Source organism: Cyclobacterium plantarum (genome assembly GCF_011290685.1).
Lineage (GTDB): Bacteria > Bacteroidota > Bacteroidia > Cytophagales > Cyclobacteriaceae > Cyclobacterium > Cyclobacterium plantarum.
Genome location: NZ_JAANYN010000015.1, coordinates 1 through 57,671 on the forward strand (window position 1 = coordinate 1; position 57,671 = coordinate 57,671).

46 protein-coding genes (1 of these 46 running past the window's edge) are annotated in these 57,671 nt (G+C 42.2%); 38 read left to right on the forward strand and 8 right to left on the reverse strand.

The annotated features are described in order from the left end of the window. Positions 1-94 precede the first annotated feature (94 nt). Positions 95-640 (forward strand): hypothetical protein, encoded by a 546-nt coding sequence (locus G9Q97_RS22405; RefSeq protein ID WP_166151129.1) that lies wholly within the window; start codon positions 95-97, stop codon positions 638-640. 23 nt (positions 641-663) lie between these two features. Here G9Q97_RS22405 and G9Q97_RS22410 read toward each other — a convergent pair whose 3' ends face one another. After that, the gene (locus G9Q97_RS22410) at positions 664-1,770 is read right to left on the reverse strand and encodes an aldo/keto reductase (protein ID WP_166151131.1); all 1,107 of its coding nucleotides are present in this window, start codon (positions 1,768-1,770) and stop codon (positions 664-666) included. A gap of 404 nt (positions 1,771-2,174) precedes the next feature. Here G9Q97_RS22410 and G9Q97_RS22415 point away from each other — a divergent pair, with 404 nt between their 5' ends. The 18 genes from G9Q97_RS22415 (at position 2,175) to G9Q97_RS22500 (ending at position 26,413) form a co-directional block, all read left to right on the forward strand. Then, a complete protein-coding gene (locus G9Q97_RS22415; RefSeq protein ID WP_166151133.1) occupies positions 2,175-2,768 on the forward strand; it encodes an RNA polymerase sigma factor in 594 nt (197 codons plus the stop codon). Positions 2,769-2,926: 158 nt separating this feature from the next. Next, a complete protein-coding gene (locus G9Q97_RS22420; RefSeq protein ID WP_166151135.1) occupies positions 2,927-4,042 on the forward strand; it encodes a FecR family protein in 1,116 nt (371 codons plus the stop codon). A 157-nt stretch (positions 4,043-4,199) separates the two neighbouring features. Next, the gene (locus tag G9Q97_RS22425; protein WP_166151137.1) at positions 4,200-7,634 is read left to right on the forward strand and encodes a SusC/RagA family TonB-linked outer membrane protein; all 3,435 of its coding nucleotides are present in this window, start codon (positions 4,200-4,202) and stop codon (positions 7,632-7,634) included. A 27-nt stretch (positions 7,635-7,661) separates the two neighbouring features. Next, positions 7,662-9,191, forward strand: a complete 1,530-nt coding sequence (locus G9Q97_RS22430; RefSeq protein WP_166151139.1) for a RagB/SusD family nutrient uptake outer membrane protein — start codon at positions 7,662-7,664, stop codon at positions 9,189-9,191. Between the two features lie 153 nt (positions 9,192-9,344). Continuing rightward, positions 9,345-10,835: a sulfatase family protein gene (locus tag G9Q97_RS22435; RefSeq protein ID WP_246255829.1), complete on the forward strand. Its 1,491-nt coding sequence runs from the start codon at positions 9,345-9,347 to the stop codon at positions 10,833-10,835. 349 nt (positions 10,836-11,184) lie between these two features. After that, positions 11,185-12,471, forward strand: a complete 1,287-nt coding sequence (locus tag G9Q97_RS22440) for an L-fucose/L-arabinose isomerase family protein (protein WP_317168805.1) — start codon at positions 11,185-11,187, stop codon at positions 12,469-12,471. 129 nt (positions 12,472-12,600) lie between these two features. Continuing rightward, positions 12,601-12,936 carry a glycosylhydrolase-like jelly roll fold domain-containing protein gene (locus tag G9Q97_RS22445; protein ID WP_166151143.1) on the forward strand — a complete coding sequence of 112 codons (336 nt, stop codon included), beginning with the start codon at positions 12,601-12,603 and terminating at the stop codon, positions 12,934-12,936. Between the two features lie 127 nt (positions 12,937-13,063). After that, the gene (gene rhaT, locus G9Q97_RS22450) at positions 13,064-14,170 is read left to right on the forward strand and encodes an L-rhamnose/proton symporter RhaT (protein ID WP_166151145.1); all 1,107 of its coding nucleotides are present in this window, start codon (positions 13,064-13,066) and stop codon (positions 14,168-14,170) included. A 96-nt stretch (positions 14,171-14,266) separates the two neighbouring features. After that, a complete protein-coding gene (locus tag G9Q97_RS22455) occupies positions 14,267-14,593 on the forward strand; it encodes an FAD-dependent oxidoreductase (protein ID WP_166151147.1) in 327 nt (108 codons plus the stop codon). A gap of 182 nt (positions 14,594-14,775) precedes the next feature. Beyond that, positions 14,776-15,450: an RNA polymerase sigma factor gene (locus G9Q97_RS22460; protein ID WP_166151149.1), complete on the forward strand. Its 675-nt coding sequence runs from the start codon at positions 14,776-14,778 to the stop codon at positions 15,448-15,450. A 77-nt stretch (positions 15,451-15,527) separates the two neighbouring features. Beyond that, the gene (locus tag G9Q97_RS22465; RefSeq protein WP_166151151.1) at positions 15,528-16,580 is read left to right on the forward strand and encodes a FecR family protein; all 1,053 of its coding nucleotides are present in this window, start codon (positions 15,528-15,530) and stop codon (positions 16,578-16,580) included. A gap of 133 nt (positions 16,581-16,713) precedes the next feature. Next, entirely contained in the window at positions 16,714-20,034 is a 3,321-nt protein-coding gene (locus tag G9Q97_RS22470) for a SusC/RagA family TonB-linked outer membrane protein (protein ID WP_246255831.1), read from the forward strand. 40 nt (positions 20,035-20,074) lie between these two features. Further along, positions 20,075-21,526 (forward strand): RagB/SusD family nutrient uptake outer membrane protein, encoded by a 1,452-nt coding sequence (locus G9Q97_RS22475; RefSeq protein WP_166151153.1) that lies wholly within the window; start codon positions 20,075-20,077, stop codon positions 21,524-21,526. A 63-nt stretch (positions 21,527-21,589) separates the two neighbouring features. Further along, positions 21,590-22,969: an FAD-dependent oxidoreductase gene (locus tag G9Q97_RS22480; RefSeq protein WP_166151155.1), complete on the forward strand. Its 1,380-nt coding sequence runs from the start codon at positions 21,590-21,592 to the stop codon at positions 22,967-22,969. Positions 22,970-22,993: 24 nt separating this feature from the next. After that, positions 22,994-24,091, forward strand: a complete 1,098-nt coding sequence (locus G9Q97_RS22485) for a hypothetical protein (protein ID WP_166151157.1) — start codon at positions 22,994-22,996, stop codon at positions 24,089-24,091. 173 nt (positions 24,092-24,264) lie between these two features. After that, entirely contained in the window at positions 24,265-24,471 is a 207-nt protein-coding gene (locus G9Q97_RS22490) for a type II toxin-antitoxin system VapB family antitoxin (RefSeq protein WP_166151159.1), read from the forward strand. Between the two features lie 184 nt (positions 24,472-24,655). Continuing rightward, positions 24,656-24,958: a hypothetical protein gene (locus G9Q97_RS22495; RefSeq protein ID WP_166151161.1), complete on the forward strand. Its 303-nt coding sequence runs from the start codon at positions 24,656-24,658 to the stop codon at positions 24,956-24,958. A gap of 66 nt (positions 24,959-25,024) precedes the next feature. Continuing rightward, positions 25,025-26,413 carry a sulfatase gene (locus G9Q97_RS22500; RefSeq protein ID WP_246255832.1) on the forward strand — a complete coding sequence of 463 codons (1,389 nt, stop codon included), beginning with the start codon at positions 25,025-25,027 and terminating at the stop codon, positions 26,411-26,413. A 146-nt stretch (positions 26,414-26,559) separates the two neighbouring features. Here G9Q97_RS22500 and G9Q97_RS22505 read toward each other — a convergent pair whose 3' ends face one another. Both G9Q97_RS22505 and G9Q97_RS22510 read right to left on the reverse strand, forming a co-directional pair. Then, the gene (locus G9Q97_RS22505; protein ID WP_222852067.1) at positions 26,560-26,904 is read right to left on the reverse strand and encodes a type II toxin-antitoxin system PemK/MazF family toxin; all 345 of its coding nucleotides are present in this window, start codon (positions 26,902-26,904) and stop codon (positions 26,560-26,562) included. Next, positions 26,897-27,127 (reverse strand): hypothetical protein, encoded by a 231-nt coding sequence (locus G9Q97_RS22510; protein ID WP_162340760.1) that lies wholly within the window; start codon positions 27,125-27,127, stop codon positions 26,897-26,899. The genes G9Q97_RS22505 and G9Q97_RS22510 overlap by 8 nt, the downstream gene beginning before the upstream one ends. A gap of 606 nt (positions 27,128-27,733) precedes the next feature. On the opposite strand from G9Q97_RS22510, the gene G9Q97_RS22515 reads away from it, so the two are divergent. Both G9Q97_RS22515 and G9Q97_RS22520 read left to right on the forward strand, forming a co-directional pair. Further along, positions 27,734-28,696, forward strand: coding sequence for a ThuA domain-containing protein (locus G9Q97_RS22515; protein ID WP_166151165.1), 963 nt, complete (start codon positions 27,734-27,736; stop codon positions 28,694-28,696). A 41-nt stretch (positions 28,697-28,737) separates the two neighbouring features. Next, complete coding sequence (locus G9Q97_RS22520; RefSeq protein ID WP_166151167.1) at positions 28,738-29,604, forward strand: alpha/beta hydrolase; 867 nt, start codon at positions 28,738-28,740, stop codon at positions 29,602-29,604. Between the two features lie 166 nt (positions 29,605-29,770). Here G9Q97_RS22520 and araD1 read toward each other — a convergent pair whose 3' ends face one another. The 4 genes from araD1 to G9Q97_RS22540 all read right to left on the reverse strand — a co-directional run bounded on the left by araD1 (position 29,771) and on the right by G9Q97_RS22540 (position 35,907). Further along, positions 29,771-30,733, reverse strand: coding sequence for an AraD1 family protein (gene araD1, locus G9Q97_RS22525; RefSeq protein ID WP_166151169.1), 963 nt, complete (start codon positions 30,731-30,733; stop codon positions 29,771-29,773). A gap of 259 nt (positions 30,734-30,992) precedes the next feature. Continuing rightward, positions 30,993-33,926 (reverse strand): PVC-type heme-binding CxxCH protein, encoded by a 2,934-nt coding sequence (locus tag G9Q97_RS22530; RefSeq protein ID WP_166151171.1) that lies wholly within the window; start codon positions 33,924-33,926, stop codon positions 30,993-30,995. 120 nt (positions 33,927-34,046) lie between these two features. Beyond that, entirely contained in the window at positions 34,047-35,345 is a 1,299-nt protein-coding gene (locus G9Q97_RS22535) for a hypothetical protein (RefSeq protein ID WP_166151173.1), read from the reverse strand. Then, positions 35,332-35,907, reverse strand: a complete 576-nt coding sequence (locus G9Q97_RS22540; RefSeq protein WP_166151175.1) for an RNA polymerase sigma factor — start codon at positions 35,905-35,907, stop codon at positions 35,332-35,334. The genes G9Q97_RS22535 and G9Q97_RS22540 overlap by 14 nt, the downstream gene beginning before the upstream one ends. A gap of 216 nt (positions 35,908-36,123) precedes the next feature. Between G9Q97_RS22540 and G9Q97_RS22545 the strand changes: the two genes are divergently transcribed. The 12 genes from G9Q97_RS22545 (at position 36,124) to G9Q97_RS22595 (ending at position 48,528) form a co-directional block, all read left to right on the forward strand. Beyond that, complete coding sequence (locus tag G9Q97_RS22545; RefSeq protein ID WP_166151177.1) at positions 36,124-37,533, forward strand: Gfo/Idh/MocA family protein; 1,410 nt, start codon at positions 36,124-36,126, stop codon at positions 37,531-37,533. A gap of 2 nt (positions 37,534-37,535) precedes the next feature. Further along, positions 37,536-38,528, forward strand: coding sequence for a sugar phosphate isomerase/epimerase family protein (locus G9Q97_RS22550; protein ID WP_166151179.1), 993 nt, complete (start codon positions 37,536-37,538; stop codon positions 38,526-38,528). Then, on the forward strand, positions 38,521-38,811 hold the full coding sequence (locus G9Q97_RS22555; protein WP_166151182.1) for an RNA polymerase sigma factor: 291 nt from the start codon (positions 38,521-38,523) through the stop codon (positions 38,809-38,811). Before G9Q97_RS22550 ends, G9Q97_RS22555 begins: the two co-directional genes overlap by 8 nt. A gap of 480 nt (positions 38,812-39,291) precedes the next feature. Beyond that, a complete protein-coding gene (locus tag G9Q97_RS22560; protein ID WP_166151184.1) occupies positions 39,292-40,146 on the forward strand; it encodes a sugar phosphate isomerase/epimerase family protein in 855 nt (284 codons plus the stop codon). A gap of 212 nt (positions 40,147-40,358) precedes the next feature. Next, positions 40,359-40,916: a Uma2 family endonuclease gene (locus tag G9Q97_RS22565; protein WP_166151186.1), complete on the forward strand. Its 558-nt coding sequence runs from the start codon at positions 40,359-40,361 to the stop codon at positions 40,914-40,916. Between the two features lie 336 nt (positions 40,917-41,252). Continuing rightward, complete coding sequence (locus G9Q97_RS22570) at positions 41,253-42,323, forward strand: zinc-binding metallopeptidase family protein (protein ID WP_166151187.1); 1,071 nt, start codon at positions 41,253-41,255, stop codon at positions 42,321-42,323. A 282-nt stretch (positions 42,324-42,605) separates the two neighbouring features. Then, the gene (locus G9Q97_RS22575; RefSeq protein WP_166151189.1) at positions 42,606-43,448 is read left to right on the forward strand and encodes an alpha/beta hydrolase; all 843 of its coding nucleotides are present in this window, start codon (positions 42,606-42,608) and stop codon (positions 43,446-43,448) included. 476 nt (positions 43,449-43,924) lie between these two features. Further along, a complete protein-coding gene (locus G9Q97_RS22580; RefSeq protein WP_166151191.1) occupies positions 43,925-45,253 on the forward strand; it encodes a hypothetical protein in 1,329 nt (442 codons plus the stop codon). 12 nt (positions 45,254-45,265) lie between these two features. Further along, positions 45,266-46,540, forward strand: coding sequence for a BCCT family transporter (locus G9Q97_RS22585; RefSeq protein WP_317168803.1), 1,275 nt, complete (start codon positions 45,266-45,268; stop codon positions 46,538-46,540). Positions 46,541-46,553: 13 nt separating this feature from the next. Further along, positions 46,554-46,868, forward strand: coding sequence for a BCCT family transporter (locus G9Q97_RS25330; protein ID WP_317168804.1), 315 nt, complete (start codon positions 46,554-46,556; stop codon positions 46,866-46,868). Next, the gene (locus G9Q97_RS22590) at positions 46,865-47,725 is read left to right on the forward strand and encodes a universal stress protein (RefSeq protein ID WP_166151192.1); all 861 of its coding nucleotides are present in this window, start codon (positions 46,865-46,867) and stop codon (positions 47,723-47,725) included. The genes G9Q97_RS25330 and G9Q97_RS22590 overlap by 4 nt, the downstream gene beginning before the upstream one ends. A gap of 65 nt (positions 47,726-47,790) precedes the next feature. Then, the gene (locus G9Q97_RS22595; RefSeq protein WP_166151194.1) at positions 47,791-48,528 is read left to right on the forward strand and encodes an NYN domain-containing protein; all 738 of its coding nucleotides are present in this window, start codon (positions 47,791-47,793) and stop codon (positions 48,526-48,528) included. A gap of 2 nt (positions 48,529-48,530) precedes the next feature. Here the strand turns inward: G9Q97_RS22595 and G9Q97_RS22600 are convergent, their stop codons facing one another. Next, entirely contained in the window at positions 48,531-49,886 is a 1,356-nt protein-coding gene (locus tag G9Q97_RS22600; protein WP_166151196.1) for a sensor histidine kinase, read from the reverse strand. Between the two features lie 386 nt (positions 49,887-50,272). Here G9Q97_RS22600 and G9Q97_RS22605 point away from each other — a divergent pair, with 386 nt between their 5' ends. From G9Q97_RS22605 to trkA, 5 genes are all read left to right on the forward strand, one after another. Then, positions 50,273-51,550 carry a DUF445 domain-containing protein gene (locus tag G9Q97_RS22605; RefSeq protein ID WP_166151197.1) on the forward strand — a complete coding sequence of 426 codons (1,278 nt, stop codon included), beginning with the start codon at positions 50,273-50,275 and terminating at the stop codon, positions 51,548-51,550. A gap of 145 nt (positions 51,551-51,695) precedes the next feature. Then, a complete protein-coding gene (locus G9Q97_RS22610) occupies positions 51,696-52,673 on the forward strand; it encodes an endonuclease/exonuclease/phosphatase family protein (protein ID WP_166151199.1) in 978 nt (325 codons plus the stop codon). Between the two features lie 48 nt (positions 52,674-52,721). After that, complete coding sequence (locus G9Q97_RS22615) at positions 52,722-54,149, forward strand: Ca2+-dependent phosphoinositide-specific phospholipase C (protein WP_166151201.1); 1,428 nt, start codon at positions 52,722-52,724, stop codon at positions 54,147-54,149. A gap of 344 nt (positions 54,150-54,493) precedes the next feature. Then, a complete protein-coding gene (locus G9Q97_RS22620) occupies positions 54,494-56,494 on the forward strand; it encodes an alpha-amylase family glycosyl hydrolase (protein WP_166151202.1) in 2,001 nt (666 codons plus the stop codon). Positions 56,495-56,604: 110 nt separating this feature from the next. After that, a protein-coding gene (trkA, locus tag G9Q97_RS22625; RefSeq protein ID WP_166151203.1) for a Trk system potassium transporter TrkA crosses the window boundary here: on the forward strand, positions 56,605-57,671 show its 5' portion. The gene runs 280 nt beyond the window's last position; 1,067 of the gene's 1,347 nt are visible here — the first part of the coding sequence; its start codon is at positions 56,605-56,607; the stop codon falls past the right edge of the window.

The following is a 57,671-nucleotide window of genomic DNA, read 5'->3' on the forward strand; positions in this document are numbered from 1 at the left end:
AACCTCATGAAAAGAATGGTAGAAAAACCACCATACCCTTACAAAGAATTTTATTTATCATACGCCTAGTTCAATAATTCTATTTTCAGGTTTATTGATTCTGGGTCTGTATTCCTTTGTTTCCAAAGAAGAGAATAAAAAGGCCAGGCTCTTGGAAATGGTACAGGCATATGCGGATGCCATGATTGAAAAAGGTAGGGATAACTATGGTGATTTGCAATCGCCACTATTTGCAGCAGCACTTGACAGGTTCGGAATGACCCTTGGATCAATAGAAAATTTTAGTGAGATTCAGGGTGTTCGTAAAAGTGACAGGTCTCTGGGGGGTGCCAATCCTCAAGAGGATCGATCCCTGTATGCCATCCTATACGAGCTGACTGAAATTACCGCTGATGAAAATGAATTGCAAAAACCCGACGCCTTTGCAAAAGTGGTGGAGCATATGATCAATACCTATCAATTGACAGGAGCGGAAAAGTATCTCAGGCGGGCGGATTACTTTGCCTGGTTAGGGATCGATTTATTTCTTGCAGATGGAAATCCGCTGCCAATGGCCACCAATCAACACGATCATTATGAAGCCATCACAGGAGGGCCTGATTTTATGTATGCCCTTTTGCATCTATACCAAAAGTACTAAATGTTACCACCGTAGCAGGTCATTTATGCAGGCCAGGGTGCTTTTTCCGAAATCAGTTTTTTCTCTACCAGTTCTTCCCAAAAGGCCTGAGGTATTTTCACTTTCATTGCCGCCACATTGGCCTTCGCCTGGTCCGGATACCGGGTCCCGGGAATCACGGCAGAAACCACCGAAGGGGCCGCAGAAAACTGCAAGGCAGCGGCGATAAGGTCGATTCCGTGCCGTTTGGCGATTTCCGTCATTTGTCGCCGCTTTTCCTTAAAGCCTTCCGGCATTTCTCCCCAGTAATTGTACCGGTCTATGCCAGCCAGGAAACCGGCATTCAGGGGAGCACCTACCACGATGTCCACTCCTTTTTCTTCACAAGGGGGAAACAAACGGTCAAGAGCATCCTCATGGTACATTAACGAATATTGGGTTGCTGAAAGACATACGTCGGGATCCGCCACTTTAAGGGTTTCCAGTATAGGTTCTATGCGATTCACTCCCAGGCCCCAACCTTTGATCAATCCCTCCTCCTTCATTTTGGTCAGTTCGGGCATGGCACCTTTGGCTGCCACTTTGAAATATTCCATCCAATTGTCCTTCATATCTCCATTTTCAGGAGAAAGGTCGTGGATAAAAACAATATCCAGACTGTTGATGCCCATTCTTTGCAAGCTGTCCTCTATAGACCTGCGCACCCCTGAAGCACTGTAGTCGTACTCATAATCAAAAGGAGAGGCCTTTTTCCAGGAGTTGTTTGTTGGTGCGCCCTTGGTCGCTTTTAATATCCTGCCGACCTTTGTGGCCAGTACATAATCTTCTCGTTTTTGATTGTGTAGAAAACGCCCAAAACGTCGTTCGCTTAAACCCAATCCATACCAGGGAGAAGTGTCAAAAAACCGGACGCCGGCCTCCCAGGCACCTTCTAATGCCAATTGTGCCTGCTCATCCGTGGTCGGTCTGAAACCATTGCCTATGGCTACGCCTCCAAGGCCAAAGTTGGCTGGTAAATTAACTTTAATTCTATTCATTTTTTCTTTCGTATTCTCTGGGTTGGTAAGTCCAAATCCGGGTAGGTTGGTAGCCATTCCAGCTGTCAAACCAACCTGCAGGGATTTTTGGATAAAATTTCTTCTGCTGTTCATTTGGTTATTTTTTCAATCAGTAAACCTTCCGGTTTTTTGATATTACGGTTCAAGTTAAAACCCAAATCCGTAGGGAAGTAAGGACCTAATGCCGTTTCTTTTCCGATGGAAAATAAATTATTAACCTGTCAAAGTAAAATTACGGTATATGAACTTGCAAGGCAACATTATCTGGACCAAATGCTCACTAACCCACTTTCTTTTCCCAGCAGAGGTAGTGGACTGTTGGGGATGGTACCATCGTCCTTAAAAGTAAATATTTTGTTGGGAACATAAAAATATCATTTTGATTGAGTTGGAAATAATATTGGTATTTACTGACATTTGAGCAATAAACACCAAATTCTTTTTAAATTCATTGATTTGTACGTATTTTAGATGGCAATAAACCCGGATTACTTTACATGTACCAAGAAAATGATTATACAAAGCCTGACCAAAATGCCGATGATGTGGTTTATTGGATGCAAATCACAAATGATGAAAGGGCTGGAATGGAAGCCTTGTATGTAAAATACACACGGGAACTTTTCAGGCTGGGCATGTCCATTAAGGGGGACCGCAGTTTGGTAAAAGATTGCATACAGGAAGTTTTTTTACAAATCTGGCAATACAGACATACCGTAAAAGCCACTGATAATGTTAAACTGTACCTATTTAAATGCCTAAGCAATAAAATTCACAAAGAGGTAGGCAAGGATAAAAAACGGTATGGCCACCTGGACACGGACCTGGAAACAGAAGTGGAGCAGGAGACAGGCGCAGGAGCATCCTTTATGTCTTTAGAAAAAAAAATCAGTCTTAATAATGCCCTTAGTCAAATCCCATCCCGGCAAAAAGAAGTGATCCACCTGCTGTATTATGAAAATCATTCCTATGAAGACATTTCTAAGATCATGGGAATCAATGTGCAATCTGTTTATACACTTGCCTGGAAGGCCCTGGCTAATTTAAAGAAGCGCATGGTATTGGTTTGGTTTTTTTACTTGCTTTTTTAACCCGATTCATTTTCAAATCCACATTTATTCCCTTTTTTATTAGCATAGTATTAATCAAATTCTGTTATACCTATTAGTTCTGAAAAAATAAAATTTTTTCTTCAGGTATAGGATAGATTTTTAAATGTCAAGACTTATGTGGGTGAATTTGTTTTAAAATGGATATTTCCAATTATACCGCAGAGGATTTTGTTTTGGACCCATCATTCAAAAAATGGGTGATGCAACCCAATGCAACATCGAATATTTTTTGGGAGCGATTATTGGCCAAAAATCCTTCCAAATACAATGAAGCCAAAAAAGCGCGTGCACTTATTCTCAGCTTGAACACCAAAAATCAACCCAAACTTTCGGATGCGGAGATTTCGGAGATTTGGAAGCATATTGATTTCAAAATGTCAGCAGCCTATCAGGGGAATGAGTCTATAAAGAAGGATAAAGTTGTCCCTATCAATTCCTACAGCACTTTGGAAAGAGGGGCTTCAAACGGCTCAATCCGTTATAAACCTTTTGCCAAATTCAGTGTCAGGGTAGCCTGTATCCTGGCCATGGCCATTGGCCTGGGCTACCTTTCAGGTTGGCTGGTGTCGACCACAGTTATTCAGGAAGAAAATCCACCCGTGTTGGAATTTGTAGAGCATAAGACCGTGCCAGGGGTAAAATCTCATCTTACCCTGAGTGATGGCTCGCTGGTCATCTTGAATTCCGGGAGTGAATTAAGGTATATTAAGAATTTTGAAAAGGGCAGAAGGGAAGTTCAATTAAGAGGAGAAGCTTTTTTCAGTGTAGCCAGGGATTCCCTGAGGCCCTTTATCGTCAATTCCAGGCAGACCACCACCACTGCTTTGGGCACCAGTTTTAACATCAAGGCCTACGAGGGAGAAACACTGGACGTATCCCTGCTGACCGGAAAGGTAGCCATAAACAGGGATGGGCTTATGGAAGAGCCAATCACTTTACTTCCGGGAGAAGCCTTAAAAATCGATACGGAAAAGGACCGGTTGGAAAAAACAGGCTTTGACCAGGACCTGGTGATGGGATGGACAAAAAAAAGGATCATTTTTCGGGAAACGCCACTGATGGAGGCCATTAGGGTCCTGGAAAATTGGTACGGGGTCCAGATTTCAATAAAAAACAGGCCCCTCAACCAGGTATTGCTTTCGGGAAAATTTCAGGACGAGACCTTGGAAAACGTACTGGAGGGAATGAAGTTTTCGGCAAGATTTGATTTCACAATTGATAAGGAAGATGTAAAAATCATATTTAAAGAATAAGAAAATTTGCCTATGAAATAACCCCAATTTTAAGAAAGGCCGGGAATGCGCCAACATCCCCGACCAAATCAATCTCCGGAAAAACTAGCTAACGGAATTCCGGGGCATGTTTATTCAAAACCATTCATTATAGTTTTAAAACAAACAAAGTAAAGGTATGAAAAATCTTATACTATTACATGTTATACGCATGACCAAACTATTTACCTATGCGTTTCTGATTCAATTCCTTTCTATGAGTTTTCTGTTTGCCTGGAATGGCAATGCACAGATCAAGGATATTGAAGAAGTAATGATCACCTTAACCCTTGAAGATACCAAAATCGAAAAGGCATTTTCCACCATTGAGAAAATGACCGGGTTTAGTTTTGTGTATACAGATAAGGAATTAAAAGGTACTCCAAGGGTCACTACTGCCGGGGGAACCCAGACGGTTTATGACTTATTATCCTTAATTGGCCGGCAAACGGGTTTGTATTTCAAACAGGTTAACCGGAATATTCATGTCAGGAAAGTCCCTCAGCAGGAAAAAGAGTTGGAGCGTGTCGCAAATGTTGAAGCATTGTTGGAGATTAACATAACCGGAAGGGTTACCGATGAGAACGGGGAACCCTTGCCTGGGGCATCTATTACTGTAAGTGGAACCACATCTGGAACTGTAACAGATATTGATGGGAATTATTCTATAACCGTTCCGGAAAATGCAACTTTAGTATTTTCCTATATAGGATATGAATCCAAATCAATAGTTGTTGGGATGCAAAATACTATTAATGTTACATTGGGGGAAGACCAATCTTCATTGGAAGAGGTAGTTGTTACAGGGTATGGCACCCAGGAAAGAGCCAAGGTTACCTCGGCTATTTCTGAAGTAAATACCTCTGAGTTAAAAAGTTTACCATTATCTCAACCAGGTCAACTTCTACAAGGGAGAGCATCTGGAATAACTGTTAGAGACAATAACGGAGCTCCAGGGTCAACTCCCAGTATTCAAGTTCGGGGCCTTAGTTCAATCAATGCCGGTGTATCTCCCCTTGTTGTAATTGACGGAAACCCAGTGGGTGATATTCCATCCAGTTTAAGCGCAAACGATATTGAAAAAATCACTGTACTTAAAGATGCGGCATCTACTTCAATTTATGGTGCCAGAGGTTCCAATGGAGTAGTTTTGATAGAAACTGTTAGAGCTAAAGAAGCTCAGGGCCAGGTTGAGTATACAGTAAGTGGGGGATATAACTATCTCCCTCAAAATTGGAGGCCTACCTTTTTAAATGCACAGCAGTATGCACAATATAACGTGGAGCGAATTCAGGAATTGAATGCTCGAAATAATACATCCAATCCAGTTCCTCAAATTTACCTCGATGTTTTGGCTGATCCCAATTATGGTCCAGGAACGAATTGGCAGGATGAAGTTTTTCAGGAGGGTTCAGATGCCCGGTTTCAGAGCCATAATCTTACTTATCGAGGCGGAAATGAAAAGCTTAGAGGCGCTGTTTCAGCTGGCTACTTGGATCAGGATGGATTATTGCCCAACACCAATTTCAAACGATATTCGCTAAGGACAAATGTTGATGGTAAATTTAATGATTGGTTGAGTGCGGGAGCCAATTTATCTGTTTCACACACTGAAAGTAATGAAACGCCTGAATTGGGACCAAGAGGGATTTCTATGACAGCTATGACCTTAAGCCCGTTGAAATCACCCTATGATGAAAACGGTGAACTTGTTCCATATATTGATGGAGATTCTCCCGGATATTTTTCATTCGCTAATCCATTGTTTAAGTCTAAAGTTACTAAAGATCAAACCATAAGTCGAGACATTTATGCCGGGATGAATTTAGATATTAAAATCATTGAAGGATTACATTTCAGACCACGGGTTTATAGTAGGTTATTGACCACTACTAATAATGTATTTATCCCAACCACTGTGGGACGTCCTGCGATTGGCAATGGTGGAAGGCCTCCACTAACCAACAGTGCCTCGAACGTAAATTATGATATTACAAATTGGGGATTTGATAATCTCTTAAGTTATGATAGAATGATAGGCATGCATTCATTTGGCACATTATTAGGGTATACTTCACAGAAACAATCAGGGGAAATGTCCTCCATCAATGCCTCCAATTTTCCCAACGACAATAACATCAATTTCCTGGAAGCGTCTCAGGTATCAGCTGCAGTTACAGATCGTAGCAATTGGGCGCTTGCAGCCTTTTTTGGAAGGTTAAATTATGACTTTAATGGTAAATATCTTGCTGAAGTGAATTTCAGACGAGAAGGGTCTTCCAGATTTGGAGCTAAAAACAAATATGGGAATTTTCCTTCTGCCTCTGTCGGTTGGAGAGTTTCAGAAGAAAGTTTTTACCCCAAAGATTTTTTTATTAACGAGTTGAAGATCAGGTCAAGTTATGGAATTACCGGCAATAGTGCCATTGGTGATTTTGACCAATATGGCCAAATCTTATCTATTCCTAATTTGAATAACTTGAACAACAACTACAACTATGTCTTAAACAGCGCAATAGTTACCGGAAAAGCCCTTGCGTCACTTGGTTCAGAAAATTTGAAATGGGAAACATCTAAGCAATTTGATATTGGACTATCATTAGGGTTTTTAGATGATCAATTCGGGCTAAAAGTGGACTACTATGAAAAAACCACTGAGGATATGTTATTTAATGTTTCAGTGCCACAGGCTTCGGGTTTTTCATCCAGTAGAATCAACATTGGGGAAATGCTTAACAAGGGATGGGATTTTGAGGCTGTAGGAACCCACCAGGTTAACGCTTTTAGGTGGAATGGTAATCTAAACGTTTCATTACTTCGAAATGTGGTCACCTCCATGCCGGAACAGATTGAAAGGATTACTATCGGAGATAATATTACGGAGGAAGGATTACCTGTAGGATCTTTGTGGGGATATCAAATAGATGGTATTTTCAATACCGAGGAACAACTGGATAACCCTGATCTATATGGATATCCTGGTGCTAAGGATTTCGGAGCATATATCTATAGAGATGTAAACAATGATGGAATTATTAATGCTCAAGATAAAACCAATATTGGTAATCCGCATCCCCGAACTGTTATTGGATTTAATAATCAATTTATCTATAAAAATCTTTCACTTTCTATATTAATGACCGGCTCATTTGGCTATCAGATAGCCAATGCACTTTATGAAGCATCGTATAATGAAGTTGGAAGATGGAATGTAGATGAGGCATTCCTGACACGATGGAAGTCTCCCGAAAACCCGGGAGCTGGACGTATTCCTGCTATTTACTATCCGGGACAACACTTTGTGTCAAATGTATATGTGGAGAACGGTGATCACCTATGGATAAAAAATGTAACTCTTGGCTACCAATTACCTCCATCATTAATCGATAAAACTGAATTTATTTCCAATGTTCGGTTTACACTAAGTGCTCAAAACTTATTTAAGATTACTAATTATACAGGTTATAATCCAGAGGTAAGTCAAAACGGTGGTACACCAAGCAGAATTGGTGTCGACAATTTTGCATACCCTGTACCCAGAACCATTACAATAGGTGCTAGTATAACGCTTTGATCATTTATTAATAAAATTCAATTAATCATGAAAAAATATACTATTAAATCGAATATACAAACAATAAGGTTTTTTGTACTTGCCTTACTATTTGGTTCTGGTTGTAGTGAAGATTTCTTAACCGTTACACCCAATCATTATACTACTGAGGCTGACTTTTATCAAACAGATGATGATTTTATTCAGGCAACAAATGCTGTATATGGAGACCTTCAAACTTTTACTTTGAGTGCACATGTTTTACAGGAGGGTAGATCTGATAATACAACTTATGACAATGAGAACGATCAGGGATCATTGGGGGGAGCTGCCCAACTTGGTTTTTTAGATCAGTTTAAAGAAACTTCCGATGCCAATTCCATTGCCGGTCCATGGAACAGTATTTATAATGCCATAAAGGATTGTAATGTACCCCTATTCCATTTGGAAACAGCAGATATCAATCCGGATTTGGCGCAGCGATTAGAAGGTGAATTGAGGTTTTTCAGGGCCTACTTTCATTTTATTGCGGTTCAATACTGGGGGGATGTTCCATTGCTTTTAGAACCTATAACCACAGCGGAACAAGCATTTTCCATTGAACGGAGCCCTGTTTCTGAAGTTTACCAGTCTATTATTACAGACGTTCAATTCGCAATTTCCGCATTAGATCCAAGTTATACCGGAAGCAACAGCGGGCGTGTTACCAGTTATGCAGCTAAAATGTTATTGGCAAAAGTATATATGACAAGTACCGATAATCGCGATTACAGCTTGGCTCAAAGAGAACTGGAAGATATAGTGAATTCCGATCTTTTTGAAATTCTTCCCAACTATGCGGATCTTTTTGATCCGGCCATGAAAAATAGTAAGGAGTCAATATTTGAAGTGCAGTATTTAGATGGCACAGCTGGAGAGGCTAGTAATTTTATTTATCAATTTGCACCGGTAGGTTCCGGAGGGACTGTTTTTCTTGGGCCAGGTAATGGTGGAGGTAGAAATATTCCCACTTTGGATATGGTCAATGCGTATGAAGTTAATGATTTTAGAAAAGATGTTTCAATCGGATTTTTTGACAGGGGATCGCTTTCAGTACCTTATGTGAAGAAATACGACAATGATGTTGATCCGGATTTTGCTACTACACCGGATAACTGGCCAATTTATCGGTATGCAGATGCACTCCTCTTATTGGCTGAAGCCATCAATGAGCAGGCATATGATACCGGATTGCCTTTTACCTATTTAAATGAAATCAGATCCAGGGCCAACTTGCCTGACCTAACACCTACAGATTTACCAGATCAGGATGCTTTTCGCACTGCAATAGCCCATGAAAGAAGGGTTGAATTGGCCTTTGAAAATCATCGATGGTTTGATCTTTTGAGAACTGGCAAGGCGATAGAAGTGATGTCAGCCTATGGCCAGGTGGAATTAGCTAATCCAACAACACCTCCGCCAAATTTTCTTCCCTATGATGAAACCTGCTGGGTGATGACGCCAAATAAATTATTGTATCAAATACCAAGCGGGGAACTGAATTTAGCTCCATTTATCGATCAGAATCCAACTGACTAATCAAATAGAAAGCTTGAAAACCAGACAAAGAATTAATTTCCGGCTAATCTGAAATCAGCAGGTTAAGTTTGACATAAATGATAGGATTACTGGTTTCAGTATTGCAGATAAAAGTAGAAATGAGTTCAATTGAAAGTTTAAAATTCACAAGAAATGATGGCACAGCACTTATCCATATTGAAAAAATACCTAATGATTTGTTGCTTTCTTATGCTGAGTATGTGTACTCAAAATAGTAATCAAGCTTCTGAAAAATCAACAAAACCTAATATAATATATATTCTTGCAGATCAACTACGGGCCCAGGCTGTGGGCTACAGTGGAGACCCAAATGCAGATACCCCAAACCTGGATCGGCTAGCGGCCAGTGCAATTAATTTTAAAAATGCAGTGGCTGTAAGTCCTGTATGTACTCCATACCGAGCGGCACTCATGACGGGTCGTTTTCCACTGAGTACAGGAATGTTTATGAATGATTTGTACTTGCCAAGTGAGGAACTTTGCATGGCTGAAATCTTTAAGGAAGCAGGATATAAAACAGGATACATTGGGAAATGGCATCTGGACGGGCATGGTAGGGAAAGTTTTATTCCTAAAAACCGCCGCCAAGGGTTTGAGTATTGGAAAGCACTGGAATGTACACACGATTATAACAATTCTTTTTATTATGCGAATGAGGACACTACAAAGCTTAAGTGGGAAGGTTATGATGCCTATGCTCAGACCAAAGATGCTCAAGATTACATCCGGACCACTTCTACCGATGAGCAACCATTTCTACTTATGATATCCTATGGTATACCACATTTTCCGCACCATACAGCGCCTGCTGAATTAAAAGAAAAATATCCTTTAGATTCCATAAAACTCCGTCCTAATGTGCCTGAATGGAGGCAAGATGAAGCTCGAAAAGAGGCTCAGGGTTATTATGCCCATATCCTGGCACTGGACCTTTGTATAGGTAATTTAATGAAGACGCTTGAGGAGACAGGTCAAGCAGAAAATACAATAGTAGTTTTTACAGCAGACCATGGAGAAATGCTGGGTTCACAAGGTGAGCCATCCAAAGAGAAACAGCGTCCCTGGGATGAGTCTATTCGTGTTCCTTTTCTAATTAGCTATCCAGCTATTTACGGGAAAGAAGGGTATGAGGTCAATGCACCAATTAATACGCCCGATATCCTACCAACTTTGTTATCCATGTCAGGAGTAGCCATACCCAAATCAATTGAGGGAGAAGACCTTACAGATTTTATCTCAAATAACAACATGGAGGATGATCGGGCTGCTTTGATAATGAGCGTTTATCCGTTTGCCGGCTACCACGAAGGGATCCCTTATAGAGGCATAAGAACGGCACGCTATACCTATGTACGAAACCAGGACCAACCATGGCTAATGTATGATAATTTGAAAGACCCTTATCAGATGGAGAATTTGGTTAACAATTTAAATTACCGGGACATTCAAAGTAAACTTGATGAAACACTCCAGGCCAAACTTAAAGAGAGGGGTGATATGTTTCTACCCAAAGAACAATATTTAAGCATTTGGGGCTATGAAGTGAACACCGAAAGGGGGCATGAAATTCCCTATAAAAATTATGAGACCAAAGTGCAAAGTCCGGGATTCAAAAATAATTAACTTAGGTTTGATGTATTGATTTACCCATCCTTGGAGCATTTTTTGTTCCTGTTTGTTTAAAAGTTCAATAAATTTAACAATTGATACCTGTCGTTAGCCTCATTGCCTGACCACATTATTTTCGTGATTCTGCTAAACCTACCATCAGACTAATAGGTTGATCACAGTATGGGACCGATACTAATTGGAAATGAAATTTAAAAATAGTTTATTATAATCAGATATGATAAAAGTCGGACTATTTGGAATTGGACTTGACACCTACTGGTCACAATTTGAGGGATTGCTCGACAATCTTAATGGGTACCAGGAACAAATTAAAACTAAAATAATTGGCTTTGGATTGGAAGTGGTAGATGCCGGAATGGTAGATACTCCAGAAAAAGCACGCAAAGCGGCTGACTTGCTAAAGAAGGAGGATGTAGAAATTGTTTTTCTGTATGTTTCAACTTATGCTTTGTCGTCAACCGTATTACCCATAGCGCAAAAAGTAAAGGCACCAATCGTTATTTTAAATCTTCAACCTGTTCCCCAATTAGATTACGAAAAGTTTAATGCCCTTAATGACCGTGGAAAAATGACCGGTGTCTGGTTGGAACATTGTCAATCTTGTTCAGTGCCGGAAATTGCAAGTGTGTTTAACCGGTCTGGAATCCAATACGATTTTGTGACAGGATATTTAAATGATGAACAAGCCTGGTCGGAAATAAAAGTGTGGACGGAGGCGGCATGCGTTGCTGCGAAAATGAGAAACAATCGGCTTGGAGTTCTTGGGCATTACTACGGTGGAATGTTGGATGTATATACCGACCTGACAAAACAAAGCACTGTATTCGGCACGCACATCGAATTGCTGGAAATGTGTGAAGTAAAAAAATTCCGGGATGAAGCTTTAGAAGGGGAAGTGCTTTCAAAAATAGAAGAATTTACAAACTCTTTTGAGGTCTCAACTGAGTGTGAGAAAAGTGAGATTGAAAGGGCAGCGAGAACATCAGTAGCACTAGATAAGTTAGTAGAAACCCACACTCTTGGTGCACTTGCATACTACTATGAAGGCGAATCCGGAAACGATTACGAAAATATAGTTACATCGGTAATAGCTGGCAATACCCTATTAACCGGGAAAAACATTCCTGTAGCGGGAGAATGTGAGGTAAAAAATGCACAGGCCATGAAAATAATGGCTGAATTTGGTGCAGGAGGCTCCTTTTCTGAATTCTACCTGATGGATTTTAAAGATGACGCCATCTATCTGGGTCACGATGGTCCTGCACATCCCGCCATTGCCGAGGAAAAAGTAAAATTGGTTCCACTGCCCGTTTATCATGGCAAGCCCGGGAAAGGTTTATCCATTCAAATGAACGTTAAAAACGGACCGGTGACTTTACTCTCTGTGGTGGAAGGAACAGAAGGTTTGTTTTTTTTAACTGCAGAAGGGGAATCAGTTGCGGGGCCTGTATTGCAAATCGGAAATACCAATAGCCGCTATAAATTCCCTATTGGTGCTAAAATGTTTATGAATCAATGGTCGAAACGGGGCCCAGCACATCATTGTGCTATTGGACTTGGGCATATTGCTGACAAAATTGAAAAATTGGGTCAAATATTGAATATCGACGTGGTAAAAATTTGTTAATTATTACAGCAAAGTTTTGAATACTAGGAAAAAAAATCAGAATAAATGTGGAAAAATAGTAAAGGTTTCCGGACACATTAAAGTAAAATTTACTGGCGTATTTTGAAGTCATTTATTAATATTAAAAATTTGCTCACGAAATATTTGCAATTTGGAATCATAAAAGATGTAGGTATTACCGAGGTAAAAATAAATGGACAAGACAAAGGCATCGTCTGGACATCGCCATTTCTGGTAGAAATTAGCGATGCACAACAAAAAGGCGACAATATCCTTGAAATTAAAGTGGTGAATTCATGGTACAATCGTGTAGCAGGTGACCAGATTTTACCCAATAAAAAGAAATTCACCTCCACCAACATCGATTTGAAACATGATTATAGAGGCAGACCGATTGACGAAATACCATTGGAACCATCAGGTTTATTGGGGCCGGTTACTATTTTAGAGGCAGAAGTATTCTAGTGTCAATGCAAGCCTAAACCTATGTAAATAGTATGTCTTTGAGCTATTTCAGCCGTACAAAAAGCCTCAGATCACCCAGGCTATGCTTGTTTTTTGTACCTTAACCAAATTCAAAATTCACTAATCAATGCAAGCAATTTTTGGAATAATTTTCCACTCAATAGGTGGATTTTCCGCAGGTAGTTTTTACATGCCATTTGATAAAGTAAAAGGTTGGGCTTGGGAAAGTTACTGGATCGTAGGAGGTCTTTTTTCATGGATAATAGTGCCTCCTCTGGCGGCTTGGCTTACAGTTCCTGATTTTATGGAAATTATCAGTAGTTCTTCAATGAGTATTATTTATCTTACTTTTTTCATGGGTGTTTTGTGGGGCATTGGAGGATTAACTTACGGCCTGGGAATAAGGTACCTGGGCATGTCTTTGGGTAGTTCCGTCGTTTTGGGTTTTACAGCAGCTTTTGGGGCCTTGGTTCCATCAATATATTACAATTTATACCCTGCTGTTGGGAAAGTTTCATTTACTGATATGATAAACAGTACCGGAGGCCGTTTGGTATTATTAGGTGTCCTTCTTTGCCTGACAGGTATTGCTGTCTCGGGAAAGGCTGGTATGATGAAAGAACGGGAACTATCGGAAGAACAGAAAAGAAAAAGTATAAAGGATTTTAGCCTGGTGAAAGGATTGATAATTGCCATTATTTCCGGTATTCTCAGTGCATTTTTCAACTATGGAATTGAGGCTGGAAAACCTTTGGCAAATGCCGCTGTGGCGGCAGGGTTTAACCCGCTTTATCAAAACAATGTTAGTTTTGTAGTAATTTTGTGGGGAGGTTTTGCCACCAACTTTATTTGGACAACATTTTTGAGCTTAAAAAACCGTACACATAAAGATTTTTTGAATAAAACAACTTCCTTATTTAATAATTATATGTTTGCAGCAATTGCGGGAACTATCTGGTTTTTACAGTTCTTTTTTTACGGAATGGGCGAAAGTAAACTAGGTAATGGTGCAAGTTCATGGATACTCCATATGTCAACCATAATCTTAACTGCTAATTTTTGGGGCTTTTACCGAAAAGAGTGGAAAGAAACTTCAGCAAAAACCAAGTGGACCATAGCATCAGGAATTGTTATCATTATTTTGTCGGTATTCATAGTAGGGATTGGAAATTTTAAAGAAACATTACCTTTGGTCCATTCCTTTACAGGAAACCAATTTCAATGGTGCCATTGATTCGGCAACAGACCAAAACCCCAGTTATTGATAATTGTAGCAGACCTTCCAGGTTTTTGAAGCTTGAAGGTCTGCGTTATACAAACCCAAGATAAGATGAAACGAAGAGAAATGATCGCCAGAATTGGGGCGATATCAGTAGGACTGACCGCCCCGCAGCTTACAAAAGGGGAAATGCTGGCAGCACCATATACCATCAAAAAGCAAAACATTGAAACCGAAATTTTGATTGTCGGAGGGGGAACTGCCGGCGTTGTGGCAGCCATACAAGCCAGAAGAGCAGGAGCCAAAACCACCCTGATAGAAAGTGGTAGCCAATTGGGAGGGACGACTAGCACCGGAGGGGTGTCCTTCCCCGGGATATTCCATGCCTGGGGGAGGCAGATTATCGGAGGAATAGGATGGGAGCTGGTACATCCTTGAAATAACCAACCATTTTAAAAGTGCATCATTGATTGTATGGGGTCTTTTTCTATGGAGTTGCGGGGACAAAAATGGGGTATATTATTTTTTCTATTTTCATCCAGCTGTTTTCAAGTTTTTTTTAATTAAAAAATTATGTATTATTAACCGGAGAATCCAAAAACATTTAACCCACATATAGCATGACTTTTCAAAAAATAAGGACATCACCCTACCATGCTAAGGGGAGTGAAAAAAATGATCCTTTTAGAAAAGCAGCATATAAAAAGGAAGATCAGGCATTGTGGAATTCCTTTAAGGCTGGAGAGGAAGCGGCATTTATCCACATTTACAGTGCCTATGCCAATATCCTGTACAATTACGGGTGTCAGTTCACCTCTGATCATGAGATAGTAAAAGATTGCCTCCAGGATTTTTTTGTTTATTTGAGGGAAAAAAGGTCCGGACTGGGAAATACTTCTTCCATCAAGTTTTATCTGATGAAATCCTTTAAAAGAAGAGTGATTCATGATCTGGAAAAAATCAAACAGGAAAATAGAAATAATGAAAATTTCAACTATTTTCAATTCCCTGTTGAGTTGTCCCATGAGGCGATATATATCCAGAACCAAATGGAAGAGGATCAGCTTTTGAACCTGGAGCAGGCCCTTAAATCTTTGGAAAGTAAGGAAAGGGAAGCCATATATTATTTTTATTATGAAGGGTTTTCCTATGAACAAATAGCTGATATTTTCGATTTTTCACACACTTCATCCGCAAGAAGATTAATCTATAAAGGCTTGGCCAATATTAGAAAAATCATGATGTCTTTTATTGTCGGCCAAATGATAATCCTTTATTTTAATTCCTCCAATTAAAAAAAATCATTTTTTTTTTTTAAAAGCCGGTATCATTTCCCGTTTCTTCCCCTTATACTATTAAACAAGCTACTACTGTGAAGGAAGAAAAACCGGATATTTTCAGTTTTTTAATTTCCAATAAGGATTTCAGGGATTGGGTATTAAAACCCAATGAAGAAAATGCTTATTTCTGGGAGAAATGGATGGAGGAAAACCTGGTGCATTTAAAGGAAGTATATAAGGCAAGGGAATTTATAGAAAGACTGGATTTTAAACAGGAAAGCCTTTCTGAAGAGGAGCTGAATTTGCTTTTGGGTAAAATTATTGCCAGGGAGCCTATCCATTCCAACTCCTTTCCACCACAAAGGGGATATTTTCCCATTTGGCAAAAACAATGGTTCCGTATTGCTGCCATTTTGGTATTGATGGTTTTATCTTCTGTCCTTATGGAAGAAATTTTCAGAAATCAGATTATCCCTGCTGAGAGTGTAGGGATCGAATGGAAAGAATTTCACAATCCAAGAGGAAAAAAATCAAAGATCACCCTACCGGATGGCACTTTGGTTCATTTGAACCATGAAAGTACGCTCAGGTTTCCCAAGAAATTTTTGGGTACATCCAGGAGTGTGGAATTGACGGGTGAGGCTTTTTTTGAAGTGGTACCCAATGATACCTTGCCTTTTATTGTACAAGCTGGCGGGCTGAAAGCAGAAGTGTTGGGTACTTCTTTCAATATTCAATCCTTTGATTATAACCCTTCTTCATCCATATCCCTGGTTACCGGAAAAGTAAGGGTGAGTTTTCAAGAGCATCAGGATCTCGATAATGAAATATTAATACCAGGGGAACAGCTTAATTTTGACAAGCATCAAAAGAAAGCCTTTAGGTCAAAATTTGATAGGGAGGCCGTTACTGCCTGGAAAGACGGTATTTTGATATTCAGGGATTCGGGATTCGAAAACTTCATCAAACAATTGGAGCGATGGTATGGGGTGGATTTCCAGGTATATGGAAACACAAAGCAGAAATGGAAAGTAAACGGCCGCTATCAGGACCAGAAATTAGATGATATCCTGATCGGATTGAAGTTTGTCTATGATATCGACTACAAAATACAAGGTAAAAACGTAATCCTAAAAGTTAATTAGCATGAGGAAAATATCAATTGGAAGGTCAAATCATCAAAATATAAAATTGTAAACCTGTTTCTCCTACTGGACCGTCCGGAATTCAGTGAATTGCTTCAATTAACAATCTATTAATATCTTTAAACCCATAATTATGGAAAAATTCTTACAGTTCCTACGCACCAAAATAGGGAAACCCTTATTTGGTATGATCACGCTCCTCCTCTTGACGAGCGTTGGATTCTCTCAGGTTAATCTTGCATCCGTTGGTGAATTTACCTTTTCCAGGACACAGTATCAGTTGGATGAACCTATCGATATTGAACTGGTAAATGCCAATATCCGGGAAGTATTATATGTAATAGAAAGAAAATCAGGCTTTAAGTTGGTATATGACAAGTCCATCCTAAGCAATAAGGCTTCATTTACCATGGAAGCGCAGAAAATTTCTTTATATGAATTTCTACAGAGAATTTCTTCCCAATCGGCATTGAGGTTTAAGCAGGTAAACAACAACCTCAATGTGACAATGGTAGAGAGAGCAGAGGAAATACCAAAGTCACAGGACGATATTACCGTGACGGGATCAGTGGTAGATGAAAATGGTAATCCCCTTCCGGGTGCTACGATTACAGTGGAAAACACCTCGATAGGCACAGTTTCGGACATAGATGGTAATTTCTCTATAGAGGTCGATGAAGGAGTTGTTTTGGTAGTGTCTTTTATTGGATACCAGACCAAAAGGATAACAGTTACCAATCAATCCCGCATTGATATTCAGATGGAGCTGGACGAATCCGCCCTTGAAGAGGTGGTAGTAGTAGGCTATGGTACGGTAAAAAAGAGTGATTTGACCGGAGCCGTTTCTCAGGTGAAATCAGAAGAAATCAATGCTTTTCCAACTTCCAATGTGATGCAAGCCCTTTCCGGAAGGGCTGCTGGGGTTCAGGTGATCCAGAATACCGGAGCTCCGGGAGGTGGAATTAGTGTTCGTATTAGAGGTACCAATTCCATTCAGGGAGGAAATGAGCCTTTATATGTTATTGATGGCTTTCCATTTTCTGGAAACCCTACAAATTTGAATAATTTTGATATTGAAAGTATTGAGGTACTTAAAGATGCCTCGGCTACTGCCATATATGGTTCCAGAGGTGCCAATGGAGTTGTTTTAATAACCACTAAAGGAGGTAAAGAAGGTACAACCAAGGTAGATTTTGAATCAAGCTACAGCATCCAATCACTGCGCAAAAGGCTGAATCTTATGAATGGCCGTGAATATGCGGAGCTACAAAATATGCAGGCATCCAATGATAACATCCCACCCTATTTCACACAGGAGGAGCTGGCTGATTTCGGAGAAGGATATGATTGGCAAGATTTGGTGTTTCAAAACGCTCCTATCCTCAATACATCATTAAATATAAGTGGAGGGAATAGTAAAACGCAATATGCTATTTCAGGGAGCTACTTTGGACAGGAAGGGATAATCAAAGGAAGCGATTATAACCGATACTCCATTCGGACCAACATAACACATAAAATTAGTGAAAAGATCAAAATCGATTTTAACAACACCCTAACCCACTTGAAAACGGAAAGGAGAGATAGTGGTGGAGGACATCGAGGTACTTCTATGATCGGTTCTTCCATAATGGCGGCACCAATATCCCAACCCTATAACGAGGATGGTTCTTATAATGTATTGGCAAATGAGTTTCCTTTTGTAGCTCCTGATATCATTAACCCTTTAAATTTCATTAATGAACAGCACAATGAAATCAAGGCCAATGTAGTTTTATCTAATCTGGCCTTTGTATACCAGCCTACAAAGGAACTGACCTTAAGGATATCAGGAGGTATTGAAAATAGGGATGATAGAGAAGATAGCTACACAACCAGAAATTTTTTCAATTCTCCGGGGAGGGCAAGCGTAAATACTGGGCAGTTTAGAAGCCTATTGAGTGAAAATACCCTAAGTTACAACAAGACAATTGCTGATAGGCACCAGATAAATTCAGTGATTGGATTTACCTTCCAAGACTTTCTAAATACTTCTTTGGGTGCGAGTGGTGTTGGTTTTTTAAGTGATGCATTTGAGACCTACAGTCTCGGATCTGCAGAAACACCTGGAATTCCAGGTAGTGGGTACTCCTATTCGGCATTGCTTTCCTATTTGGGGAGAGTTAATTACACCTATGATAATAAATACCTTTTCACTGTGAGCTTCAGATCGGATGGTTCTTCCAGGTATAGTCCAGGGAATAAATGGGGTTACTTCCCTTCAGGAGCTGTGGCGTGGAGAATTTCGGAAGAAGATTTCATCTCCACCTCCTCCGTCCTATCTGACCTGAAGCTTAGAGCAAGCTGGGGGATGACAGGTAGCCAGGCAATCAGTCCCTATGCAACGCTCAATCAGTTGAGTCCTGGCCGAACCATATTTGGCAACCAGCTTTACAATACCTTCGCCCCAAGTACGGTGCTTCCCGGTGACTTGAAATGGGAAACTACAGAGCAATTGGATATCGGTTTGGATGTGGGTTTGTTGGACGATAGAATCATTTTTAATGCGGATTATTACATCAAAAACACAAGAGATTTGTTGAATACAGTTCGATTACCAAGCTCTATGGGTTTTACTACTACCGTGCAGAATGTTGGCCAGGTGCAGAATAAAGGCGTAGAGTTTGGTGTAGATGCCAAGGTCCTGACAGGTCAGTTTAAGTGGGACCTTTATGGTAATATTGCTTTCAACAGAAATAGGGTCATCAGTTTACACAATGGAGAAGATATTTTAGGAGCATTTGTGAATGTACTGGTGGTGGGCGATAACTTGACCATTTTAAGGGAAGGCAGACCAATTGGGCAATTTTATGGATACGTAGAAGATGGTTACAATGAGAATGGTCAAATCAAATTCGTTGATTTAAATAATGATGGTAATATTAACGATAATGATAAAACCTATATTGGTGACCCCAACCCTCGATTCATATATGGGTTGAATTCAAGCATGACTTATAATAATTTTGAATTTCGTTTTTTCATCCAGGGAACACATGGAAATGATATATTCAATGTTAGTTCCATTCCAAGTACGCTTGATTTTGGCCAGGGATTAAATATGCCAAGAGAAGTTTTTTATGATCACTGGAGCCCCGAAAACCCAAATGCCAAGTACCCAAGGATTAGTAGAAATACTGCTGCCAGGGTATCTGACAGGTTTGTGGAAGATGGTTCTTTTTTAAGGTTTAGAAATATTGAGTTAGCGTATAGTTTGCCATTGGGTAATTTTGGAAGCAATACCTTTAAACGCGCTCAGATTTATATAAGTGCCCAAAACTTCATTACCCTGACCAATTATTCCTGGTGGGACCCCGAAGTGAATTCCAGGGGAGCAGGTACCCAGCAAGGAATAGATCATTACAGTTACCCAATTCCAAAATCATTTACCACTGGAGTTAGACTGGGGTTTTGATACCAATTAGACCTTATTTTGAAAAAAAATATTTGAAATCATGAAATCTTACCATACATATTTAGTGAAATTTGGCTTGATTCTTTCCTTTGGGGGACTGTTGGCCTGCGAAGAATTGCTAATTGAGGAGCCTAAGACTGTGGCAGTTGAGGTGTTTTACAATACTGCTGAAGAGGTGGAAACGGCTGTAAATGCCATTTATTCACCCTTAAGAAGTACCAGAGCGGAGCAAATCGCCATTTTGGACGCTCATACAGATTGGGGATACGGAAGGGGCAGTAGGGCTCAATACAATGATTTTGCCGGCCTAAACCCTACAAATATCAATACGGCAGGATCTAGATGGGATTCGTTTTATCAGGCCATCAGAAACGCAAATCTCGTAATTGCCAATGCTCCTGAGGGCGACAATATTAGTCAGGAAAATATTGATCTGTATGTTGCCGAAGCAAAATTCCTGAGAGCCCTAAGTTATTTTGACCTGGTGCGCAATTGGGCCGGAGTTCCTCTTCGAACCGAAGAAACCATGTTGGAAATAGATTTGCCGAGAAGTTCTGAACAGGAAGTGTATGAGTTGATTTTGGCGGATTTGCTGGATGCCGAAAGTCATCTTCCGGAAAATCCCAAAGACCTGGGAAGACCTACCGTTTATGCAGCTAAAACACTTTTAGCGGATGTATATCTTTTTCTGGAAAGGTATGAGGATGCCAGAAACAAGGCATTGGAAGTTATCCAGTCAAACAAGTATTCCCTGGTTCCCATAACAAACAAAGAAGATATTCAGTTAAATATTTTTGGTCCGGAACTAATGACAAGTTCCGAGGAAATATTTTACTTTAAATATGCCAGGGAATTGGGGCAAGGGAATTGGATGCTTTTTGTGCTTAACCATCCCAGTACGGGTTATTTTAATTTCGGGGGAGCATATGCCCATTACAGTGATGCCACGAACCCATTCTATGCAGAATGGGAAGACGGTGATATCAGAAAGGAACTCTGGGATCAGATTGACTTTGGATTAGGACCAACTACATTAGTCAGTAGTAAGTATGTGGACCCCAATGCGGTAGACCGGTTAGGTGCCGGTAATGACTTGCCGATTTACAGGTATGCCGAAGTGTTGTTGATCTTTGCAGAAGCAGAAGCCAGGTCAGCAGGTACTGTAGGACAAGATGCAATTGATGCCTTGAATCAAGTCAAAAGGAGAGCTTATGGATTTTCCACCCAAAGTCCTTCTCCGGTAGACTACCAGTTTAACCAGAATGAAGTTGAAGCTTTCCTGGATGCTGTTTTGCAGGAAAGGGCCTATGAATTCCAATTTGAAGGGAAAAGGTGGTTGGATTTGAAGAGAACCGGTAGAGCCCAGGAAATGATCCTTAAAAACAAGGGATTGGAAATTGCGGAGGCACATTACCTTTGGCCCATTCCTTTGCAGGAAACCAATTTCAATGGTGCCATTGATCCGGCAACAGACCAAAACCCCGGCTATTGATTATTATAGCAAACCTGCCAGGTTTTCAAAACCTGGCAGGCCTTTATACTAACCCAATAAAAGATGAAAAGAAGAGAAATGATTGCCAGGATGGGAGCGATATCAGTAGGACTGACCGCTCCACAACTTTCCAAAGGGGATGTACTGGCAGCACCCTATACCATCAAAAAGCAAAAAATTGAAACCGATATTTTGATTGTCGGAGGGGGGACTGCAGGAGTTGTGGCAGCCATACAAGCCGGAAGAGCAGGAGCCAAAACCACCCTGATTGAAAGCGGCAGCCAATTGGGAGGGACCACTACCACCGGAGGGGTATCCTTCCCCGGGATATTTCATGCCTGGGGAAAGCAGATTATCGGGGGAATTGGATGGGAGCTGGTGATGGAAGCGGTAAAACTAAACGATGATATCCTGCCCAATTTCTCCATCATTCCCAACAATGATACCATTCGTCATTGGAGGCATCAGGTAACGGTAAATAAAGCCCTATATGCCCTGCTGGCAGAGGAAAAGTGCACGGAAGCTGGAGTGGATATTCACTTTTATGAAGCGCCTACAACCATTAATTTCACCAATGGAAAATGGACGGTTAAAACAGTCGGAAAAGGAGTTGCCAATGAAATCATTTGTGATCAGATCATCGATTGTTCCGGTAATGCCGCCGCCGCCTCAATTGCTGGATTTGACCTATTGAGAGAGAAAGATACACAACCAGGGTCCTTTATCTTTCGGATTGGGGGGTACGATTTCGATTCGCTGGACCTTTCCAAAATACCGAAGGAATACCATGGTAGACTTAGACAAAATATGCTCATCAACGATGAGGTGAAGGTGGAATCCTCAGTGAATAATTTTCCTCCTACTGTGCCCTATAATTATGTCTATGTGCATGGGGCCGACTCGTCAACTGCAGCATTACATACCCAAGCGAACATGGAGGGCCGGGCTTCCCTATTAAACCTGATAAGGAAATTGAGAACATTTCCGGGATGTGAAAAATTAAAATTAATGGATGCGCAGACTGAAACAGCCGTTCGGGAAACCTACCGGATCGACGGACTTTATAAGGTCACTCATGAGGACTATGTTTCAGGAAAAGTGTTTCCCGATTCCTTGTCTTATTCCTTTTATCCCATTGATTTGCATAGAGATGGGGAATCCATTTATCAGGAATTTCTCAAAGAGGACATTGTGGCCACCATTCCACTCCGGGCATTGATACCCAAGAACAGCCAGAATTTTTTGGTCGCAGGACGTTGTCTGAGTAGTGATCGCCTGGCCAATTCAGCATTGAGGGTTCAGGCATCCTGTATGGGCATGGGACAGGCAGCGGCAGCAGCGGCCGTTTTGGCCATCAAACACAAGGTTACCCCGGCCAAGGTCCCCCTTGATGAGTTGAAAAATATGCTAAAGGTGCATGGAGGTATTGTGCCGGAAGCTTAAACAAAACCTACAAAGCAGAGCTACATGATCCATTGGGTAAAGGGATTTTTGATCGGGCTTTCATTGGTCCTGTTTTTCTTGGGAAAAGAGGAGGATATCAGGTATTTTCAACCTGCTACCATAACCATAGCGGATTCTTCCAGCCTGGTCACCGTACCTATCAACGATTCTCTGTACCGACAGGAAATGCTTCAGAAAGACGGAACTGTAGGAGTTCCACTGAATTATTTTATGGATTTGCACACCGGCGTATGCTTTGACAACAAGTGTCGTCCCTTAAAAATAAGGGTGTACTGGAACATTACCGGCAGGTACCTGGGTTTTGAGCTGTATGATGGCGAGTTCCTGAGCAAATATGACCATGATCCTTTTTCAGCAATAGAATACGAAAAATTGCATCAACTGCTTGCAGATCCCTTTCTGCCATTGGGAGATTATGCCTTTGAGGATTTAATCAACCATACGGACACGGCAAGCCATTCAGTAGATGGGGTATCAGGAGCTACGGCAAAGGATGTGCTGGAATATGTGGTGCCCGGAGCTGCCTACACTACCCATAAATTATACCATGTCGTCCATGGCCCGGTTCAACAGCAGGTTATAGGTCTGACAGAAAGCAGCCTTGATCCGCATTTGTTTACAAAGATCCTGCAAAGTACCGATCAGACTGACAGAACCTGGGCATTGGAACGGCTTGCCTTACTCCCGGAATTGAATGATTTGGTGCTAGATGGATTAATTAAAATTTTACTTGAGGATGAATATTTCCAGTCCTACCTCTTGCTGAATACACTTACCAGCAGTCAATTGGAATCGGAGAAATTACAAACCAGTCTCTTCCAACTCATTGGAAAGGTAGACGCTGGAATAGAAAACCTGATTTTTAATAAATTGGCTGAAGCACCTCATTTAAGGCCAGCAGTGGTTGAACAATCACTGCCGAACCTAAAGCAGATGAATGGTCCGCAGCTGGTAAAGTTGCTGAAATTATATTCAGAGCATGGGATTAATTCGGCCAATTTAAATGAAGCACTTGGCGGAATGATACCCCATGAAAACAGTTTTGTGGAGCGTCAGGTACTACAGTTTCTGGAGAAGCAGGGCAGCAGTCCTGATCATTAAAGGGATCCCTGGTGCCTAAGGGAGACCGTTGTCTTTTTCTATTGTTAGAGTTAAATCGCGTAAAGCTCCACCTATTCAAGTAAAATCCTGTGGGTCTAGATTGTTTAGAATTTGCCTTTTAACAATAGGTAGTAATACGATACTTTATCGTATTTTCGTAAAAAGTTATTATTATGAAAGTTACAGCCATTATTCCTGACGAGTTGATAGCGGAAGACATGGAATTATCCAAGGCAGGTACAATCACAGAAACGGTAAAAATCGCTTTAATTGCTTACATCAGAACCCAAAAAATCAAGCAATTGGGAGCCACGGTTTTGAATGAACCATTGGCGTTTAGGTACGCTGCGAAGGAAATACGGGACTTGAATCGCGAATGAGAGGTGTTGTGTTCGATACTTCCATCTGGATTGAATACCTGAAAGGAAATCCCAAATACTTTAATGTTTGCCAGGAACTTCTTGAGAATGGCAGAGTGTTTGGCCTTGAGCTTATTTTTGTGGCTTAGCTCAAATTTATGGCTCCTGCCTTGATAATCCCTAATTTTTTATCCAAATTAATGTCATGGAAGCCCATCCAATATCCTTTTTTCATCCCAGGGAACTGCATAGCAATACGAGTGTCCTGACCATGACTGCCTACGTACTCAATGGTATGATGGTATATTTGAACTGGCCCCATTGGGTGGGGTACCTGTCATTACTTATTTTGACTATTAATTTTACTCTGATAGGCATACTTTTTTACCAGGTCCTGAATGACGAGGAAGAAAAAAATATGCGTAGGAACTGGTTATTTACTATTTTAAGGACAGTACTAAACCTGTTGCTCTTATTTTTGGTGCTTTACCATATGGAATTGATCTGAATTTTGCCTGTAATGAAAAAAGCCAACCCTGTTTTTTCCTGTTTAATTTTCCTACTTGCTTTAAATATGGGTTGGTTACAGGCCCGGCAAGCTTCACCACCCAATATCCTGATGATCTCCGTCGACGATCTCAACGATTTTATCGGCGGTATGGGCCATCCGGATGCCATTACCCCCCACCTAGACCGCCTGATTTCCCGGGGTGTTTTGTTTGCCAACGCCCAATGCCAGGCTCCCATGTGCAGTCCGTCCAGAACGGCCATCATGACTGGGCTTAGGCCTTCCACCACCGGTATTTATGGGTTTATCGGGGACAACCAAATCAAGGAGACGAACGAGGCCACCCAAAAAATCACCTTGCTACACCAATATTTCAAGGATGCTGGGTACCATACCATGGGTGTTGGAAAAATTTTTCATAACCATGCGCCCGACGGCTTATTGGATGAAAGCGGCGGGAGGGAGAGCGGTTTTGGTCCCAAGCCGGCACAAAGCTTCCATTGGGATAAAAATGGCACCTCCACGGACTGGGGGGCTTTCCCCGAAAGGGACGATCAGATGCCGGATTATCGATCGGCCCAATGGGCCATTGAAAGGATTCAAAAAGAATATGATCAACCCTTTTTCCTATCCGTGGGTTTCCTTCGTCCTCATGTGCCATGGCATGTACCTCAAAAATGGTTCGATCTTTATGACACAACAAAGATCCATTACCCGGCATACCTTAAAAATGACAGGGATGACCTGCCACAGATAGCCTTGAAAATTGATGATTTACCCATGATGCCTACGACGGAATGGGCCAAAAAAAACGGGCAATGGAAAAATATACTTCATGCCTACCTTGCCTGTGTATCTTTTGTTGACCACTATATTGGGGAGTTGTTGAATGCCCTGGAAGAAAGTCCCCATGCGGAAAACACCATTGTGGTACTCTGGTCTGATCATGGCTACCGGCTGGGAGAAAAGGGCACCTTTGCCAAAGTTGCACTCTGGAACAGGGCCACCATCTCCCCCCTGATCTTTGCGGGTCCCGGAATCCCAAAAAACCAGCGTGTAGATGCACCGGTGGAGTTATTCTCCATTTATCCGACGCTTACGGACCTGGCCAAGCTCCCCAAACCCCAACATATGGAAGCCAAAAGCATCTATCCACTCTTAAAAGACCCCAAAAGTAAATGGGCAACCCCTGCCATCACCACATGGGCCCGGAATAACCATGCGGTTGTCAGCCAGGATTATCGCTACATCCGCTATGAGGATGGTTCCGAGGAATTGTATGACTTGAATGAGGATCCGAACGAGTGGTACAATGTGGCTGGAGAAGAAAAATATTCATCCATAAAATCGGAGTTGTCACAGTATCTACCCAAAATAAACGAAAAATGGGCAGCGGCATCCCGCTATGACAACAATGACTATTTTCGAAAACAAAAAGCGGAGCAAAGTGAGTAGGGGATTTAGTGTTTTCAGAAATGAATTCAATTCAAACCCCAAATGAATTTTCCTTCATTTCTATCGTCCTCAGACCATAATTCTGGGGTTCTGAGTTTTTGATTTATTGATAGTCCACGATTAAAAAGCGTTTCAAGCCGTTTTAATTATTGTAATTCGAACATCAATTTAAGCTTTTTATTGACAGCATGTTGTTGAGTGGCTGAAAGTTCTCCCAGTTGCCTTTTGATAAGGTTTTTAGGAATCGTTACCAGACGATGTAGTCTGACAACGGAATTAACAGCTAAACCGGTAATAGAAAAATCATCACTATTTTCTCTGATTACAATATCAGAAACGGCTGGAATATTAGGGGTTTTGCTACTTATGAAAGCTATTATAACATGGTGGTATTCTCCAATTGTGTTGGTCAGGCATACAGCAGGTCTGACCTTTGTTGCACTAAAATCATCAAAAGGAAAAGGCACTAATACAATTTTATGTTTAATCATTTAGAGGTTTTCCATCGGTTATAGAATAAATATCTTCTTGCTCATCCTTGAGAAAATCAAAGGCAGGATTGGTTGACATCGTAGATAGCCATTCCTTCTCTTCCTTTTCATCTTCCTCCATTAAAATAATAATTTTAACTTTTTTCCCTCTCACAACCAAGGGCTGGTCCAGAAGTATCGCCCCTTCTTGATTAATTTGTCCGGTAGTCTCTATCGCTTTCATATGCTTAAATTTATCCTTAATCAAAAATATGAAATTAAAACTGAACTTTCTATTCCTATTTCCTTTCTAAGATCAAAGTATTCATCCTCAGTTGAAGACCCCTGACAGCAACTGGCAACCCCTGCCATCACTACATGGGCCCGGAACAGCCAGGCGGTTGTCAGCCAGGATTACCGTTACATCCGCTATGAGGATGGTTCTGAAGAATTGTATGACCTGGCAGCAGATCCAAAAGAGTGGTATAATGTTGCCGCTGAGGAAAAATATATATTGGTCAAACCGGAGTTGGAGCAGTATCTGCCGTAAATCAATGTAAAATGGGCAGCGGAATCCCGATATGATAATAACGACTACTTTCGAAAACAAAATGTGGAGCAAAGTGAATAGCAGCTGGTATATTAGAGATTTGGCTACTTAATGAAAGCTATTATAACATCTAGCCCTTGCCGTAGCTCGCCCAAGTCCAATCCCATCAATCTCTTTCAATCTATTTCACAATCAGCCCAGATCAATCCTGTTTTTATTTTGCCATTTATTGGATTTAAGATGTCATTTAATTTAACTTGGATTTTAATTTTGAATTTCTGCCCAATTAACCCAAGTCTTATGTGCCAAATCATTTCCTTCTTTCGTATTTTTGGTAAACGATCAATTTGGGTTTATTTGGTTCGGTTGGTATTTTTTCTGAATTTATTTTTCTTCCTTAAGCCCGATGGCCAGGCACAGTCATCAGATAACATCCCTGTTTTAATTGTGGATGGGTTCAGCAACCACGATTGGAAACAAACTTCCGCGGTTACAAAATGGATTTTGGAAGAAAGCGGATTGTTTAAAGTTGATATAAGCACAGTTCCTGAGGACAGCATGGCAAGGCAATCCTGGCTTCCAACATTTGACCGATATGCTGTGGTCATTCAAAACACCAATAATATCCATAATTCCAGTTTAAGGTGGCCCAAAGAAGCCGAAAGGGCATTGGAAAAATACGTGGCCAAGGGAGGTGGATTATATATCCTTCATTCGGCCAACAACGCATTTTCCCATTGGGAAGCTTACAATGAAATGATAGGGTTGGGTTGGAGATCCCAATCGGTGGGTAGGGCATTGGAAATTGACTCACAGGGAAATATAAAACGATACCCACCGGGTGAGGGAAGAGGCACCGGGCATGGTGAGCGCTTTAATGCCCTTATCCAAATTTTAAACCGACACCCGATCAATCAGGATTATCCGGATGCCTGGCAGACGGTGAATACCGAAGTTTACTACTTTCCACGAGGTGATGCGAAAAATATTGAGGTGTTGTCTTATGCTAATGATAGCACAAGTACCCAACAAAACTGGCCAGTTGAATGGGTGGTTGAGTACGGGAAAGGCAGGGTTTATAATTCATCACTGGGGCACCTTTGGGAAGGGGAGATCTTTCCTCCAGCTTACCGCTGTGCGGGTTACCAAACCACTGTGGTCCGGGTCACCGAATGGCTGGCCACAGGCAAAGTGGATTTTCCGATTCCCCCTGATTTCCCTACGGCCGATTCACCTAGCCTGAGAAATCCAACTATGGAATAGAAATAGAAAGCCATAAGCACTTAAAAATTAAACCAAATTAAATGAAGAACCTGTTTGTTTGCCTATTCAGCCTGCTTTTGTGTAGCGGCATCTATGCGCAAGAGTTCGAAAAGCAGCCCGCTGCCAATTTTGATCAAGAAAGAACTGGAATTCCCAAAGGGAAAATAGATACGATAACTTATCCCTCTCAAACGGTGGATACCCTACGCAGGGCGTTTGTTTATTTGCCCCCGTCCTATTCGGAAAATGAAAATTACCCTGTATTGTACTTATTGCATGGGATAGGAGGGGATGAGGAAGAGTGGTTGAGAGGCGGGACTCCCCAGGTTATTCTGGATAACCTTTATGCTGATGGAAAGCTTGAGCCCATGATCGTAGTCCTTCCCAATGGCCGGGCCATGAAAGATGACCGTGCCGGAGGAAATGTGATGGAGCCCGAAAAAGTGGCCGCTTTCGCCACCTTTGAGAAAGACCTTTTGAATGACCTTATTCCTTTTATTGAAACCAATTACCAGGTGATAAAGGATAGAGAAAGCAGGGCTTTAGCCGGTCTGTCCATGGGCGGAGGGCAATCTCTGAATTTTGGTCTGGGGAACCTCGATACCTTTGCCTGGGTAGGTAGTTTTTCCGCCGCCCCGAATACCAAAGCGCCTGATGAATTGATTCCCGATCCTGAAGCAGTTGGGGATTTAATAAAAGTTTTGTGGCTTTCCTGCGGAGATGAAGACCGGCTTTTGCGATTCAGTGAGCGCACCCATGAGTACCTTGACCAACATAATATTCCTCATTTTTATTACATCGAACCCGGTGGTCATGATTTTAAAGTGTGGAAAAGTGGTCTGTACATGTTTTCGCAATTGCTCTTTAAGCCAGTGGATCACTCCCTCTTTGGGAGTTATAAATTGTAGGCTAATCCTTTCGTTTAAACCCTTCAATCCTAATTCTCCGACAACTCAGCGCCTAAGGGGCCTGGGCCTGTCGAAGGCCAATCTCCATCAATCTGGTGCCTGCAGTACCTGTGGTCCCTGGGCTTGTCGAAGAGTAATCTCTTTCCACCTTCGGACCAATTATTACCTACAGCTGCTTCAATGGATTTACCAAAGGCTTTCCCATTTCCGGAATGGTTATTTCAAACCGGTCTCCATCCTGCACTTCAATCCCGTCGGCAAAACTGGCTACTGCAGTGCCAAAATAATGCACATGTACATCCCCGGGTTGCCGGAAAAGCTCATATTTGAAATGGTGGTGTTCCAGGTTGGCGATATTATGACTCATATTGGCATTGCCGGTAAGAAATTCTTTTTGCCAAACGACTTTGTCGCCTCTTTTGATGGAACTGAGCCCCTGTAAGTGATCTGGCAGATCGCTGACAAGCAGTTCCGGCCCGTAAGCACTGGGCCTGAGTTTGGAATGGGCCAGGTAGAGGTAATTGATTTTCTCCATTTTATGGTCCGAAAATTCATTGCCCAGGGCAAAACCAATCCGAAACGGTTTGCCATCAGGGTCAATAACATACAGCCCAGCCAGTTCGGGTTCCTCTCCTCCATCCAGGGCAAAGGGAGGGGAAATCAGGGGATGTCCCGAAGGTACCACACAAAGTCCGTTGCCTTTGTAAAACCACTCGGGCTGAACTCCAGGATCTTTACCATGCATTTTTCCACCCTCCAGTCCCATCTGAAACATCTTCATGGAATCCGTCAACTCGTCAGGCTTACTGCTTTCAAGTTTTTGGTGCATTTTGTCCCGGGAAGCAGCCGATCCCAGATGGGTCAGGCCAGTCCCTGTAATCCACGACCGGTAAGGGTCAGGGTGTGCTAGAGGTAATTGGATCAGGTTATTGACAATAAGGGGTTCATAGGCTTGGGTTTCCCTGCTCAAATGTTCTTCTACCAGATCTGAAATGGATTTTCCTGTCTCAAATACTTCTTGGGTCAGGGCATAGGTGCTGGATATTCCTTTTACTATACGGAGATGGTCTTTTTCCACCATCCCTACCTGTGAAGCGGAATCTTTATTTTTAAATTGTACAATTCTCAAGAGTAATTGGGTTTAGGTTAAGAAAACGGAAAAGGTAGCATGGTCCGGTATAAAAGACAAGATTAAAGGGCATCTAAATGGATTTTTCAATTCGGAAATAAGAGAGCGGCTGCATCTTCTAAAATGAAATTTTCCGGGTACTTAAAGTTTGATTAACAGTGGAGCCAGGTACTTTCACCTAAAACCGAAACAAATGGTAAGGGCAATCCGGTGCCTGTTGTGCCTGAGCCCGTCGAAGGCAGCCTGTCGAAGGTCAATCCTATTCCGAACGTAACCCGCTTAAATAAGCCGTGAGATGTGCCAAATCTTCTTCATTCATGTCCAGTTGTGCAGGATCAGGCATGATGCTGGTATTGAACCTTTTCCGGGATGCAATGTCTTCTGAGGAAATGTTATAAGCCTCATTTTGCATGCCTTCCAGTACCACTATCGGCCCATCCGCCTGCAGGAATCCGGCAGCCACCGTCCCATCTTTTAAAGTGATGAGCCACATTTCATAACCAAAGGCTACCCCGGCACTTGGATTGGTGATCGCATCCAATAAGCCTTCCTGATCCAGTTTGGCCCCAATCATGCTCAGGTTTGGTCCGATATTCCTGCCTTCATTCCCTATTTGGTGGCAGGTGGCACATTTGCCCTGGTATACTTGTTTCCCTTTTACAGGGTCACCGTCCAATGCCGTGATGTTGGCAAGGGAGAAAGCTGTTTCAGGGGAGGGATGGTCAAAATAATCTCCGGCCAGCACCTGAATGGCCTGTTCCGGGTTGTCGAAAATCACCTCGCTGACGGCTGCTTTCAATTCAGGGGATAATGCTTCTTTTTCTGCCAGTCCGAGGAGCATCAGTCCTCCGGTTTTATCCCTGGCCATGGCTTTGGCTGCCTGAACTTTTTCGGCTGTTGGGGCATTGCTACTTTCAATTGTGGATTTCAAATCCAGCATCTCCTTCTGAATTTCCGAACTGAGGTTGGCCTTCAATTCCGGAATTTCCATATCAAAACCATTCCAGTCATTGTTTCTCCTGTACCTCAGCCACCACAAAGCCTGGTCCTTTACACCGGCAATTTCTGATGCCGCAATTTCCTGCATGGCATTTACCGCTTCCTGTTCATTGATAAAACCCAGGGCGGTAACTGCTTTTTGTTGCTGGGCAGCCGTTAGTTGATTTGCCATGGCCCTTTCTTTCAATCCGGAGATGGCCTGGATGGGATGCAGGCGCCACATCAAATCCGCATATCCCGGTTGCCAATTAACCGGATCAGATCCAAGTTTCTGGTGCAGGGCAGGATAAATTTCTTCTTCTTTTCCGTCCATAGCCAATCCCAGGGCTTCAACATAATAGCGGTCTGCACCTTCGTGTTGAGATGCCAATTGAATCAAGGTTTCTTCTACCGCTTCGAGAGGCATATCCCTCAGGGCCACTGCTACCTCACGTCTGACTTTAGGAGAGGGATCTGCACTTAATTCCCTTGCATAGGTAATGATATCTGATTTAACCTGACGCAAAGCCCTGAAAGCAGTCAGGCGCAGGTCCGGATTTCCGGCTTCCAGCTGTTTTTCTACTTCCAAAACCCCTTCATCGCCCATTTGGGCCAAAAGCCAGATGGCCCTTGCCTGGTGGTAAGGGTTTTCATCTTCCAAAACAGCCCTGACCTCTTCAATGGCCTGGCTGCCTTGTGCTGCCAGCAAGGCAAAGCCCGCATTCCGAACATTGACAGCCGGGTTCAATAAAGCAGCTATTTGCCCACTTGTAGTGGAGAGGTCGATTTCAGGTTTTGGGAGGTTTTTACCCTTAGGTGTGATGCGGTATATGCGGCCATAACCCACACTGTCAATCATCCTATGGCCTCCAACCATACCGTCATACCAATCAGCCACATAGATGGCCCCATCAGTTCCTACAAGCACATCGCTGGGACGGAACCATTTGGATTTATCTTCATCCGTTGCGCGGCTTTTGGCTTCCTCTACTTCCTCCTCCTTCAGGGAAGTGATCAGGTTGTGGCGTTTCAAAACAAATCCGGCACCCTTGGTTTCGGGTTTGTAAGCCAAAATTACATTTCTGCCCGCTTCCCCTGCCAGTAAGGTGCCACGGTATTTTTCCCCCATCAAATCACTCTCGTAGAAAGCTACACCGGTAGGCGAACCGGCACCTGTGCTGTCCCCGAGCGGAATTACTCCGGGATCATCCTGGTGCCAGTGGGCGGTTACGGTAGCTTGACCGGGACGGCGATCGGCCTGCCATTTCCTGGATCCATCGGTATTGAAATAGCCCATATTGCCGCCTTCCATCAGCCAGGAAACACGGACGCCTTTGTTCCCATCGTCGTCGTTGTCATTTTGCCACATATTCCCATAGGAATCCAGTGCCAGCTCGTAGGAATTTCTAAAATTATGGCCCAGCACTTTCATGCCGGTGCCGTCCGGATTGACCCGCAGAGCAATGCCGCCAACCCACATTTTCCCATCGTCGCTGACCATGCCCGGTGCGTTATCTTTCATATGCGGCGAACCCCCATTGTATAAACTTCCTGATCGCAGGGTCCAGCCGCTTTTATCGGTGACAATATGTGGTCCTGCATTGCCGGCATTGAAGTAATATTTCCCATCGGGTCCGGCCACCACGGCATGTAATCCATGGTCATGATCCAGTCCCCCAAAACCAGTCAAAAACACCTCCTTTTTATCTGGGGTATCGTCTCCGTTTTCATCCGTATAAATGATAATGGAAGGCCCGCTGGAAACAATGACTTTATTGCCTATTACAGAAATTCCCAATGGGGCCGTTAGATCCTCGTCTTGCACGAAAACCTTGGAAGTTTCGGCCACCCCGTCTCCATCTTTGTCCTCCAGTATCATTACCCGATCTCCAGATGCATGGTTTTTAAACTTTTCAGGATCATTCCGGAACAAGCGGTAATTGAGCGCCTCTGTCACCCATATCCTTCCTTTTGCATCCACATCCATATTGGTAGGGTTAAAAAACTGGGGTGATTCCGCCCATAAGGTGGCTTCTAAATCTTCAGGCAAATACAGCCCGGTACTGTCATCATAATATTTTTCACCCAATGAAAAAGGCTCCTCCTGAACTTCTTTTTGGCAACTGAGGGTGAATAATGAAATGACCAGGATGCTCATGCAAAAGAAGGCCATGCTGAAGCTGGCAGGTCCTGACTTGAATAAATTATATGACATTTTGGGCAAAATTAAATGGATTGTATAATGGCGATTTGGCCATCGTTATTTTACAGTTAAGGCTAAAAGTAAAAAAAAATGCTATGAAAAGAAAGCATTGGATTTTCTGCGCAACCATTTTTATTCTTTCGGAAACAAATGATAATTAACCCCAATTGAAACGCCCATAAGATGATATTTGTGCCGTTCACCACCAATGGGTTGAATGCCTTTCCAATATTCACCTTCCAAATAGGTGGAAAACCGCCTACTCAATTCATAGCTAAGACCCAGTCCACTTTGAAGGTAGGATAGTTGCCAGGTATTTTGGAAAACGGATGTTGAATAGCCCAAAGATGAGGCAAATATAGGTTTATTGTAAGCAAATTTTTGATCGCCAATATAATGGGCAATCAGTCCCACTCTGAAATTTAAGCCAAAATTATTGATGATATTTTGATGATAGCTAAGTGAAAGTGGCATTAGCAACTGCCGGGTTTCTATTCTGATATGGTCCACAGGATAGTTTACCATCGACCAATCAGGGAAATGCAGCAGTTTTTCTGTGGGATAGCCTTCTCCAACTGAAATGTAATTATTGGTATTGCTACCCATTACCCCGGCAGAAACAGACCACTTTTGATTGATTACCAAGGCCATATGTAATCCGGGAAATCGCCAGGAAAATAATTCTTCCGAATAGGGTAGCCGCGTGGTACTGAAGCCATCAACGGGGTAAAGCCAGCGCATCGCCGGACCCAGGGTTAGGTCCCAATGTAATGGCTCTTTTGTTTTATACATGTCTCCAGTCCCCTTCACGGTGGCAGAGGGGATGGTTGAGGTGCTGTCGTCAATTGTCAGCAAGTGACGGATCAGTTCCTGCTCAGACATGGTATCCAGGCTAAAATAGCTTTGCGGGTTTTTCTGACTGTAATAGCTCGGCTTTGATCCGGTATTATTTTCTGCAGAAGCCTGCTTTTTATCCCCTGAATATCTTTTTAGGACGGCTGTTTTCTTTCTTTTTCCAGCATTGCTCTTTTTACCGGCTGGGTTTACGGAATTTTCTTTTTTAATTTCTTTATTTAAATCCTCTGAATAACCCTGATGCTTTCCGACATTATAGTCCTCAGATTCATTGGAATAAGGGACAAGCTGATTCGATTTGTCAGTGCTCTCTGACAATGAATTAATATTTGGGGCTTTCCCTTCTATCTGAATGGAGTAGGTATGTTGTGTTTCGGTTTTGAGTCCGCGGTATTGGAAGTAAAGAAAAGTTCCCAATAAAAATAAGCCAGAAACCGGAACAACAATCCACCAGGTTTTCCACCAGGGAATTTTCTTCAGATGTGGCAAAAAATCCGTCCAGGCAGCTTCCGAAAATTCAGGATGGTAAGCTTCCAGTTTTTCCTTGATCAGGCGATCCATTTTATTCTTTTCCATATACCTGTTGTGTTGAAGTGGAAATATCGTTTAGTACCTGTTGAAGTTTCAGCCTTGCCTTGGAGAGATTTGATTTTGAAGTTCCAGTAGAGATTCCAAGTTTTTCAGCAATCTCCTTGTGGCTGAATTCCTCTACCACATGTAAGGTGAATACCATCCGGTAAGCCGGGGGGAGGCATTGTACCAACTTAAGGATATCTTCAGTATGCAATTGGGATAAGTTCCTTTCAGCATCCGGCCGTTCTACATCCAGCCCGATATCCACATGCTGGTTATTGTGTTTTTTATTTTTCCGATAATGATCTATAGCGGTATTGATTAAGATTCTTCTTAACCAGCCGGCAAAGGATAGATCAGGTGAATACCGCTTGATCTGTGTAAAAACTTTCAGGAAACCGTCGTTGAGAATTTCTTTGGCTTCTTCAGGACCGGATGAAAAGCGAGCACAAATACCCATAGCATAAGGATAGGCATGTTTGAATAGTTCATATTGTGCTTTGGATTGACCCTGGCAGCATTGGGCGATGATTTTTTTCAGTTTAGGGGATTCATGCAGGTTCATATATCTACATCACGGGAAAAATCATAGAGGGGGTTGCCTGTCCTTAGAAAATTTTTTTAGTTATTACATAAAACGATTGAAAAGGAATGCGATCTGAAGCCAACAGCGTTAAGTTCAAAATTCAGTTAAGGAGAAACCAAAAATAATTACTTTCATTTTAAAAAATTGAAATAAATGATTATTATCCCGGTTAAACACCAACAATAACCCCAACACATGACAAAACGCAGAGAATTTTTAAAGAAAACCGCATTAAGTACTGCAGGAATAAGCTTCAGCGGTCTTGGATTCAGTGCCAAAAGTTATGCATCCATTATGGGTTCCAATGACCGCATCAACCTGGCCCAGATAGGTATCCGCAATCAGGGAACCGTTCATCTCGACAACTATTGCAGTCTCAAAGACAGTCACAACGTGGCTTTAAGGGTACTTTGTGATGCCGATGAAGCATTATTTGATGTCAAAGCAAAGCTCGTAGAGGACAAGACTGGTGCCCGGCCTGGTCTGGAATGGGATCTTAGGAAGGTACTGGATAACAAAGAAATTGATGCAGTTTCCATGGCCACACCCAATCACTGGCATGCCCTGGCCACGGTTTGGGCTTGTCAGGCAGGAAAGCACGTTTATGTGGAAAAACCAGCCTCGCATACGATTTGGGAAGGCAGGAAAATGGTGGAAGCTTCCCAAAGGACTGGGTTGACAGTACAAGTTGGATTGACCAATCGTGCGTATACAAATGTACGGGATGCTATCCAATTCCTACATGAAGGCGGAATAGGAAAGGTGTACATGGCTCGCGCCCTTACGTACAAGCTGCGCAACTCATACGGTACGGCAAAAGACAGTGATCCACCGCCAGGTTTCCACTACGACCAATGGTTGGGTCCGGCACCCTACCGTCCCTATAATGAAAAGCGGAGTCATTACAACTGGCACTGGTTCTGGGATACGGGCAATGGGGATTCGGGCAATACCGGTACCCACCAATTGGACATCGCCCGCTGGGGGCTGCAAAAGTACGAACATCCGGAGACAGTGTATTCCAGGGGAGGAATTTACGGTTTCGACCAGGATGCATGCAAGCCTGAAGATTGTACTCCCGGTACCCTGGTTTATGGCGATGTAAATACCTATGGGCATGACCCCTCCATGCAGGAAACCCCGAATATACAAACGGCCCTGTTCAATTATGCCGATGGTACCCTGCTCGAATACGAAGCACGCGGAAGGTATACCAACCACGAAGGGAGTGATGGCAGGGAAGTGGGAAACCTCTTTTATGGTTCGGAAGGCTGGCTGGAAATCGCGGGTAACAGTTGGAGGGCATTTCACCACCGGGATACCAGACCTTTTGCCAGTTCAAAGGAACAGGCTTCAGGACCGGAAGCCACGCTTTTTTCCAACTTCCTGGAGACCATTCGGTCCGGAGACAATAGGCAGCTCCAATGCACCATGCAGGAAGGGTTTTATTCCTCCGCATTGCCTCTGTTGGCCAATATTTCCTACCGTGTCAGGCGGGAACTGAGATTCCTGGGAGATAGGGAGCAATTTGCCAACGATCCCGAAGCCAATACGTACCTATCCAAAATTTACCGAGAACCGTTTTCTTTTCCCAAAATAACCTAAAAATGAAAAAACATATAATTAGAACCCTAATAGCGTTGTTCGTCGTATCCAGTGCCTTTGGCCAGGCCGTTCCAACGGGTAATCCGGCTGATTTTAAAGTGAAAACCTGCCTGCATTCCATTGGCTATTCCGGTCTGTGGCGGGGACAGGCTGTCCTTTCCGTGGATGAATTTTTAGTCAAAGCCAGCGAATTGGGATATGATGGGGTGATGCTCATGGCAAAAGCCCCACATCTTTCCATTTTGGAATACGATAAAGAAGCCCGGGAGCGCCTCAAAAACCGGATCGCTGAGTTGGATTTAACCCTTGTCGGACTTGCCGGGTACTCTGATTTTACTGCAGGCATGGACAAGCCCGGAATCCCTCATACTGAGATACAGGCAGCCTATATCGGTCAATTGGCGGAACTGGCCAGTGATCTGGGAACCAACATGATTCGTATTTTTACGGGCTACGAGCGCCCGGGAATTGCCTATGATAAACAGTACGCCACGGTAGTCGAAGGTATCACCCTTGCTGCCAAAGAAGCACAAAAATATGGGGTCACACTGGCCATCCAAAACCACCACGATATTGCCATCCACCACGACGCCATGTATTGGTTGCTCAAGGAGGTTAACCAGCCCAACGTCATGTCGGGTTGGGATGCATGGTCGCCCACCCTGGAAGGACTCACAAAAGAAGAAATCAGAAATTCGGTAAAGAAGATGAAGCCCTTTTTGGTGAATACCATCTTAGCAGATTATATCCCGCTTCCCAGATACCAATATGAACATTCACTGACCAATTATAAGTCTGAAAAACCAGTAATGCGGGCAACGGCTATGGGAGAGGGGATTATTGATTATGAGAATTTTATCGGAGCCCTGAAAGAAATTGGCTACCAGGGCTACCTGGTCTATGAAATGTGCGAAGTGCTGGAAGGTGGAGGCTCCATTGAAAACCTGGATGCTACCGCCAAAATATTTCTGGATTATGTAAAGCAGTTTGAATGATTTAAATTTTTGGTCAATACCATACACGGTTGATCAGGCTGGCCCTGTTTTTGTCCTCAGGTTTGATCAGGCCGAAGAAGTGGTAGTCGAGGTTTTTCGCAAATTATTGCGCAAAAAAGAATCTCAGATGGATTTTCGGAATTTTGAAGGCTACCTTTTTAAAATGGTGAAACACGAGTGCCAGAATTATTTAGATACCAGAAAAAACCGGGATTTCAGACATGTATTTGTTGATGATTTACAAGATTACCTCCACATGGATCAAAATGATCCTGAAAAATAGATTTTTATATTCTCAATCATTGTAAGATTAGTATTTTTTCTTAGGGAAATTAGCGGTAATGCACTGACTCTTGGGGGATTATATCCAATTCCATTATATTAGTACAATGAAGCAGAAAGAAGCCGGAAATATATCCCATCGAGACTTTTTACATCAGGGGATGTTATCGTGTCCAAAAGCATTTCTGGATTCCATTTGGATTTGGAATATGTTTTTAGGGATTTGGACGAAGGTAGGGAATACCCCAAAAATTGACTTGTCGGAAAGGGGTTCGGAATCTATATTCCCAAGCACCTCAATGAATCAACCGAAATTTAATTCGATAGTATGGTAAATTTAAAATGAGTGAGGCCCTGGTTTTTCCTGAGCAAATTTTTGGCTTAGCGATAAATATAAATCAGTTTTTGATTTTTTTGGCCATATTTGAATAAATCAACTAAATTGTAGACCAGATAGCCTAAACCAAATTGACCTAAAAGAATGAAAAAATTAATCCCCTTTGTAATTCTCCTGCTTATAAGCATGGATGTGCTCCAGGCCCAGGGCAACCGGCCCATTTTCGAAGAAATGCCCGGCATGGTTTCCTATACTTACCGGGATAGCTTCTCCAAAGACGTGGCTGCCACCCTGGATACCCTACAGGCCATGGGCATCAAGGACATGGAATTCTCCAACCTGTTTGGGACAACGGCAGCAGAAATACGAAAACTGCTCGATGAAAGGGACATGTATTGCTCATCATTTGGCGTGGGTTATCCTGATTTGGTCAATAAAACCCAGGAGGTGGCAGCAAATGCCAAAACCCTGGGTGCAAAATTTGTAAGGGTGGCCTGGATTCCCCATGAGTCCCCTTTTGACCTGGCAGATGCCAAAAAAGCCATTTCCGATTTCAACAAGGCCGGAAAAATCCTAAAGGAGGAACATGGCCTCACCTTTTGTTACCATAACCATGGTTATGAATTCTATCCTTATGAAGACGGGACCTTATTCGATTACATGACGGAAGAAACCGATCCTGAATATGTAAGCTATGAAATAGATATCCTTTGGACCTTCTTTCCCGGAGAAGATCCTGCCGCATTGATCAATAAATATCCTGATAGATTTAAGTTAATGCACCTGAAAGATCTTAAAAAAGGAGTGGACGGAAACATGTCTGGCGGAACACCTAAAGAAAATGACGTGGTTTTAGGTACAGGGCAATTGGACCTTCCCGCTATCCTGAAAGCGGCAAAAGCAGCCGGTATTGAGCATTACTATATAGAGGACGAAAGTCCGGTTTATTACAAGCAGGTACCCAGGTCCATTGAGTATTTGCAGGGTTTAACGTATTAAAAAAAGCAAAAAGTCTGCAAAAATTCTCATCACAAGAAAAATCAATAGTGTTTTACGTCAAGCACGTAAACTTGACATGATACTAAATCCGATTTCGTTATGTAGGGGTGGGAGTGAACTTGTTTGTGTGCAGAATATCCGGACCGGAAATTTAAGCTATTGCTTTTAGCTTTTTAATTGGCTAACTTTAATAAGGTAAATTGTTGAATATCATGGCAACTGAAGTAGTGAAGCGCTTGATTAATGTGGATGAATATTATAAAATGGCTGAAGTTGGAATCCTAAAGGCAGAAGACCCGGTAGAGCTTATTCATGGAGAAATTTTTCAGATGAGTCCGATAGGAAGCAGACATGCAGCAATTGTCGATAGATTAGCCAGAAAATTCAATCAATTTTTGACGGGTCAAATAAATATTCGGATTCAAAACCCCATCAGATTTGATAGAAACAATGAACCTGAGCCAGATATTTCCCTTTTGAAGTACAAAACTGACGATTATGCTTCGTCACATCCCCGACCTTCCGATGTGCATGCCCTTTTTGAAGTGGGGGGTTCTTCCATCAGGTTTGATAGGGAGGTGAAAGCTCCGCTGTACGCTGCACATGGCATTCCGGAATTCTGGATAATTGACCTGGACACCAATCAAATGGAATACTTTTCCAAACCCCAAGGCGATGCTTACACAGAATCCAGGGTTTTTCGGCCTGGCGATGAGGTCAGAATAATGGATAGAAAATTCTCTGTAAAAGAGTTGCTTATTTTGAGCTAAGGAAGCAAACGAGTTCTTACCCAGGACTGAAGAGTCCCCCAACCATGTATAACTTGATTTGAATTAAAACTGGTATTCGAATCTTTTTTGGGGAGGTGGGTTTTGCAAATCTGGAGAATGATGCCAGGCCCGATTTAATAATTGGGTGCGGTTTTTTTAGCCTGTTGTGCTTCAGGCTATTTCTGAATTGAAAGTATTTTTCTGGTTGGAGGGGCTTCCTTCTCTTTACGGAAAGGCTAAAGGATTTCTGAAGGCCTCAATTTATCTGTTGCACAGCCTTTTAAAAATATAATATTTGTGGTTCAAAAATTGCTTGTGTTAAATCAAACTTGAACCATGAAACTTTTCCAATGCAAGCATTGCCTGCAGCCCGCCTATTTTGAGAACACAAAATGCAGCCATTGCAGTACCCTGTTGGGGTTTGATCCCGAAATATTGGATTTGATGGCCCTTTTCGAACAGGGAAGCGGTGCTCCGATGATTGATTCAGCAGGTAATCCTTTTCGTTATTGTCTGAATCGACAGCATGAAGGTTGCAATTGGTTGATTCCAATGGCTTCCGATGACCGCTATTGTAAGGCTTGTGTGCTCAACCAGATCATTCCGGATCTTTCAAATCCAGCCTACAAAAAAAGGTGGCAAACCATAGAAAATGCCAAACACAGGCTCTTGTATGCCATTTTGAGATGGAATCTGCCCTTTAGTTCAAAGGCACTGAACCCTTCGAGTGGTCTGGGATTTGAATTTAAGGCAGCAGAAGAAAATGAACCAGTAATAACAGGACATGCTTCTGGGATCATCACGATGAATATTGCAGAGGCAGATGATGTGGAAAGAGCCATGGCCAAAAAACAAATGGATGAGGTTTACCGCACGGTTTTAGGACATTTCCGCCATGAAATAGGTCATTATTTTTGGGATGTTTTTATTTCCGGATCGGATAATTTGTCTGATTTCAGGGATTTGTTTGGGGATGAAAGGGTCTCCTATCAGCAAGCCCTTGAAAAGCATTATCAGAAATCTGGTTCAAATGGTTGGCAGAAGAATTATATTTCAGCCTATGCAAGTTCTCACCCATGGGAAGATTGGGCGGAAACCTGGGCGCACTACCTCCATATAGTGGATACTTTGGAGACAGCCTATTCATTTGGGTTGAGTTTAGCTCCCAGACTTCCAAAGGATGTTCCCCTTATGTCCGGTTCAATCACCAAAGACGCTTACTGCTGTACTGATTTCGAACAAATAATCGATCAATGGATTCCACTTTCTCTGGCATTAAATAGTTTGAACCGAAGTATGGGACTTCAGGATAGCTATCCCTTTGTGATCAATCCAGAGGTAAAACTAAAATTGGCATTTGTCCACCAGGTCATTCAGGCCTGGTCTCCAGGTTTTAGGTCATCCTGATAATTGCTTTTTTCGGGTAATTATCAATAGTCCCGTGAATTTGGTTTTTATTTTATAAGAAATCCAGCCCAGGTAGGTTCTTTATTTGAAAAAGGGGGGGGGTTCCGAAAGTTAGACTATAAACCCTTTCGGAAAATCTGTAGAATCAGAAACATTTTCGCTAACATAAGTGGTGAAATGATGTGTGTGAAAATTTATATTTCACTTTTCTTAAAATGCTAAAATATAATTTTTAAATTCCCGGATTAATTAATTTTTGATCAATTTAATTATTTTCAAGGAATGAAGCATCTCAAATATTTTTTTCTTTGGTTCAATTTGATTTTGGTCGCTTGTATCCCGCAGGAAGATGGGCCACAGCAACAAATAGACTTTGAATTTAAGGCCATTTCTAATGTGGCTTATGGTGAACATGAGCGGCAGGTGTATGACATTTATTTGCCTGCAAATAGAAATGAAAATACCTCCACCATTTTACTACTCCATGGTGGAGGATGGATGGAAGGAAATAAATCCGATATGAATCCTTTCAAGGACTTTTTGCGGGATCAATTGCCAGGTTATGCCGTGGTGAATATGAACTACAGGTTAGCTGATCAAAACCATTCCCCTTACCCCATGCAGCTTGAGGATATTACTTCGCTGATCAGCCATTTGGAAAGTAACCGGGACGATTACCAGATTGGAGAAAAGTTGGGCTTTGTAGGAGCTAGTGCAGGAGGGCATTTGGCCCTTTTGTGGAGTTATACCCGAGATGTAAATGAGCAAGTGCAAATGGTTTGCAGCATAGTGGGCCCTACAAATCTGCTGGACGAAGCCTACCTGAATACCCAAAACTCAGAACTCAAAGGAATGTTGGATTTGTTTGGTGCGGATGAAGAAATGCTCCGAGCGGCAAGTCCCCTGTTTCAGCTACAGGACAAAGCTCCCCCAACCATCCTTTTTTATGGGGGGAAGGATCCTCTTATCCCTAATAGTCAGGGAATTTCTCTCAAAGAACGGCTGGAAGAACTGCAGGTAATCCATGAATTTCATTTTTATCCCAATGAAGGCCATGGTTGGATTGGGCTTAACCTGCTGGACTCCTCTTTAAAACTTAAGGCATTTATTGAAAAGAACTTTTAAGGAAATAATATCCTTTTCAATTGTTTATCATTGATTAAACGGCCATAACTTTTCCCGATTCCCGGGAGAAGGTCCCATACTTCCCCCTCCCCCCGATAACTATCGGGGCTATCGGAGCATCCCAAAGTATGACGGTGGTTTCAAGCCTGTTTGCATCAAACAGGCTCGATTTTATTTCTCAAAATTCTTATCAGTAACTCAAGCAATCATAACCAAAATCAATTAAGTTTTGCAATTGGGATCTTTCCCGATTGATTTTTACAGGTATAGGTAGTACGTCTCATGAATTAAAGCATTCATTTTATTTAAGAAAAACACAAAAAGATTTTTGCTTGTAAATTTTTTATTCAACTTAAAATGATGGGTGGTGAAAATGATGGTTAAAATCGATTTTGAGATAAATGAATGGTCTCAAAAGTTTTTATTCCCTTTAAATTTTGATAATTTAAAATTTGAAAGGAACCAAAAGCCAACGGATGAGATATTGTTTATTCATTTTTTTATTCTTTTTTAATGCATTAAATACGCTTGGAGGTGAAGATTCTTTGAATAGAAAAGGAAATAACATCCCCTTATACTTGGGGCATGATTACGGTAATGAAAAAAGCACACTTGAACTTCTTCATCAGCCACAACAGGCATTAAACCGGGATACTACCTGGCTTAAAATTGGAGGCGCATTTCGGTTAAATAACCTGTATACACATTATGAAGGCCAGACCTTTCCTCTGGGGACTTTTCTCAGGAATGAATGGACATGGGATACCTGGAGGGTAAATGTGGATGCCTATAGTGAAGGGATTCAACTTTCCTTTGAATACCGCTTTTATCCTACGTTCAATACGCATTTCCTGAAATACGGTTGGCTTGGCTACCGCCTTACCGAAAACACCAACCTAAAATTGGGCATTACCCAAGTTCCTTTTGGCCTATTGCCCTATGCCTCTCACAGTTGGTGGTTTCAATTACCTTATTACCTTGGTCTTGAAGATGATCACCAAATGGGTTTTCACTTATCCCATAAGACAGATAATTGGCGGTTAGACGGTGCTTATTTCTTATTGTCCGAACCCCGGGGAACCAATGAAGCTACCTTCGGGGCATTTTCCACTGCCAGGTATTCCTATGATGTGGTCCCTGTTCCGGGCAATTCCAATATTGAGCGCCATCAGATAAATCTCAGGGCAGCAAAAAATTGGTCAGGCCATGAAACAGGGTTTTCATTTCAATGGCATGAATTGTACAACATACAAAGTACCCATTCAGGATCTCATTGGTCGGCTGCTATTCATCATGATGGAAATTGGGGTCCGTGGAATGTAAAAGCCGAAGCCATCTATTATACCTACAATGATGTAAGGAATGATGCGGGGGAAGTATTGGACGTGGTCCAAATGGGGGCCTATGGTTTTGGAACCTATGATGTGGCCAACAGTGCCGCACTTTATGTCCTGGGCCTGGCCTATGATATACCGCTGGAATGGGGTCCCGTAAGCCACATTCAATTGTATAACGATTATACCTTGATGCAAAAATTTACTTCCGGACCAGTCGGCCCGACTCAAGAATATCAAAAATCGCAACAAAATGTCTTTGGAGCCCTGGTCTCAGCCGGTCAGGTATATGCCTACTTTGATGTGGCAATGGGGTACAACCACCCCTGGCTGACCAATGCTTTCGGTGGAAATGCATTGGGGACCGGTAGGGGGATGGAATACAGGCAACCTGTTTCAGCCCTTAACCCCACTGCCAAAGACCCTGGATGGAACACAAGATTAAATGTAAATATTGGTTATTATTTCTAAAAATAATGTTTGATGAAAAATAAATACTTTGATATCCATGCACCTGTATTTTGGCCATCAGTAGCCTTAATCATTCTCTTTATTACGGTTACATTATGGGTTGGAGAACCCATGGCTTTGGTTTTTACGGACATAAAAACCTTCATTACTGATAAAACCGGATGGCTGTTTATTATAGCAGTCAACACCTTTATCATTTTCTGTTTTTACCTTGGATTCAGCAAATATGGAGCTATTCGCCTGGGAGGTAAGGAGGCCCAACCTGAATTTACTACCGGAGCCTGGTTTGCCATGCTTTTCAGTGCCGGTATGGGCATTGGATTGTTGTTCTGGGGGGTAGCCGAACCTGTTTATCATTATGCAGTCCCACCATATGGTGAGGCCCACACCCTGGAAGCGGCCAAAAGGGCCATGAACCTTACGTTTTTGCACTGGGGTTTTCATGCATGGGCCATATATGCAGTGGTAGGGCTGGCACTGGCTTTCTTTGCTTATAACCGAAAATTACCTCTTACCATTAGATCCGTTTTCTACCCCTTGTTGGGAGAAAGGATGAATGGCTGGATGGGGAATGTCATAGATGTATTGGCTGTTCTGGCCACGCTGTTTGGTTTGGCCACCTCTTTGGGTTTGGGGGTTCAACAAGTCAGTGGAGGCTTGTTCTACCTATTTGGCATACCTAACACCGTGATGGTTCAGGTATTGTTAATAGCTGGCATCACCTTGATAGCCACTATATCCGTCGTTTCTGGAATTGATAAAGGGGTGAAATTTCTAAGTCAATGGAATGTAAGGATCGCCGCCATTTTATTGATTTTTGTTCTGATCGTAGGGCCTACGCTGTTTATTTTCCGAAGTTTTGTTCAAAACATGGGAAATTACCTCACCAGTATTATTGAAGTTTCTACCTGGACGGAAGCTTACCGGGATAATGGATGGCAAGGCGACTGGACGGTTTTTTATTGGGCCTGGTGGATATCCTGGTCTCCCTTTGTAGGGATGTTTATTGCCAGGGTTTCCCGGGGTCGTACCATTCAGGAATTTATCTTTGGGGTATTGCTGGTGCCCACTATACTTACCTTTTTATGGCTTACTGCCCTGGGAGGCTCGGCCATTTTTATTGATATGAAAGAAGGCTTGCTTAGTGGTAATCATGTTTTAGCAGAATCGATTACGGATGATGTATCAATAGCTTTGTTTGTGTTTCTAGAAAAATTTCCATTTAGCGGTATAGGTTCCATTATCGGGATTTTATTGGTAACTAGTTTTTTTTGTTACCTCCTCTGATTCGGGTTCTCTGGTGATAGACAGTATTACAGCAGGAGGCAAACTGGATGCTCCTGTGGGGCAACGGGTTTTCTGGGCAACGACCGAGGGAGCAGTGGCAGCAGTTTTGCTTATAGGTGGAGGATTGACGGCCTTACAGACGGCAGCCATTACCACAGGCTTGCCTTTTTTGGTGATTTTGGTCATCATGTGCTATTCCCTTCAAAAAGGTTTGCAGCAGGAGTACGCCCGGCTGAGTCAGTTTGATAAAGACCTGGACCGCAAATCATACGAAAAAAGATTATCAGATGTGATTATGAAAAAACTGGAAAAACAAAAGAAATCATGAGCAAACTTAAAAAAATTGGGTTGTTTATCGACCTGTCTGATCTGGATAATTTATTATTACAATACATACAGCAATTGGATGAAAAGTTTGATTTTGAGCAGCTGACCCTGATTCATTTTGTGGCCCTGGAAGAAGTATCCAAAGAAATAGGCGACATGTTGCCTTATTTGGACAAATCTCTGGATGAAATCCTGGAAGAGGAGGCCCTGGAAAAAGTGGAAGCTGTCTTCAAAGAAAGGAAAAGTAGCATTAATGTTAAGATCTATTCCGGGGGGCAACTGGATAGTTTGGTGGAATGGGTGGATGCACAGAAATTCGATTTGGTATTACTGGGGAAGAAATCGGTCCATGGTGGAACCGGTATATTTAGCAGTAAAGTGGTTCGGCTTACTTCCTCCAATACGCTTTTTATTCCGGAAACTTCCAAGGCATCTATTCAAAAAATTGTTTTGTCCGTTGATTTTTCGGATTATTCCGAAAGCCTGGCTAAGATGGTTAAAGTATTGTCCGGGCATACGGGGGCAGAAGTTTTGCCCGTACATGTTTTAAAAGTAGGTATGCAATATTTCCCTTATATCCGCAAACCTTCCGAATTCAAGGAAGCTCTGGAAAAGAAAGCTGTTTCAAATTACGCAAAACTCAAGAAGAAAATTGGGTTGACGGAGGATTTGGAAATTATCAAGGGAGAGGAAGTGCCGGTAGCCAGAAGTATTTATGATTATGCCATCCGAAAAGGGGCGGACCTGATCGTATTGGGAAAGAAAGGGAAAACTGATGACGATACCCTGCTGATAGGTTCTGTGGCGGAACGATTGATTGCTGCCGACAAGCACCTTCCGGTTTTGATTGTCAAATAATACCTAGGTTTGCAGAAAAGAATCGTAATTTCGCAAAGTCATAGATATCACTTTTGAAATAACTTATGCAAGCCGATATTAAAATAGCTGTTCTGATTGATGCGGATAATGTTCCTTCTAACCAAATAAAGGAAATGATGGAAGAGGTGGCCAAATATGGCAATCCTACCATTAAGAGAATTTATGGGGACTGGACCAAACCCCAATTGGGCAAATGGAAAAATGTCCTGTTGGAGAATGCCATCAACCCTATTCAGCAATATGGCTATACCTCCGGGAAAAATGCCACCGACTCCGCCATGATCATTGATGCGATGGATATCCTTTATTCAGGAAAAGTAAATGGTTTTTGTTTGGTTTCCAGTGACAGTGATTTTACCAAACTGGCAACAAGGCTCCGTGAAGCAGGTTTGATGGTAATTGGAATGGGTGAAAAAAAGACCCCTGATCCTTTTATTGTGGCTTGTGATAAGTTTATCTATTTGGAAATCCTCCAACAGGCCTCCGATGAATCGGCTGGTAGCAAAGAAAAATCAAGCAAACAACCACAGGTTGATAAAGTCAACCCCAAACTGATCCGTTTGATTGCTTCCACCATATCGGATTTGGCTGATGATGACGGTTGGGCATTTATGGGAGACGTCGGTAACCTTCTGCAGAAAAAGCAACCCAATTTTGATTCAAGGAATTACGGTTTTCAAAAATTAACACCCCTGATCAGTTCTATTAATAAATTTGAAATAGAGCAGCGGGAAAACCAAAAAGGTAAATACAAGTTGATTTACGTAAGGAACAAAAGCTGAGGTTATGCTGCCTCAACCATTTTGGGCAGGGTAAACGAAAATACGGCTCCTTCTCCGGGACTGGATTTGACCCATATCTCACCTCCCAGGCTGGTGATTATTTTTTTAACGATCGCCAGCCCCATGCCAGTACCTTCGAAATCTTTTCGCTGATGTAACCTTTGGAATAGAACGAAAATTTTTTCAAAATAAGCAGGGTCTATTCCTATTCCATTGTCCTCTACCTGGAATAGCCAATCATTTTCTCTTTCTTCCAGGTAAATGTGAATTTTGGGAGGGATGTTGGCTTTGGAATATTTCAATGCATTGCCAATGAGATTTTGAAGCAACAGAAAATAAAAGCTGGAATGACCATGAACAATGGGAAGTGTATCAGCTGTGATTTCTGCTTTTAGCCGTTTTATTTCCGGGCGGAAGGTCAATTTTATTTCCTCAAGAAGTTGATTGAAATCCACGGGTTCGGCTTTCTCGTTTATTTTTTTTACCCGAGAATAGGCCAATAGATCTAAAATGAGTTGTCGCATGCGCTGGGCACCATCCACAGCAAAATTGATATAGGTTTTACCTTTAGCGTCCAGCAGATGCCCATATTTTTTTTCCAATAATTGGAGAAAACCTGTCACCATACGCAATGGTTCCTGCAAATCGTGAGAAGCCACGTAGGTAAAATGTTCCAGCTCATTATTTTTGGTTTCAAGATCAGTCAGGGATTGCTTTAACTTTTCCTTTTGTCTTTTAAGTGCTGTTTCCAGCTGTGATTGTTCTTCAAGGCTTTGACGAAGCCCTTTAAATAACTTTGGAATCAAAATAGAGAACATCGCACTTAAAAAAATCAGGTTTGAAGAAATGGCTATCCAGGATTGGAGGTCAACAGTAGAAGTAAAATAAGATTGCTGAAGATCTTCCTGGTAAATCAACCATCCAAAAAAGATGCAGGTCAATAAATTCAAAATAAAACTAACGAATGCGTATTTATCCGGCAGCACCAGGAGCATGAAAACCGAAACTGAAAGCAAGTATAACAAACCAGGGCCAAAATTTCCTAAAAAATAGATCAGGAAGATTCCCGCCAAATAGGTTATTGCAATAAAAGTCCACTTCCTGATAGACAAAGGTATTCCCGGAATACCCGCTATTCCAATAAAGCCAAGAAAAGCCAGACAGTCAAAAATCAGTAATCCCCAAAGCTCTGAAAGATAGGAAAGGTAAAGACCCGGAATAAGGGCTATGGTGCACAATGGAATAACAAAAATGAGTGCTGAAACGAACAAATAATCTCTCCAATAGCTTAAAGTCCCTGATGGTTGGTGAGGGGTTAAACAGGTTTTTAAAATAAATAGTCGATACTTTTCCAACATGGCAAATTTGGGCTTTTATCCAAAGCGCTCTTTCTTGCATTAAAAACGGCTGAGGCTAAATTCAGTCGAAAAAATGGATCCTTAAACGCTATATTCCATGAAGTAAAATTAAACAATTATAGTTGCTTCTCTTTACCGTTTCGGCCATTTCTTATTGGAATTATTTTTAACTGGTAGGAAGGACATGATGTTTGGCCATCATGCACCCAGTGGGTATCGGTTTTTCCACAAATTCGTTTTGTGAATTACCTATTGGATGATTGTTCAAAGATTATCACATCATGCGACAGCTGAAAGCCATAGGTTGCTAAGGAGCGTTGACCCTTTCGAGCGGCAGAAAAGGCTTTGTTTTGTTTCATTTTTGTATCTTGCAAAAAAGTATTCCTTTGAAAAGTAAAGTTGGAATTTATTCCCTGTTGCTAGCCATTGTTGGTTTTATTTCCCTGGAAACAGCGCTTCACCTGAAATGGTTGGAGGGGCCATTTTGGCGGATACTGACCACCGGATTTGAAGCAGGTACCATTGGCGGGCTGGCTGACTGGTTTGCTGTAAGTGCCCTTTTTTATGAAATTCCCATTCCCTATGTACGGAAGCATACAAATATTATCGTAAAAAACCGGGCAAAGTTGACAGAAGGTATCGTTGAGCTGGTGACCACCAAATGGCTTTCTCCAGAAGTACTTCAGGAAAAGTTAGCCAATATGCAGATTGCCTCAACCCTTTTGCGGTCCCTGGAGACAAGAGAAAATGTGGGTAAGCTACTCGATTTTATCAGGCAAATTTTTCTTCGGTTTGCAGGTGAAATGGACCATCCCAAGTTGCCTGTTCTCCTACAAAAATTTCTAAAGGACAAGCTTCGGCATATTGACCTGGCCAAGCCTCTTGGAAGGTGGCTTCGGGAAGCCATTACCGGCAGGAAACACCATGAATTGATGAGTATGGCACTAAATCAATTCTCACTTTCTATTCAGGAGCCGGAGACCAGAATGCTCGTGTTGAATAAACTAAAGGAGGCATTGGCGGCGTACGCTAACAGGGATTGGGTCAAAAAATCGGCTGTATGGATTGGTCGAAGAACAGGAGGGATAGATCCGGATTTGCTTACCGACCGGATTCTTGATTTGGCACTGGTAATGGTTGAGGAGACCAAGGATGACCCCAACCACCCTTTGCGACTGAAATTGGACCAATACCTACTGGAATTTGCCGACAATCTGGAGAATGGAGAGGAAAAAACCCTGGCCTATGTAGAAAAATTAAAGCAAAATTGGGTGCTGAATGACAAAACCAAAGATATAATTCGGGAAGTTTTGCTGCAAATGAAAGGAAATGTTGCCGATCAACTGGTAAACATTGATACCCCTTTGATGCAGTTTATTCAAAACCAACTGATTCGATTCCTGGAAGATCTGAGAGCTGACAGGGAGAGCAGAATCCAATTGGATCAGTGGATCAGGGCCAGCGTAACCCAGTTGGTCAATAAGTACCATCATGAACTGGGAAATATGGTGAGAAGCAGTCTGGGTAAGCTGGATGACAAAGGCATCATGCTGCAGATTAAAGAAAAAGTGGGAAATGACCTGCAATATATCCGCTTAAACGGGGCGGTTGTAGGCGGTATGGTAGGTATATTGATTGCCACTGTCAGGTGGCTCTTGCTTTAGCATGCTTATTTTTTTCTACAAAAGGGAAAAAGACCAATTTTTTAATTTATAAACAGGACAAAATAAGGTTTATTTTTTAATAAAGGCTGAAAAGCTTATTTTTATCCTGAGTTACTGTTTTATAAACCCTTCACCTTCATTCGGAATGAGTCATAAAACCATTAAAATTTTAGAAGAGCCACCTGCAGCAGTGCTGGAGGAAATCGCTGCCCTGAATCAGGTTTTGGACCTGGAGTTACCATTTAAAAAGCTAGACCATAACATCCTGATCGCTACCTGGAACATCCGTACTTTTGGAGATTTAACAGAAAAATGGGAGGCAGAACCGGCAGATTCTCCCAAAAGGGACCTGCATTCATTGCTGGCCATTGCCCAGATCATTGCAAGATTTGATATTATTGCCATACAGGAAATTAAGGGGAACATAAAGGCTTTCCGGCACATGCTGAAAGTTTTGGGAAATCACTGGAGCTTTATTTTAACAGATGTTTCAGGTGGCAATAAAGGCAATGACGAAAGACTGGGATTTCTGTTTGATACCAGAAAGGTAAAACTTTCCGGACTTGCCTGCGAATTGGTGGTTCCCAATGAAACAATAAATGGCATTAAAGAAGGGGCTTTTTCAAGGCAGTTTGCCAGGACACCCTATGCCGTCGGTTTTAAAGTGGAAGACAAGACGTTTGTATTGGTAAGCATGCATGTTTTGTATGGAAAAGTAATTTCGGATAGAGAAAATGAATTGAAGGCCATTGCGGAATGGATGAAGGACTGGGCCAGCAACATGCAGTCCTTTGACCAGAGTTTAATTTTGCTGGGCGATTTCAATATTGATAGAATGGGGGATCCACGCTATGAGGCTTTTGTTTCTACCGGAATTACAGTCCCTGAAGATCTCTGGCATATCCGAAGAACACTGATCGATAACCAGACCAAATTTTATTCTCAAATTGCCTGGTTTGAAAATCATTTTCATATCCCCCAACTCTCCATAAAATATGTAGCGGGTGGTGTGTTTGATTTTGGTCCCCACTTGTTGAAGACCAGGGCCTTATCACCCTTTCAAATGTCATGGAGAATTTCGGATCATTTGCCATTATGGGCGGAGTTTTCTACCAAAAGCTGATTTTTTAATAAGTTTCGATATATTTACAAAAGACATAATACGGATAAAATGTATTTCAGACTCCTTGTTTTTGCTGTTTTTTCTATCATTTGCTCATGTGGACAAAAGCCAACTGAGCTGCCGGAACCTGTTAGCATCAATCATTTACAATTTATTGGAAGCCACAATAGCTACAAGAAAGCTATTCCCCAGGTCATAATGGATCAAATCAGTTCAGAAAACCCCGGTTTGGCTGCCAGCCTGGATTACAGCCATCCAGGCATTTGGCAGCAACTAGATATGGGCTTGCGTTTGTTAGAATTGGATGTATACCATGATCCGGAAGGTGGAAGATTTAGTAAGCCTTTGGGATTAAAGATGACCGGGGAAGAAATTGATCCGGATTTTGACACCCCCGGATTTAAGGTTTTTCACGTGCAGGATATTGACTACAGAAGTCACCATCCCTTGTTAGAAGATTACCTGAAAGAATTAAAAAGTTGGTCAGACCTACATCCAAACCATCTCCCTGTTTTTATTACCCTGAATGCCAAGGATCAGAATTATCCGGAAAAGGGTCTGACCGAGGCACTTCCTTTTGACAAACAGGCTTTCCAGGCATTGGATCAGGTCATTTTTTATCATCTGGGAAAGGAAAAGTTAATCAGACCAGCAGATGTAACCGGTAGTCAGCCGGACCTGAGGACGGCAATAGCTACAAATGGCTGGCCCGAACTTGAGGATGCCAAAGGTAAGTTTATCTGGATTCTTGATGAAAAAGCGAAGAAGCAGGAAGCATATTTATCCTCACTGGAGGCCCGGGAGGCTGGTGTTTTTTTTGTGACCGTATCCGAAGACCATCCTATGGCAGGGATCTTTATTCTCAATGATCCTGTACGCCAGCAAGCACAGATCAGGGACTTGGTGGAAAAGGGATATTTGGTAAGAACAAGGGCGGATTCCGATACGCAGGAAGCCAGAGCCAATGACACCCAGAGAAGGGATAAAGCATTCGAAAGCGGAGCTCAGCTGATAAGTACGGACTACTACATTCCTGATCAAAGGTGGGATAGCAGGTATCAGGTAGTATTTGAAAAGTCAAGCTATACCAGGATCAATCCTTTCAATACTGGAAAAAATCTTGAAAACTTCACTTTCGACGAAGAAAATGAAGGGGTAATTGGCTTGGACCCTCAGACCTTTTCTTTGGCAGAGGCCCAAATAGATCCATTGGTTCTGGATGTTCGTACGCAGGCAGAAGTAGATGAAGGGATCATTACCGGTGCCAGTCATATTGATTTTCTGCAAGAAGGTTTTCAACAAAAAATAGAAGAACTTGATCTTAACAAAGAGAGACCCGTTTTGGTGTATTGCAAGGTAGGAGGTAGAAGTGCCAAAGCAGCCGAACAGCTGATGGATGCCGGGTTTAAAAATGTTTACCATCTTGAAGGGGGAATCGATCTTTGGAAATCTGAGGGTTTTCCGGTAGTTCCCTGATTGAATTGGAGGATTATCAGGTCTAAAATAGAAATTAAATTGATCCTGGCCGAGGCAGATAGAGCTGGCTGAAAGGTCACAGGTGGGTATAATTGTGCATGATGCGAGTTTTTATCTCACCGCATAAAAATATACAAAAATGAAATCGAGCATGACGTAGCCGTCACATACTGGGAGGACTAACAACCATGCGAGATTCTCCCGATTAAGGATCGGGGCAGGCTATGTGGCCATTAAAGAACAAATTGTAGACACATGAAATCGAGCAGGACGAGTACGTCACACAGTGGGATGATTATCATTGCGAGATTCCATCTGACCGCTAAAAATCAAATTATAAACAGATGAAATTAAAGATAGTTGAAGAAGACCCCTGGTTGGAAGATTACAAGGAAGAAATATATCAAAGGTGGGTAAGGTTTCAATTGGCCAGAGAGGAGTTGGTGAATGTGGACGGAAGTCTTTCCGCATTTGCCAGTGGCCATGAGTATTTTGGAATTAATTTCGATCCCCATCGACACGGTTGGGTTTACCGGGAATGGGCACCGGAGGCCGATGCCTTGTTTTTAATCGGAGAGTTCAATGAGTGGGACCGGTCTTCACATCCACTGGAAAGAAACCAATGGGGGGGTTGGGAGATTTTTCTGCCTTTTGAATCCTATAAGGATCGTTTTGTTCATCAAAGCCTGATCAAAGTTCATGTGCAGGGAGGAGGTACTGCCCGGGACCGTATTCCGGCCTATATCAGGCGGGTTGTTCAGGATGAGGCCAATAAGGACTTTTCAGGGCAACTCTGGTTTCCTGACCGGCCGTTTGAATGGACCGATCATGATTTTTTTATGCGTTATCAGAAAGAGGGACCACTTATTTATGAGTGCCATGTAGGCATGGGGCAGGAAGAGGAAGCCGTTGGAACCTATCTGGATTTTGCCGATAAAATTTTGCCCCGGATAAAAAAACTGGGATACAATGCTATTCAGTTGATGGCAATAATGGAGCATCCCTATTACGGTTCATTTGGATACCATGTATCCAATTTTTTCTGTCCTTCAAGCAGGTTTGGTACGCCCGAAGAGTTAAAGTACCTGGTCAATAAAGCCCATGATATGGGCCTGGCCGTAATCATGGATGTGGTACATTCCCATGCAGTTCAGAATGTTTCCGAAGGACTCAACGAATTTGACGGTTCGGACCACCACTATTTTCACTCCGGCCCCAGGGGCTATCACGAAGTATGGGACTCCAAATTATTTGATTATGGCAAATGGGAGGTTAAGCGGTTTTTGCTCTCAAATCTAAAATACTGGTTGGAAGAATTTCATTTTGATGGTTTTCGATTTGACGGGGTTACTTCCATGCTGTATTTCCACCATGGATTAATCACCTTTGACCATTTTGAGAAGTATTTCCATAAAGATGTGGATTGGGATGCCATCATATATTTGCAACTCGCCAATGCGCTTATTCATGAGGTTAAACCCGGAGCCATCTCCATTGCAGAGGAAGTCAGTGGCATGCCTGGATTGTGCAGGAATCCGGAAGAAGGAGGAGTTGGGTTTGATTACCGCATGGCCATGGGCATTCCGGATTTCTATATCAAGACTTTAAAAGAAAAGCAGGATGAGGAATGGGATGTTTTGGAATTCTGGAAGGAATTGAGTGACCGCAGGTATAAAGAAAAAACCATTGCCTACGCAGAATCACACGATCAGGCACTGGTGGGTGATAAATCCATTGCTTTCTGGCTGATGGATAAGGAAATGTATTTTCACATGCAGGTTGAAGATGATAACATCATCATTGACCGGGGGCTAGCCTTGCATAAGCTCTTCCGGATCTTTACCAGTAGTCTGGGGGGTGAAGGATATCTCAATTTTATGGGAAATGAATTTGGACACCCCGAGTGGGTTGATTTTCCCAGAGAAGGCAATAACTGGAGTTTTCAATACGCACGCAGGCAATGGAGCCTGGCTAAAGACCCAAAACTCAAATACAGATTTTTGGAAAACTGGGATAAGGCCATGGTTCACATGTTAAAGAAGCATCGCATCCTTCCCAGCCCTTTCGCTGAGCAACTCCACGCTGATCCCAAAAACAAGGTATTGATATATCGGAGAAACGAGCTGTTATTTGCGGTTTCTTTTAATCCCCAGGATTCCATTCCCGATTACAAGTTCAGAGCACCTGCGATGGATCAATACAGGCTAATTTTGAATTCTGATGATCCTCAATTTGGCGGATTTGGAAGAATTGATGGTAAAATGACTTACTTTACCGACCAAAATCAGATGCTCAGCATTTATATGACCAACAGGACTGCCTTGGTTTTTGAGAGAATCGATTGATTTCCAATTTTTATTTGGCGAAAATACAAAATATTGGAAAATTAAGAAATAAGTATTGGTCTTGCATCTTTTTTACCTAATATTGTGACCAGATTGTAGAAAGTTAGCCTATGGCAATGAATATTGTGATTGCGGGAGCAGGAGATATGGGGTACCACCTGGCGGAACAGCTTTGTTACGAAAACAAGAACATCATTTTGATCGATTTGGACAAAGATGTTCTGGACAATATTGGGTCCCGACTAGATGTACTGACTATTGAGGGGGACTCTGCTTCCATAGATATCCTGAAGAAGGCCAATATCCATAATGCTGAACTCATGCTGGCGGTCACTACCTCTGAAAAGACGAACATTTGTTCGGCCATTTTGGCCAAACAATTGGGTGCAAGGAAGGTAATCGCCAGGGTTCGAAACCACGATTATTTATATCCTGAAAATAAAATATACTTCGAAAACCTGGGCATAGATTCCATTATTTCTCCATCTATGCTGTGCAGCAAGGAAATTTCGCGTTTGATAAAACGCTCTACTTTTTCTGATGTTATCGAATTTGAAGGGGGTAAATTGAGCGTGGTGGGAATAACCCTGGAATACAATTCACCATTGGTGAACAAAAAGCTGTCGGATGCTGCTACTGATCCTATATTTAAAGATATTCGTATCATTGCCATCGTACGGGACCACAGGACCCTCATTCCAAGGGGGGATACCTATATCCGAAATAATGACCATGTCTTTTTCATATCCAATAACAAGTCTGTAGATACTGTAAAAGATTTGGTGAGGCATAAGGAGAAAGACATACATAGCCTGATGCTGATCGGGGGGGATGATCTGGCCTATTCTACAGCGACAGAATTGGAACATGATTATGGTATAACCCTTATCCACAATGATAAAGAACGCTGTAAATGGCTGGCTGAAAGGTTGGATGCTACCCTGGTAATTCATGGGGATTACAAAAACATCAATCTACTGATAGAGGAGGGATTGGAAACCATGGACGGATTTTTGGCTTTGACCAATAGCTCGGAAACAAATATTATTACCAGTCTGAGTGCCAAAAACCATGGTGTATATAAAACCATAGCCCATGTGGATACCCGGGAATATATCCATATTTCGCATAGCATAGGGGTGGATTCCCTGATCAATAAAAAACTGGTGGCGGCCAA

What these genes read in the sequence shown, in the direction of transcription:
- G9Q97_RS22425 (WP_166151137.1), top strand. Translation starts at nt 4,200, where the DNA reads ATGAAAAATCTTATACTATTACATGTTATACGCATGACCAAACTATTT.
- G9Q97_RS22455 (WP_166151147.1), top strand. Translation starts at nt 14,267, where the DNA reads ATGAAACGAAGAGAAATGATCGCCAGAATTGGGGCGATATCAGTAGGA.
- G9Q97_RS22410 (WP_166151131.1), bottom strand. Translation starts at nt 1,770, where the DNA reads ATGAACAGCAGAAGAAATTTTATCCAAAAATCCCTGCAGGTTGGTTTG.
- G9Q97_RS22620 (WP_166151202.1), top strand. Translation starts at nt 54,494, where the DNA reads ATGAAATTAAAGATAGTTGAAGAAGACCCCTGGTTGGAAGATTACAAG.
- G9Q97_RS22420 (WP_166151135.1), top strand. Translation starts at nt 2,927, where the DNA reads ATGGATATTTCCAATTATACCGCAGAGGATTTTGTTTTGGACCCATCA.
- G9Q97_RS22615 (WP_166151201.1), top strand. Translation starts at nt 52,722, where the DNA reads ATGTATTTCAGACTCCTTGTTTTTGCTGTTTTTTCTATCATTTGCTCA.
- G9Q97_RS22590 (WP_166151192.1), top strand. Translation starts at nt 46,865, where the DNA reads ATGAGCAAACTTAAAAAAATTGGGTTGTTTATCGACCTGTCTGATCTG.
- G9Q97_RS22595 (WP_166151194.1), top strand. Translation starts at nt 47,791, where the DNA reads ATGCAAGCCGATATTAAAATAGCTGTTCTGATTGATGCGGATAATGTT.
- G9Q97_RS22430 (WP_166151139.1), top strand. Translation starts at nt 7,662, where the DNA reads ATGAAAAAATATACTATTAAATCGAATATACAAACAATAAGGTTTTTT.
- G9Q97_RS22545 (WP_166151177.1), top strand. Translation starts at nt 36,124, where the DNA reads ATGACAAAACGCAGAGAATTTTTAAAGAAAACCGCATTAAGTACTGCA.
- G9Q97_RS22535 (WP_166151173.1), bottom strand. Translation starts at nt 35,345, where the DNA reads ATGGAAAAGAATAAAATGGATCGCCTGATCAAGGAAAAACTGGAAGCT.
- G9Q97_RS22495 (WP_166151161.1), top strand. Translation starts at nt 24,656, where the DNA reads ATGGAAGCCCATCCAATATCCTTTTTTCATCCCAGGGAACTGCATAGC.
- G9Q97_RS22510 (WP_162340760.1), bottom strand. Translation starts at nt 27,127, where the DNA reads ATGAAAGCGATAGAGACTACCGGACAAATTAATCAAGAAGGGGCGATA.
- G9Q97_RS22500 (WP_246255832.1), top strand. Translation starts at nt 25,025, where the DNA reads ATGGGTTGGTTACAGGCCCGGCAAGCTTCACCACCCAATATCCTGATG.
- G9Q97_RS22550 (WP_166151179.1), top strand. Translation starts at nt 37,536, where the DNA reads ATGAAAAAACATATAATTAGAACCCTAATAGCGTTGTTCGTCGTATCC.
- rhaT (WP_166151145.1), top strand. Translation starts at nt 13,064, where the DNA reads ATGCAAGCAATTTTTGGAATAATTTTCCACTCAATAGGTGGATTTTCC.
- G9Q97_RS22565 (WP_166151186.1), top strand. Translation starts at nt 40,359, where the DNA reads ATGGCAACTGAAGTAGTGAAGCGCTTGATTAATGTGGATGAATATTAT.
- G9Q97_RS22610 (WP_166151199.1), top strand. Translation starts at nt 51,696, where the DNA reads ATGAGTCATAAAACCATTAAAATTTTAGAAGAGCCACCTGCAGCAGTG.
- G9Q97_RS22570 (WP_166151187.1), top strand. Translation starts at nt 41,253, where the DNA reads ATGAAACTTTTCCAATGCAAGCATTGCCTGCAGCCCGCCTATTTTGAG.
- G9Q97_RS22600 (WP_166151196.1), bottom strand. Translation starts at nt 49,886, where the DNA reads ATGTTGGAAAAGTATCGACTATTTATTTTAAAAACCTGTTTAACCCCT.
- G9Q97_RS22475 (WP_166151153.1), top strand. Translation starts at nt 20,075, where the DNA reads ATGAAATCTTACCATACATATTTAGTGAAATTTGGCTTGATTCTTTCC.
- G9Q97_RS22520 (WP_166151167.1), top strand. Translation starts at nt 28,738, where the DNA reads ATGAAGAACCTGTTTGTTTGCCTATTCAGCCTGCTTTTGTGTAGCGGC.
- G9Q97_RS22575 (WP_166151189.1), top strand. Translation starts at nt 42,606, where the DNA reads ATGAAGCATCTCAAATATTTTTTTCTTTGGTTCAATTTGATTTTGGTC.
- G9Q97_RS22530 (WP_166151171.1), bottom strand. Translation starts at nt 33,926, where the DNA reads ATGTCATATAATTTATTCAAGTCAGGACCTGCCAGCTTCAGCATGGCC.
- G9Q97_RS22560 (WP_166151184.1), top strand. Translation starts at nt 39,292, where the DNA reads ATGAAAAAATTAATCCCCTTTGTAATTCTCCTGCTTATAAGCATGGAT.
- G9Q97_RS22585 (WP_317168803.1), top strand. Translation starts at nt 45,266, where the DNA reads ATGAAAAATAAATACTTTGATATCCATGCACCTGTATTTTGGCCATCA.
- G9Q97_RS22470 (WP_246255831.1), top strand. Translation starts at nt 16,714, where the DNA reads ATGGAAAAATTCTTACAGTTCCTACGCACCAAAATAGGGAAACCCTTA.
- G9Q97_RS22415 (WP_166151133.1), top strand. Translation starts at nt 2,175, where the DNA reads ATGTACCAAGAAAATGATTATACAAAGCCTGACCAAAATGCCGATGAT.
- G9Q97_RS22480 (WP_166151155.1), top strand. Translation starts at nt 21,590, where the DNA reads ATGAAAAGAAGAGAAATGATTGCCAGGATGGGAGCGATATCAGTAGGA.
- G9Q97_RS22435 (WP_246255829.1), top strand. Translation starts at nt 9,345, where the DNA reads ATGATGGCACAGCACTTATCCATATTGAAAAAATACCTAATGATTTGT.
- G9Q97_RS22540 (WP_166151175.1), bottom strand. Translation starts at nt 35,907, where the DNA reads ATGAACCTGCATGAATCCCCTAAACTGAAAAAAATCATCGCCCAATGC.
- G9Q97_RS22460 (WP_166151149.1), top strand. Translation starts at nt 14,776, where the DNA reads ATGACTTTTCAAAAAATAAGGACATCACCCTACCATGCTAAGGGGAGT.
- G9Q97_RS22485 (WP_166151157.1), top strand. Translation starts at nt 22,994, where the DNA reads ATGATCCATTGGGTAAAGGGATTTTTGATCGGGCTTTCATTGGTCCTG.
- G9Q97_RS22505 (WP_222852067.1), bottom strand. Translation starts at nt 26,904, where the DNA reads ATGATTAAACATAAAATTGTATTAGTGCCTTTTCCTTTTGATGATTTT.
- G9Q97_RS22490 (WP_166151159.1), top strand. Translation starts at nt 24,265, where the DNA reads ATGAAAGTTACAGCCATTATTCCTGACGAGTTGATAGCGGAAGACATG.
- G9Q97_RS22515 (WP_166151165.1), top strand. Translation starts at nt 27,734, where the DNA reads ATGTGCCAAATCATTTCCTTCTTTCGTATTTTTGGTAAACGATCAATT.
- G9Q97_RS22580 (WP_166151191.1), top strand. Translation starts at nt 43,925, where the DNA reads ATGAGATATTGTTTATTCATTTTTTTATTCTTTTTTAATGCATTAAAT.